This window comes from Streptomyces tyrfis (assembly GCF_037034285.1).
Classification (GTDB): Bacteria; Actinomycetota; Actinomycetes; order Streptomycetales; family Streptomycetaceae; genus Streptomyces.
Map to the genome: position 1 here is coordinate 56,955 of NZ_JBAGJZ010000026.1, position 57,671 is coordinate 114,625.

43 protein-coding genes, 6 pseudogenes and 1 riboswitch (2 of these 50 cut by a window edge) are annotated in these 57,671 nt (G+C 73.5%); of the genes and pseudogenes, 13 read left to right on the forward strand and 36 right to left on the reverse strand.

Translation table 11 applies throughout. The features are described from left to right. The 9 genes from WA762_RS20750 to WA762_RS20790 all read right to left on the reverse strand — a co-directional run. On the reverse strand, positions 1 to 254 hold the 5' portion of the coding sequence (locus tag WA762_RS20750) for an ABC transporter ATP-binding protein (protein ID WP_335937423.1). 1,375 nt of this gene lie to the left of the window's left edge; only the first 254 of its 1,629 coding nucleotides appear in the window; the start codon lies at positions 252 to 254; its stop codon lies off the left edge, out of view. Then, the gene (locus tag WA762_RS20755; protein WP_335937424.1) at positions 251 to 1,105 is read right to left on the reverse strand and encodes an ABC transporter permease; all 855 of its coding nucleotides are present in this window, start codon (positions 1,103 to 1,105) and stop codon (positions 251 to 253) included. Before WA762_RS20755 ends, WA762_RS20750 begins: the two co-directional genes overlap by 4 nt. After that, positions 1,102 to 2,055 carry an ABC transporter permease gene (locus tag WA762_RS20760; RefSeq protein ID WP_335937425.1) on the reverse strand — a complete coding sequence of 318 codons (954 nt, stop codon included), beginning with the start codon at positions 2,053 to 2,055 and terminating at the stop codon, positions 1,102 to 1,104. Before WA762_RS20760 ends, WA762_RS20755 begins: the two co-directional genes overlap by 4 nt. Continuing rightward, positions 2,055 to 3,701, reverse strand: coding sequence for an ABC transporter substrate-binding protein (locus WA762_RS20765; protein WP_335937426.1), 1,647 nt, complete (start codon positions 3,699 to 3,701; stop codon positions 2,055 to 2,057). The genes WA762_RS20760 and WA762_RS20765 overlap by 1 nt, the downstream gene beginning before the upstream one ends. 110 nt (positions 3,702 to 3,811) lie before the next feature. After that, positions 3,812 to 4,627 (reverse strand): class I SAM-dependent methyltransferase, encoded by an 816-nt coding sequence (locus WA762_RS20770; protein ID WP_335937427.1) that lies wholly within the window; start codon positions 4,625 to 4,627, stop codon positions 3,812 to 3,814. 14 nt (positions 4,628 to 4,641) lie between these two features. Then, complete coding sequence (locus WA762_RS20775) at positions 4,642 to 6,105, reverse strand: 4-hydroxyphenylacetate 3-hydroxylase family protein (RefSeq protein ID WP_335937428.1); 1,464 nt, start codon at positions 6,103 to 6,105, stop codon at positions 4,642 to 4,644. Further along, complete coding sequence (locus tag WA762_RS20780) at positions 6,102 to 6,791, reverse strand: flavin reductase family protein (RefSeq protein WP_335937429.1); 690 nt, start codon at positions 6,789 to 6,791, stop codon at positions 6,102 to 6,104. Before WA762_RS20780 ends, WA762_RS20775 begins: the two co-directional genes overlap by 4 nt. Beyond that, positions 6,788 to 8,608, reverse strand: a complete 1,821-nt coding sequence (gene asnB, locus WA762_RS20785; RefSeq protein WP_335937430.1) for an asparagine synthase (glutamine-hydrolyzing) — start codon at positions 8,606 to 8,608, stop codon at positions 6,788 to 6,790. The genes WA762_RS20780 and asnB overlap by 4 nt, the downstream gene beginning before the upstream one ends. Beyond that, a complete protein-coding gene (locus tag WA762_RS20790; RefSeq protein ID WP_335937431.1) occupies positions 8,596 to 9,222 on the reverse strand; it encodes a hypothetical protein in 627 nt (208 codons plus the stop codon). Before WA762_RS20790 ends, asnB begins: the two co-directional genes overlap by 13 nt. 190 nt (positions 9,223 to 9,412) lie before the next feature. On the opposite strand from WA762_RS20790, the gene WA762_RS20795 reads away from it, so the two are divergent. Further along, positions 9,413 to 10,309, forward strand: a complete 897-nt coding sequence (locus WA762_RS20795) for an alpha/beta fold hydrolase (protein WP_335937432.1) — start codon at positions 9,413 to 9,415, stop codon at positions 10,307 to 10,309. On the opposite strand, the gene WA762_RS20800 is transcribed toward WA762_RS20795, so the two are convergent. From WA762_RS20800 to WA762_RS20830, 7 genes are all read right to left on the reverse strand, one after another. After that, positions 10,252 to 11,265, reverse strand: a complete 1,014-nt coding sequence (locus WA762_RS20800) for a helix-turn-helix domain-containing protein (RefSeq protein WP_335937433.1) — start codon at positions 11,263 to 11,265, stop codon at positions 10,252 to 10,254. The two genes, WA762_RS20795 and WA762_RS20800, sit on opposite strands and share 58 nt — an antisense overlap. 212 nt (positions 11,266 to 11,477) lie before the next feature. Beyond that, complete coding sequence (locus tag WA762_RS20805; protein ID WP_335937434.1) at positions 11,478 to 12,278, reverse strand: alpha/beta hydrolase fold domain-containing protein; 801 nt, start codon at positions 12,276 to 12,278, stop codon at positions 11,478 to 11,480. After that, positions 12,275 to 13,285, reverse strand: coding sequence for an LLM class F420-dependent oxidoreductase (locus WA762_RS20810; RefSeq protein ID WP_335937435.1), 1,011 nt, complete (start codon positions 13,283 to 13,285; stop codon positions 12,275 to 12,277). The genes WA762_RS20805 and WA762_RS20810 overlap by 4 nt, the downstream gene beginning before the upstream one ends. Next, positions 13,282 to 14,493 carry an acyltransferase family protein gene (locus WA762_RS20815; RefSeq protein ID WP_335937436.1) on the reverse strand — a complete coding sequence of 404 codons (1,212 nt, stop codon included), beginning with the start codon at positions 14,491 to 14,493 and terminating at the stop codon, positions 13,282 to 13,284. The genes WA762_RS20810 and WA762_RS20815 overlap by 4 nt, the downstream gene beginning before the upstream one ends. After that, on the reverse strand, positions 14,480 to 16,045 hold the full coding sequence (locus tag WA762_RS20820; protein WP_335937437.1) for an MFS transporter: 1,566 nt from the start codon (positions 16,043 to 16,045) through the stop codon (positions 14,480 to 14,482). The genes WA762_RS20815 and WA762_RS20820 overlap by 14 nt, the downstream gene beginning before the upstream one ends. Positions 16,046 to 16,118: 73 nt before the next feature. Continuing rightward, complete coding sequence (locus WA762_RS20825) at positions 16,119 to 17,180, reverse strand: GDSL-type esterase/lipase family protein (protein WP_335937438.1); 1,062 nt, start codon at positions 17,178 to 17,180, stop codon at positions 16,119 to 16,121. A gap of 272 nt (positions 17,181 to 17,452) precedes the next feature. Beyond that, positions 17,453 to 18,049 carry a histidine phosphatase family protein gene (locus WA762_RS20830; RefSeq protein ID WP_335937439.1) on the reverse strand — a complete coding sequence of 199 codons (597 nt, stop codon included), beginning with the start codon at positions 18,047 to 18,049 and terminating at the stop codon, positions 17,453 to 17,455. Positions 18,050 to 18,306: 257 nt separating this feature from the next. On the opposite strand from WA762_RS20830, the gene WA762_RS20835 reads away from it, so the two are divergent. Next, a complete protein-coding gene (locus tag WA762_RS20835) occupies positions 18,307 to 18,525 on the forward strand; it encodes a CbtB domain-containing protein (protein WP_335937440.1) in 219 nt (72 codons plus the stop codon). A gap of 28 nt (positions 18,526 to 18,553) precedes the next feature. Further along, a complete protein-coding gene (locus WA762_RS20840; RefSeq protein ID WP_335937441.1) occupies positions 18,554 to 19,324 on the forward strand; it encodes a CbtA family protein in 771 nt (256 codons plus the stop codon). A 131-nt stretch (positions 19,325 to 19,455) separates the two neighbouring features. Here WA762_RS20840 and WA762_RS20845 read toward each other — a convergent pair whose 3' ends face one another. After that, complete coding sequence (locus WA762_RS20845) at positions 19,456 to 19,821, reverse strand: tetratricopeptide repeat protein (protein ID WP_335937442.1); 366 nt, start codon at positions 19,819 to 19,821, stop codon at positions 19,456 to 19,458. Positions 19,822 to 19,994: 173 nt separating this feature from the next. Between WA762_RS20845 and WA762_RS20850 the strand changes: the two genes are divergently transcribed. The 3 genes from WA762_RS20850 (at position 19,995) to WA762_RS20860 (ending at position 22,511) form a co-directional block, all read left to right on the forward strand. Continuing rightward, positions 19,995 to 20,960 (forward strand): pirin family protein, encoded by a 966-nt coding sequence (locus WA762_RS20850; RefSeq protein WP_335937443.1) that lies wholly within the window; start codon positions 19,995 to 19,997, stop codon positions 20,958 to 20,960. Positions 20,961 to 21,178: 218 nt separating this feature from the next. Then, on the forward strand, positions 21,179 to 21,715 hold the full coding sequence (locus WA762_RS20855; RefSeq protein WP_335937444.1) for a VOC family protein: 537 nt from the start codon (positions 21,179 to 21,181) through the stop codon (positions 21,713 to 21,715). Further along, positions 21,708 to 22,511, forward strand: coding sequence for a MerR family transcriptional regulator (locus WA762_RS20860; RefSeq protein WP_335937445.1), 804 nt, complete (start codon positions 21,708 to 21,710; stop codon positions 22,509 to 22,511). The genes WA762_RS20855 and WA762_RS20860 overlap by 8 nt, the downstream gene beginning before the upstream one ends. 319 nt (positions 22,512 to 22,830) lie before the next feature. Here the strand turns inward: WA762_RS20860 and WA762_RS20865 are convergent, their stop codons facing one another. The 3 genes and pseudogenes from WA762_RS20865 to WA762_RS20875 all read right to left on the reverse strand — a co-directional run. After that, a complete protein-coding gene (locus tag WA762_RS20865; protein ID WP_335937446.1) occupies positions 22,831 to 24,972 on the reverse strand; it encodes a M48 family metalloprotease in 2,142 nt (713 codons plus the stop codon). Between the two features lie 128 nt (positions 24,973 to 25,100). Then, on the reverse strand, positions 25,101 to 25,691 hold the full coding sequence (locus tag WA762_RS20870; RefSeq protein WP_335937447.1) for a hypothetical protein: 591 nt from the start codon (positions 25,689 to 25,691) through the stop codon (positions 25,101 to 25,103). Between the two features lie 91 nt (positions 25,692 to 25,782). Continuing rightward, positions 25,783 to 26,805 (reverse strand): annotated as a pseudogene (locus WA762_RS20875) (amidase family protein); the annotation flags it as partial. Between the two features lie 222 nt (positions 26,806 to 27,027). Here WA762_RS20875 and WA762_RS20880 point away from each other — a divergent pair. Both WA762_RS20880 and WA762_RS20885 read left to right on the forward strand, forming a co-directional pair. After that, positions 27,028 to 27,912, forward strand: coding sequence for a hypothetical protein (locus WA762_RS20880; protein WP_335937448.1), 885 nt, complete (start codon positions 27,028 to 27,030; stop codon positions 27,910 to 27,912). A 479-nt stretch (positions 27,913 to 28,391) separates the two neighbouring features. Beyond that, positions 28,392 to 29,339 carry a LysR family transcriptional regulator gene (locus tag WA762_RS20885; RefSeq protein ID WP_335937449.1) on the forward strand — a complete coding sequence of 316 codons (948 nt, stop codon included), beginning with the start codon at positions 28,392 to 28,394 and terminating at the stop codon, positions 29,337 to 29,339. A gap of 250 nt (positions 29,340 to 29,589) precedes the next feature. Here the strand turns inward: WA762_RS20885 and WA762_RS20890 are convergent, their stop codons facing one another. Beyond that, a complete protein-coding gene (locus WA762_RS20890) occupies positions 29,590 to 30,678 on the reverse strand; it encodes an NADH:flavin oxidoreductase (protein WP_335937450.1) in 1,089 nt (362 codons plus the stop codon). Positions 30,679 to 31,330: 652 nt separating this feature from the next. Between WA762_RS20890 and WA762_RS20895 the strand changes: the two genes are divergently transcribed. The 3 genes from WA762_RS20895 to car all read left to right on the forward strand — a co-directional run bounded on the left by WA762_RS20895 (position 31,331) and on the right by car (position 36,948). After that, a complete protein-coding gene (locus WA762_RS20895) occupies positions 31,331 to 32,104 on the forward strand; it encodes an SDR family oxidoreductase (protein WP_335937451.1) in 774 nt (257 codons plus the stop codon). A gap of 119 nt (positions 32,105 to 32,223) precedes the next feature. Further along, positions 32,224 to 33,423 (forward strand): cytochrome P450, encoded by a 1,200-nt coding sequence (locus WA762_RS20900; protein WP_335937452.1) that lies wholly within the window; start codon positions 32,224 to 32,226, stop codon positions 33,421 to 33,423. 129 nt (positions 33,424 to 33,552) lie between these two features. Further along, complete coding sequence (gene car / locus WA762_RS20905; protein ID WP_335937453.1) at positions 33,553 to 36,948, forward strand: carboxylic acid reductase; 3,396 nt, start codon at positions 33,553 to 33,555, stop codon at positions 36,946 to 36,948. 122 nt (positions 36,949 to 37,070) lie between these two features. Here car and add read toward each other — a convergent pair whose 3' ends face one another. The 3 genes from add to WA762_RS20920 are packed head-to-tail and all read right to left on the reverse strand — an operon-like array spanning position 37,071 to position 41,417. Further along, positions 37,071 to 38,102, reverse strand: coding sequence for an adenosine deaminase (add, locus tag WA762_RS20910; protein ID WP_335937454.1), 1,032 nt, complete (start codon positions 38,100 to 38,102; stop codon positions 37,071 to 37,073). A 23-nt stretch (positions 38,103 to 38,125) separates the two neighbouring features. Beyond that, the gene (locus WA762_RS20915; RefSeq protein WP_335937455.1) at positions 38,126 to 39,898 is read right to left on the reverse strand and encodes an adenine deaminase C-terminal domain-containing protein; all 1,773 of its coding nucleotides are present in this window, start codon (positions 39,896 to 39,898) and stop codon (positions 38,126 to 38,128) included. Between the two features lie 55 nt (positions 39,899 to 39,953). Then, complete coding sequence (locus WA762_RS20920) at positions 39,954 to 41,417, reverse strand: purine-cytosine permease family protein (RefSeq protein WP_335937456.1); 1,464 nt, start codon at positions 41,415 to 41,417, stop codon at positions 39,954 to 39,956. A gap of 230 nt (positions 41,418 to 41,647) precedes the next feature. On the opposite strand from WA762_RS20920, the gene WA762_RS20925 reads away from it, so the two are divergent. Continuing rightward, positions 41,648 to 42,760 (forward strand): LacI family DNA-binding transcriptional regulator, encoded by a 1,113-nt coding sequence (locus tag WA762_RS20925; protein WP_335937457.1) that lies wholly within the window; start codon positions 41,648 to 41,650, stop codon positions 42,758 to 42,760. Between the two features lie 66 nt (positions 42,761 to 42,826). On the opposite strand, the pseudogene WA762_RS20930 reads toward WA762_RS20925, so the two are convergent. The 5 genes and pseudogenes from WA762_RS20930 to WA762_RS20950 form a co-directional block, all read right to left on the reverse strand. Further along, positions 42,827 to 43,222: pseudogene (locus WA762_RS20930) on the reverse strand (DUF2083 domain-containing protein); the annotation flags it as partial. A 135-nt stretch (positions 43,223 to 43,357) separates the two neighbouring features. Further along, entirely contained in the window at positions 43,358 to 44,644 is a 1,287-nt protein-coding gene (gene thiI / locus WA762_RS20935) for a tRNA uracil 4-sulfurtransferase ThiI (RefSeq protein WP_335937458.1), read from the reverse strand. Positions 44,645 to 44,657: 13 nt separating this feature from the next. Continuing rightward, entirely contained in the window at positions 44,658 to 45,242 is a 585-nt protein-coding gene (locus WA762_RS35720) for a ribonucleotide-diphosphate reductase subunit beta (protein ID WP_443080640.1), read from the reverse strand. 115 nt (positions 45,243 to 45,357) lie between these two features. Further along, positions 45,358 to 47,676 (reverse strand): 5-methyltetrahydropteroyltriglutamate--homocysteine S-methyltransferase, encoded by a 2,319-nt coding sequence (gene metE / locus WA762_RS20945; protein ID WP_335937459.1) that lies wholly within the window; start codon positions 47,674 to 47,676, stop codon positions 45,358 to 45,360. A 164-nt stretch (positions 47,677 to 47,840) separates the two neighbouring features. Beyond that, a riboswitch (cobalamin riboswitch) is annotated at positions 47,841 to 48,060 on the reverse strand. A gap of 229 nt (positions 48,061 to 48,289) precedes the next feature. Next, a pseudogene (locus WA762_RS20950) lies at positions 48,290 to 48,538 on the reverse strand (malate synthase A); the annotation flags it as partial. 121 nt (positions 48,539 to 48,659) lie between these two features. Between WA762_RS20950 and eno the strand changes: the two are divergent. After that, positions 48,660 to 49,925, forward strand: a complete 1,266-nt coding sequence (eno, locus tag WA762_RS20955) for a phosphopyruvate hydratase (protein WP_335937460.1) — start codon at positions 48,660 to 48,662, stop codon at positions 49,923 to 49,925. 81 nt (positions 49,926 to 50,006) lie between these two features. On the opposite strand, the pseudogene WA762_RS20960 reads toward eno, so the two are convergent. The 7 genes and pseudogenes from WA762_RS20960 to WA762_RS20990 all read right to left on the reverse strand — a co-directional run. Further along, positions 50,007 to 50,396 (reverse strand): annotated as a pseudogene (locus WA762_RS20960) (NUDIX hydrolase); the annotation flags it as partial. 24 nt (positions 50,397 to 50,420) lie between these two features. Beyond that, positions 50,421 to 51,575, reverse strand: a complete 1,155-nt coding sequence (locus tag WA762_RS20965; protein ID WP_335937461.1) for an MFS transporter — start codon at positions 51,573 to 51,575, stop codon at positions 50,421 to 50,423. A 281-nt stretch (positions 51,576 to 51,856) separates the two neighbouring features. After that, positions 51,857 to 52,489 (reverse strand): annotated as a pseudogene (locus tag WA762_RS20970) (response regulator). Positions 52,490 to 52,675: 186 nt separating this feature from the next. Next, positions 52,676 to 53,071 (reverse strand): annotated as a pseudogene (locus WA762_RS20975) (sensor histidine kinase); the annotation flags it as partial. Between the two features lie 942 nt (positions 53,072 to 54,013). Continuing rightward, positions 54,014 to 55,603: an ABC transporter substrate-binding protein gene (locus WA762_RS20980; RefSeq protein ID WP_335937462.1), complete on the reverse strand. Its 1,590-nt coding sequence runs from the start codon at positions 55,601 to 55,603 to the stop codon at positions 54,014 to 54,016. Between the two features lie 394 nt (positions 55,604 to 55,997). Then, complete coding sequence (locus tag WA762_RS20985) at positions 55,998 to 56,831, reverse strand: ABC transporter ATP-binding protein (RefSeq protein WP_335937463.1); 834 nt, start codon at positions 56,829 to 56,831, stop codon at positions 55,998 to 56,000. After that, a protein-coding gene (locus WA762_RS20990; protein ID WP_443080641.1) for a FecCD family ABC transporter permease crosses the window boundary here: on the reverse strand, positions 56,828 to 57,671 show its 3' portion. Its footprint extends 284 nt past the window's final position; 844 of the gene's 1,128 nt are visible here — the last part of the coding sequence; its start codon lies beyond the right edge, outside the window — the gene reads right to left on this strand; its stop codon occupies positions 56,828 to 56,830. Before WA762_RS20990 ends, WA762_RS20985 begins: the two co-directional genes overlap by 4 nt.

Consider the following 57,671-nt stretch of genomic DNA (forward strand, 5'->3'; position numbering starts at 1 on the left):
AAGCCCGACGCGTCCCGCCCGTCCAGCCGCAGCGTCCGCACGGTCGTCCGGGCGCCGGCCCCGGTGAGCCCGAGCAGGGCCCGCGCCACCGTGCTCTTGCCGGACCCCGACTCCCCGACCAGGGCCAGGCACTCCCCGGCGGCGACGGACAGCGCGACGTCCCGCACGGCGTGCACCGCGCCGGACCCCTCCGCGCCGCCGCGCCCGCCGCCGAAGCGCACGTCCAGCCCCTCGACGGCCAGCAACTCCCTCATGCCCCGGCCTCCTTCGGCGCGTCCGGCCCCAGCGACCTGCCGAGCACCGTCATCGACAGCACCACCACGACGATCGCCAGCCCCGGGAACGTCGCCGTCCACCACGCGGTCGCCAGGAACTCCCGGCCGTCCGACAGCATCGCCCCCCACTCCGCGGCGGGCGGGGCGGCGCCCAGTCCCAGGAAGCCGAGCGCCGACCCGGAGACCACCGCCGTGCCGGTGCCGATGGTGGCCGGCACCAGCAGCGGACCCGTCACCTGGGGCAGCACGTGCCGCAGCACGATCAGCGGCCGCCGTACCCCCAGCACCTTCGCCGCCTCCACGAAGTCCGACCCGACGACCGGCAGCGCCTGGCCGCGCACCAGCCGGGCGTACGTCGGCACGCTCGCGACCCCGATCGCCACCAGCACGTTCACCGTCCCCGGGCCGACGACGGTGACCACCAGCAGCGCCAGCAGAAGCTCCGGAAAGGCCAGCAGCACGTCCAGACCCCGCATCAGCACCCGGTCGAGGACCCGCGGCCCGGTCGCCGCCAGCAGCCCGAGGACCAGCCCGGCCAGCACCCCCAGCGACGTCGCGCCGAACCCGATCATCAGCGAGGGGCGCGCCCCGTACACCACCCGCGCCAGCACGTCCCGGCCCAGCTCGTCCGTGCCGAACGGGTGGGCCCCGCCCGGCGGTTGGAGCGCGTCCACCACCCGGGTGGCGTTCGGCGGGTACGGGGCCAGCGCCCCGGGGAACAGCACCGCCACCGCCAGCAGCGCCACCACCCCGCCGGCGAGCCCCACGGCGGCCCGCCGCCCCTGCCGCCGGCCGGCGTGCCCGGCCCCGGCCCGCGCCACCGCACTCATACGCCCGCCCCTTCCGTGCGCAGCCGCGGATCGATCACCAGATAGGCGAGATCCACCAGCAGGTTCACCACGACGTACGCCGCCGCGGACAGCAGCACCAGCGCCGTCACCACCGGCACGTCCTTCGACGTCACGGCCGTCACCAGCACCCGGCCCAGCCCCGGCCGGGCGAACACCGTCTCGGTGAGCACCGCCCCGCCCAGCAGCCCGCCGACCGACCACCCGGACAGCGTGGCCACCGGGAGCGCCGCGTGGCGCAGAGTGTGCCGCAGCAGCAGCGTCCGCCCGGTCGCGCCCCGGGCCCGCGCGGTCAGCGCGAACGGTCGGGCCGACGCCTCGTCCAGCTCCCGCCGCACGACCCGGGCCAGCACCCCGCCGATCGGCAGGGCCAGGGTGAGGGCGGGCAGCAGCAGCGCCGCCGGACCCTGGTCGCCCGCGGCGGGCAGCAGCCGGTAGCGGTACGACAGGAACGTCAGCGCGAGAATGCCCAGCCAGTACGAAGGGACGGACACCGCGAGCAGTTCCAGCCCGGACACCACCGCCCGGGCCGCCCGCCCGCGCCCCGCGGTCGCCACGGCCGACGCGAACGCGAGGACCAGGGCGAGCACGGTCGCCGCCAGGGCCAGCTGAGCGGTCGGCGCGATCTGGTCCGCCAGCACGTCCCGCACCGGCAGCCCCAGCTGGTACGAGCGGCCCAGATCACCCCTCGACAGACCCGCCAGCTCCCGCAGATACTGCACCGGCAGCGGATCGTCCAGCCCGTAGTCGGCCCGGATCCGCTCCCGCAGCTCGGGCGTCGCGGCCGTCGACGGACCCAGCACCGTGTCCACCACGTCCCCGGGAACCAGGTGCAGCACCAGGAACGACACGGTCGCCGCGCCCCACAGCACCAGCACCCCGGCGCCCAGCCGCCGTGCCACCGCACCGCCCCAGGAAGGAATCGCCGCCATCAGCCGGCGTCCACCCAGGCGCCCTGGAACAGCGGCCACGCCGACGCGTCGAACGTCACGCCGTGCGCCCGGCCGCGGACGCCCAGCTGGCGGGCGCCGACGAACGCGGGCAGCGCGTAGCCCTCCGACACGACCCGCCGCTGCACCTTCGCGTACAGCGCCTCGCGCTCCTCGCGCGCGGCGGCCGCCGTCGCCGCGTCCAGCCAGCCGTCGATCCGGGGGTCGTGCAGCCGGGAGCCGTTCGCCCCGCCGTCCGCGAGCCGGCTGCGCGAGTGGAAGACGGTGCGCAGCAGGTCCGGGTCCGAGCCGCCCCAGGCGAACGCGATGACGTCGTAGTCCCCGCGGTCCCGCACCGGGGCGTAGCCGCCCGCGTCCATCGGCCTGAGGACGAGTTCGACGCCCACCTTCCGCAGCTCGTCCTGGACGGCGGTGTCGAAGGTGCGCCGTTCGGGCCTGGTGTACGCGGGCACGTACAACAGGGTCACGCTGAACCGGCGGCCGTCCCTGGTGCGGTAGCCGTCGGAGTCCCGGCCCGTCCAGCCGAGCCCGTCGAGGAGCCGGCCCGCCCGGTCGGGGTCGTGCGCCCAGCTGTTCTCGACGGTGGGGGTGTAGCCGGGGGTGGACGGGCTGAGCGGGCCCCACGCCCGCCGGTACTGACCGGCGAAGACCGCCCGGGTGATCGCCGCGGTGTCCACGGCGTGCAGCACGGCCAGCCGGGCCTCCCGCCGGTCGAAGGGGGCGCGTTCGGTGTTGAGGAAGTACGAGTAGACGACGCCGGGCGAGTCGTGGCCGCTGACGGTGAGCCCCGGCTGGGACCGGAGAGCGGCGATCCGGTTGGCCGGCAGGAAGTCCGCCACGTCCGTCCGACCCGAGGTGACCGACCCGACCCGGGTCGCGTTCTCCGGCAGGAAGGCCACGACCAGCCTCTCCACATGGGCCGGCCCCTGGTTGCGGGCGGACGCGGGCGCCCAGGCGTAGTCCCGGTTGCGGGCGAGGACGAGCTGCTGGCCCTTGACCCGGGAGACCAGGACGAACGGCCCGGTGCCGACCGACGCCCGGCCGCCCGCGGCCAGTTCGTCCGGGCGGTCGCGCAGCGCCCGGGGCGAGTGGAAGCCGAGATACGTCGTGGACACCGCGTGCAGGAAGGCGGCGTACGGCCTGTCGAGCCGGACCGTCACGGTGTGCGCGTCGACCACGTCGGTGCCCCGGTACGGGCCGATGAGCGCGGCCGCGTACTGCGACTTGGTGGCCGGGGCGACGATGTGGTCGAAGTTCGCCTTCACCGCCGCCGCGTCGAACGCGGCGCCGTCGGTGAACCGCACGTCGTCCCGCAGCCGGAAGGTGTAGGCCCGGCCGTCGTCCGACACCGTCCACTTTTTCGCCAGCCACGGCTCGAACGAGCCGTCCGGGCGCTGGGCCACCAGGGAGTCGAAGACGTTGCGCATCAGCACCCCGACGATGTCGGCCGGTGACACATGGGGATCGAAGTTGTCGGGCTCGACGTCGGTGGCGAAGGTGAGGGTCCCGCCGTCCCGCGGCGCGCCGCCCGGGGACGGCCCGGCCGCGGCGCCTGGCGAGCAGGCGGTGAGGCCGGCCGCCGTCAGGGCGCCGGCGGACAGCAGGAGGAAGGACCGGCGAGTGGGCACGTACGGGCTCCGTTCAGAGACGTGCGACGAGGAAGCGGGCGAACCGGGAAGACCGGCGGGGGAGCGGAACGGGGGGGCGGAAGGGCGGGGCGGGGCGGAGGGCGGCGCGGTCACCGGGGGCGCGGCACGGCCCGCCAGGCCCGCACCGTGATGCGGTAGACCTCGCCGTGCTCCGCGGTGCGGGCGGCGGCGGCCCGGCCGACCGCGTCGAAGAACTCCGTCTGCCGGTCGTCCGGCAGCAGCCGACTGAAGTAGGTGCCGAACGTGGACGCGTGGAAGTCGCGGTACCGGCGGGCGTCGGCGGCGCGCACCGGGACCGTCCGCTCGTGCGTCTCCTCGACCGTGAAGTGCCGTTCCAGCAAGGCTTGTACGCCGTCCGCCGGACGGGCCCGCACCCCCATCGGCACGACCCGGCCCAGCCGGGCCGGGACGCCGAGCAGCCGCAGCGCGTCGAGCGCCACGACGTCCTCGCCGCCGAGCCCGCCCCGGTCGGTCACCGGGTGGTGCGTGGTCAGGACGAAGGCGCCGCCGGGGGCCAGATGGGCGGCTGCCCAGGCGAACACCCGGTCCTCGTCCGGGTACAGCCAGTGCAGCACGGACGTCATGAACGCCACGTCGAACCGTTCGTCCAGGGCGGGCAGCCGCAGCAGGTCCCCGGTGAGCAGCTCCGCCCGGCCGGCCAGCCGCGCCCCGGCCTCCCGGACCCGGTGGGCCGAGCCGTCGACGCCCACCGCCCGTCCCGCGCCCGGCCAGCGGTCCAGCGCCGCCTCCAGCAACGCGCCCGTCCCACAGCCGAGATCGAGCAGGGTGCGCGGGTCCCGCGGGGCGAGGCCGAGGACCCAGTCGTGGTCCTGCGCCTGACGGATCCGGCTGACCTCGTCGTATCCGGACAGGGTGCGGGCGCGGTCGAGTATGCCGTCTCTCATGCCGATGCGTCCCTTCACAGCGGGGCGGAGATCAGGGCCGTGATGCGCTCGCGCACCGACGACAGATCGTGGTCGCGGTAGAGATTGATGCGATTGCGGGCCAGGTCCCCCCGGTGCACGTACTCGTACAGGTCCTGCCGCTGTCCGAAACTGTCCGCCGTCAGGTCCCACGCCAGCCTGAACAGACGGGACTTGTGCTCGGCGCCGATGTCCTTGCCGCGCATGTAGCGGTCCAGCAGGGGACGCAGCTCGGGCGCGCGCAGATCGTTCTCGGTGGGCTGCATCAGGACCCCGGACTGGCCGATGCCGCGGACGATCCCCACCGCCCGGCCCGCCACCTGTGCCGCCCACACCGCGGCCGCCGGGGTGGGGCCGGGGGCCAGCAGCCCGCCGTCCGTGCGGTACGCGGTGGCCTCGCCGGCGTCCAGGAAGTGGTCCAGCAGCCGGGCGTACCCGGCGAGTTCCCCCAGGTCCTCCTGGACGTTGCGGAATCCGTCGACCCCGATCGACTCCGCGAGCAGGGAGCCGACGCCGAGCAGGGTGCGCAGCCGTTCGCGGTAGCGGATCTGGCCGATGTACTGGCTCCACGCGTTGATCCGGCCGAGCCCCTCGCGGGCCAGTTCCCCGTCGCCCAGCAGGAACACCCGGTCCCAGGGCACCGTCACGTCGTCGAAGAACAGCATCGCGTCCTGCTCGTCGAACCGCCGCGCGAACGGATGTGCGTGGCCGTGCGGTTCGGCGCCGAACGGCTCGCGGCACAGGATGCGCAGACCCGGCGCGTTGAGGGGGAGGGCGAACCACACCACGAACTCCTCGGCGCCCCGCCGGGCGAACGACGCCGAGAGATAGACCAGCACCTCGTGCGCGAACGGGGCCAGGGTGGTCAGCTGCTTGGCCCCGCGGACCACGATCCCGGCGTCGTCCTCGCGCAGCACCCGCAGCGCGTGGTCCGGGTGGTCCACCGGACTGGCGGACCGGTCGATCTGCGGGTCGCCCAGCGCGTGCGTCAGCAGCAGGTCCCGGGTGGCGGCGAACCGGTGGTACGCCTCCGCGTTCGCGCCGAAGCCGGGCCGGTTGGTCTCCAGCCGGTGCCGGAAGTCGAGCAGGCCGACGGCGACGGAGGACATGAAGGCGGGGGAGCGGCCGTGCTGGCCCCAGGACTCCCGCATCCACACCTCCGCGCTGTCCCGGGCGGCCCGCAACTCCCCGGCGGTGCGCGGCGGGTGGTAGCCGCGGCCGATCCGCAGCCCCGTGGCGGGGTCCTCGACGGTGAGCAGCTCGCGGTGCGCCGGGTCGTGCTGGAGGTCGAGGAGCCGGGCGATCTCGGCGACCGGGGCGGCGAACGCCGGATGCTCGGCCACGTTCTTGATCTCTTCGCCGTCGAGCCACACACTGCGGCCGTCGTCCAGGCCGGCCCGGAAACGTTCGCCGTCGAGCGCGCCGAGGGGTTCGACGGCCGAGGTGAGGGAGGAGGTCATGGTGAGGTCCCTTGCTGTCGCGAGACGGAGTTCTGGTGCTGCGGGGCGGAACCCGGTGGGCGGGGGACGGAGTTCGGGCGGTGCGCGGGCGTCTGGCGCGGGCCGGGCGCCGGGGCCCGGCTCTGCGGAGGGGGCGGGAAGCCGGTGGGGCGGACCGCCTCGGCCGGGTCCGCCCGGCGGTGCGTGAGGCGGCCGAGGCCGCGGTAGCACCCGCCGTGGTGGACCAGCGGCGGGCCGCCGCCGGTCCGCACGCCGACCACTTGTGCGATCAGCAGCGCGTGGTCCCCGCCGGGCGTCACCGTGACGAGCCGGCAGTCGAACCAGCTCAGGCAGTCGTCGAGGACCGGCGCGCCGGTGTCCTGCCGGCTCAGGCCGGCCGGCGGCGGCTGGGCCCGGAGCCGCTCGGGCGTGGCGTAGTAGTCGGCGACCTCCCGCTGGTCGTGGCGCAGGACGTTCACCGACAGCACGCCGGAGGCGCGCGCGGCCCAGACCAGCGGGCTGTGCCGGCCGATCGCCACCGCCACCAGCAGCGGGTCGAGCGAGAGCGAGGCGAACGCCGACACGGTCTTGGCGGGGGTGCCGTCCCGGTAGCGGGTGGCCACGACGGTCACCCCGGTGGGGAAGGTGCGGGCGGCGGCCAGATACTCCGCCGCGGTCGGCCCGCCGGGTCCGGGCGCGGGGCTCATCGCACCCTCACCCGGTGGTCGCGGAGCCAGCGGTCCACGGCCAGCAGATGGTCCAGGCCGCCGGTCGGATGGGGCGCCGCGCGGGGCCCCGGCAGCGGCGTCCCCTCGGCCAGGTGCCGTTTCACGACGTCCCGGTCCACCAGCTCGAACAGCGGACCGTCCCGGTGCACCAGGTCCTCGGCCAGGTCCCGCAGCGCCGCTCCGTAGCCCGGCGCGGAACTCGCCGGATAGCCGCTCTTGGGACGGTGCAGCACGCGCGGCGGCAGCAGATCGCCGACCGCCTGCCGCAGCAGCGCCTTGGGCACCCCGCCCCGGTTCTTCAGCGACCAGGGCACGTTCCACAGGTACTCGACGAGCCGGTGGTCCGCGAACGGCACCCGCACCTCCAGACTCGCCGCCATGCTCATCCGGTCCTTTCGGTCCAGCAGCGCGGGCAGCCAGCGGGTCAGCGCCAGGTAGGAGATCTGCCGGGCCCGCCGCTCCCGGCCCGACTCGCCCGCCAGGTGCGGGACTTCGGCGAGCGCCTCGCCGAACCGCTGGGCCGCGTACTCCTCGGGCCGCACCCGGGCCGCGACGTCCGGGCGCAGCAGGCTCGCCGGGGACGGCCGGCCGCGCAGCCAGGGGAAGGCGTCGAGCGGCCCCTCGTGGTGGAAGTACGGGTAGCCGCCGAACACCTCGTCGGCCACCTCGCCGGACAGCGCGACCGTGACGTGCCGCCGCACGCCCCGGAAGAGCAGGTGCAGCGACACATCGGGCTCGCCCCAGCCCGGCAGGTCACGGGCCCGCAGCCCGATCCCGCGGTGCGCGAGCAGCTCGTCGCCGGTCACCGTCACCGGGGTGTGGACCACCGGGAGCCGGTCCGTCAGCTCCCGGATGTACGGGGCGTCGCTGTCCCGGTTCCAGTCGCCCAGCCGTTCCGGCTGCTCGTCCGGCGGGAAGTCCACCGAGAACGTCGCGGGCTTGCCGCCGGACCCGGTCGCCGCCAGCGCGGTCAGCGTGGAGGAGTCGAGCCCGCCGGAGAGCAGCAGCCCCAGCGGCACGTCGCTGACCAACTGGCGCCGGACCGTGTCGGTCAGCAGCTCCCGCACCCGGGCCGCCGTGGCGGCGGGCGTGTCGGTGTGCGGCCGGGACTCCAGGGCCCAGTACGCCCGCTCGCTCGCCCCCTGCGGGCCGAAGCGCACCAGGTGCCCCGGACGCACCGTCCGCAGGCCCCGGAACGCCGTGCGGCCCGGCGTGGGCGCGGACGGCACCGCGAGCAGCTCGGCCAGCCCCTCCGCGTCCGTCTCCGCGGCGAACAGCGGATTGGCCAGCACCGCCTTCGGCTCCGAGCCGAACAGCAGACGCCGTTCGCCGGCCGTCCAGTACAGGGGCTTCACCCCGAGGCGGTCCCGCACCAGCAGCAGCTCCTGCCGGGGCACGTCCCAGACGGCGTACGCGAACATGCCGTTCAGCCGGCGGACCGCGTCCTCGCCCCACTGGAGGTGGGCCCGCAGCACCGCCTCGGTGTCGGAGGAGGTGCGGAACCGGTGCCCCAGCGCGACGAGTTCGGCGCGCAGCTCGCGGAAGTTGTACACCTCGCCGCTGTAGGTGATCACGGCCAGCACCCGTCCGTCGGCGTCGCGCGCCTCCATCGGCTGGGCGCCGCCCTCGACGTCGATGACGGCGAGCCGTCGGTGCCCGAGGGCGGCGTGCTCGGAGAGCCAGACGTCACCCGCGTCCGGTCCGCGCGCCACCATGGTGTCGGTCATCGCCCGCACCGTCGCCGCCTCGTCCCGCAGATCGCGGTCCCGGTCGATCCACCCCGCTATGCCGCACACTGGGCCTCCCAGACGCAACCCGGCCCGTCGGGGCCCTCGGTGAGTTCATGACGGGCCGTGAAGCCCTTGGCGGCGATGTTGGCGCCGGTGGCGTGCACGCAGTACTCGCAGGGCGAGTCCAGGGTGATCCGGACTCCCCGGGCGCGCGCCCGCTCCCGGTAGTCCCAGATGGCGCAGTGCGAGATCTCCAGCACGGCGCGGTCGGCGCCGTCCTCGACGACGCGGTAGCGCGAACCGTACAACTCGGCCTGGCGGGCCACCCGGAGGACCGGGTCCAGCGCGCCGCGGCCGTGACCGGGCTCGACGTAGCGGTGCACCTCGGCGCCGGCCCGGGCCCAGGCGGCGAGTTCGCCGTGCCCGCAGCGGGAGACCAGGAACCGTTCCATGAGCGCCTGGGCGCGGAAGAAGACGCGCTGCCAGTCGCCGGGACCGGCGTCCCGGACCGGCAGATCGGCGAAGATCTCCGAACGCACCGCGATCCAGCCGTCGATGTCCCGCCCGCCGCGGCTCTCGGTGAGATACCGCGTCAGGCCGGCCTCTGCCTCGAAGAGCCGTTGCCGCCACAGTGCGGCACGCTCCGACGGGCTCATGTCGGTGGAGTACTTCTGCTTCATGAGCAGCTCTTTCGACCGGAGTGGAAGACTTCGGAAGGACTGAAATTCGAAATTCCAGACGCACATTAGGAATGCGAGTTCGATGCCGTCAATGGCAATCATGGAGGCGGTGCACCGGCCATCCTGTGACCGCCGATAACAGCATCCGCGATGAATTCCGCAAAACCCTCGGGGTGATTAGCCTGGGCCGATGGTGATGTTCGAGGGATTTGATTCGCTGACCGTCGCCGGGGCCGACGGCGGACCACTGCGTGTCCGTACGGCGGGTGGCGGACCGCCCCTGCTCCTGGTGCACGGATTTCCGCAGACGCACGCGATGTGGCACGCCGTGGCCCCCCTGCTGGCCACGGAATTCACCGTCGTCGTCACCGATCTGCGCGGCTACGGGGACAGCCGGCGGCCCGTGCGGGGCGGCGCCGACCCCGCGCCGTTCGGCAAACGCGCCATGGCGGACGACCTGGTGCGGGTGATGGCGGAGCTGGGCTTCGACCGGTTCGACGTGGCCGGCCACGACCGGGGCGGCCGGTGCGCCTACCGCCTGGCGCTGGGCCACCCGGAGCGGGTGCGCCGGCTCGCGGTGCTCGACATCGTGCCGACGGCGGACGCCCTCGACGCCGTGGACGCGCTGACGGCCCGGCAGCTGTGGCGCTGGTTCCTCCTGGCCCAGCCGTATCCGACGGCCGAACGGCTGATCGAGGGCGACCGCGAGGCGTTCCTCTTCGGCGCGCACGCCGGGCTGTTCGCCCCGGAGGCGCTCGCCGCCTACCGCGCCGCCGCCGACGACCCGGCCGTGGTGCACGCGATGTGCCAGGACTACCGGGCGATGTTCGGCCCCGACCTGGAGCAGGACCGGGCCGATCTGCGGGCGGGGCGACGGATCGCGGCGCCCCTGCTCGCCCTGTGGGGCAAGCGCTCGCACACCGAGCGGAACCACGATGTCCGGGCCGTGTGGCGGCGGTGGGCGGACGACGTGCGCGGCAGGGCGCTGGACTGCGGCCACTTCCTGCCCGAGGAGGCGCCCGCCGAGACCTACGCCGAGCTGCGCTCCTTCTTCGCCGCGACCGGGCCCGCCGACGGAGCGGGATGACCCGGGGACCGGTCCCGGCCGATGCACACGACCCCGGCCCCCCGGTCGCGGCTCTCCCGTACCAGCCGGGCCACCAGGGCGCGGTCGGCCGGGCCGGCCGGCGCCTGCACCAGGACGAGCGCCTCCGGGTCGTCCACCGGCCGGAAGGCCGAGAACAGCAGGTCGAGCCCGCCGTGGCGGGGGAGCAGCACCGAGACCCGTCGGGCCGTCAGATCACCCACCCCCTGGCACTCCCACCACTCGGCCAGCTCGGGAAAGTCCTCCCGCAGCGTCGCGTAGATCTCCTGGGTGCGCGGGTCGGTGGCGGCGAGCCGGGCGGTCTGCCCCCGGAAGTGGGCCAGCACGGCACGCGCCACCGGCTCCCAGTCCAGCAGCGTCGAACGGAACGCCGGGCTCCCGGCCACGCACCACATCAGATTGCGGCGCCGGGCCGGGATCCCGGCCGGGTCGGACCAGACCGCGGCGTACGCCTCGTTCCACGCCGTGATGTCGAAGCGCGAGTCCAGCAGCACCGCCGGACTGTTCTCCCAGGTGTCCAGCAGGGCCCGCACCCCGGCGGCCACCGCGTCGTGCCCCGCGCCGTCCGGGGCGGGCGGCAACAGCCCCGACAGGGCCAGCACATGGCGGTACGAGACCGCGTTCAGCCCGAGCGTGCGGGCCACCGCCTCCAGCACCTTCCGGGAGGGGATCACGCGGCCCTGCTCCAGCCAGGTGTACCAGGCGAGCCCGACCCCCGAGAGCGCGGCGACCTCCTCGCGGCGCAGCCCGGGAGTGCGCCGTCGGCCGGTATCGGGCAGCCCGACGTCCCGGGGCGAACGCCTTTCGCGATGGGCGCGCAGAAACGCCCCCAGTTCCTTCGCGTTCGAAAGGGTGTGGCTCTCGACGATTTCCCCTTCCGTCCCTCCCGGCGCGTGGGCGGATTCTCTTCCTCTTGGCGTGGGTGTGGAATCGTGCACGGAAAAACGCCCCTTCCGGTCGGCGGGTCGGCGCGGGACCGGAGGGCTCGCCTTGGCTCTCCCCTGCATCGCCGACGCCGTCCGCTCGGACCGGAATCCGGAACCCCCGTGGCCCGGCTGCATGGCCGCCCCCTGACTCTCCGCATCCTGCGGCTTCACCGCCAGCCTAACCGCGCCCGGGCCGCCGTTGTCCGATTCCCGGCGGTTGTTCGTCAGGCGAGATGTTCCGTTAAGAATTCCGCAACAGAGTCCACCGCCGCCCCCGCCTCGGGCAGCCGTCCCACGGCCAGATGCCAGCAGTGCGTCGTGCCCTCCCACATCTCCACCCGGCAGTCGCCGCCCGCGGCGGCCATCCGCGCACCGAACCGCTCCGTGTCGCCCGCCAGCACCTCCGCCCGGCTCGCCTGCAGCAGCACCGGCGGCAGCGCGGCCAGCGCGGCGGCGTCCGCGAACAGCGGCGAGGCGGCGGGCTCCCGGGGGTCGGCGCCCGCCAGATACAGCTCGGCGGAGTGGCGCAGCGAGGACCGGTCGAGCACCGGGTCGGTCGCCGCGCACCGCTCGAACGCCTCGGATTCCAGAGTGAGATCCAGCCAGGGCGACAGCGCCGCCGCCGCGGCGGGCGCGGGCAGCCCGGCCCGCCGCGCCTCCAGCAGCACGGCCAGGGCCAGCCCGCCGCCCGCCGACTCGCCCACGACGGCGATCCGGTCCGCCGGGACGCCGTCGTCCAGGAGCTCCGCGTATCCGGCCAGGCCGTCCTCGACGGCGGCGGGATACGGATGCTCCGGCGCCAACCGGTAGGCGGGCGCCACGACTTCCGCGCCGGTCCGGCGGGCCAGGTACGAGGCGAGCGGGCGGCTCAGCTCCGGCGAACCGGCCCGGTAGCCGCCGCCGTGCAGATGCAGCACCACCGGCCGCCCGCCGCCGTGGTCTCCCGACGGCGTCCGCTCGCCGCCGGATCCGCCCGGCACGAAGCGCAACACCGGCCGTCCGCCCAGTGACTGACGCGACGTCACGAGCGGAGCTCCGCGAGGAGGCCCGTCAACGCGTCGGGGTGCGCGTACAGTTCGGGCGTCGGCGCGACGTACAGCAGGACCGTGGTCACGCCGGGATGCAGGAAGGCGCGGATCCGTTCGCGCAGCGCGGCCGGCTCCCCGTGCAGCCACAGCGCGTCGACCAGCTCCGGGGGAAGCGCGGCGGCCGCCCTATGACGGTCACCGGCCAGATGGGCCGCGTACGACTCCCGCAACGCCTCCCCGCGCCCCAGCCAGGTGTGAAAGGCGTGGTAGGGCTTCTGGTTGAGGATCCAGCCGAGGAACCCCCGGCCCGCGCTCGCGGCGTACGCGGCGTCGGCCGTCGGGCACACGAACAGCTTGACCACGGTCTCCTTGGGGGGCGGCGGGTTCCCGTCCGCGCCGTCGGCGCCGGCCTCGGACCGGCCCGCCGCGATCACCCGGGGCACGTCCTCGGCGGTGAGCAGATTGACGACCGCGCCGTCCCCGTCCCCGTACGCCACCCCCAGCATCCGCGGCCGCAACGCCCCGACCAGCACCTTCGGTGGCCTGGCGGGGGTGAAGCCGAGACTGAACCCGGGCGCCGAGATCGTCTCGTACGCGTCGCCCACCGGCCGCCCGTGCAGCGCGCGCCGCAGGAACCGCACTGTGTCCCGAACCCGGGCCAGGGGCCGGTCGTGCGCGCCGCCGTTGAGCGCCGTGGTGTGCGCCGGCACGGAGGCCCCGACGCCCAGCAGCACCTCGCCCCGGGACAGTTCGGCGAGCGTCGCCGCGGTCTGCGCGAGGATGCCGGGGCCGCGGGTGAAGACCGGCACCACACCCGTGCCGAGCCGGAGCCGGGGCTGCCAGGCGGCCGCCGCGGCGAGCGGCGTGAAGGCGTCGATGCCGCCGCCCTCCCCGGTCCACACATCGGTGTAGCCCAGGTCGGGGAGCGCCTCCACGGTGCGGCGGTGATCCGTCAGGGCTCGGGCGGGCAGGGGCAGGTTGACGCCCCAGCGGACGGCGTTCATGGGGTGCGCACTCCTGTTCGTCGGGAAACTCGGGTGGCGGCGGGCCGGGGCAGCGGCCGCGGCGCGCGGGTCCGGCCGCGCAGCCGCCGCAGCGGCCGTTCGACCAGGTAGTGGCTGAGCGCGGCGCAGCCCGTGGACAGCACCACCGTGACCGGGAAGAGCACCGCGAAGTCGGCGGATCCCGCCCGTTCCCCGGTGATCCGCAGCCAGGCCTCGACCACGACCATGTGCCAGAGGAACAGCCCGTACGAGATCCGCCCGAGCCAGGCGGGCAGCGGACGGGACAGCAGCCGGGCGGGCGTCCCCGGTCCCGGCCGGGCGGGCCCCAGGGCCAGTGGCACCACCAGCGCCACCGCGACCACCAGATAGAGCACGTGCTCCAGCAGCGCCTCGGCCACCGTCGGGTAGCGCAGGGTCGAGCCGGTGAGCGGCGTCGACACCAGCACGTACGCGCCCAACGCCACGCCCCAGCACAGCCACGGCCGACGCGCGACGGCGGGCGGCTCGGCCACCAGGGAGGCGACGACCGCCAGGGCCATGCCGGCCGCGAAGTACCCGGCGTACTCGGGCAGCCAGAGCTGGGCCGGCGGATACGCTCCGGCGGACGGCACATGGGTGAGGACCACCGACAGCAGCGTCACCGCCTCGACACCGGCCAGCACTCCGAGCACGGCCCCCGAGGCGCCCCGGCGCAGCAGCGGGTGGAGGACCGCGGCCAGCAGCGGGAGCACCGCGTAGAAGGACACCTCGGTCGCCAGGCTCCAGGTCTGCGGGAGACCGGCCGGGATCGGGTCGGAGCCGTAGACGTGCAGCAGCAGGAACGTGCGCAGCGCGGGCCACGGCGCGCCGAGGGCGTCCCGTCCGAACCACACCAGCGCGACCAGCGCCACCAGCCAGTAGGCGGGCAGGATGCGCACCGCCCGGTGGCGCAGATACCGGGCGGTGGACGGGCGGGGCGCGCCGTCGCGGGCCGCGTCGGCGAACGGGCGGTACAGCAGCAGCCCGGAGAGCACGAAGAAGACCGGAACCCCCACGGTGAAGCGGGAGAGGACCGGCCCGAGCGGCCCGGCCTCACCGATGCCGAGCCAGCTGGAGGCGACCTGGCCGGTGTAGATGCCCACATGCAGGGCGATCACCAGCAACGCGGCCACGGCACGCAGCCCGTCGAGCGGGAGGGCGCGGGCGCGCCCGGTGTCAGGCACGCCCATCGGTGACCTCCGCGCGAGCGGCGCCGGCCGCCCGCGAAGCACCTGACCCGGGAGCGCCCGACGCGGAAGCACCTGGCTCCGAAGTACCTGGCTCCGAAGCACCCGGCTCCGAAGAGCCTGCCCGCGAGGCGCCCGTCCCTGAAGCGCCCGCCTCCGTGGTGCCGGCCTCCGAAGCGCCCGGTGCGGAATCGCGCGGTGCGGAATCGTCCGACGCGGCGTCGTCCTGCCCGGAGCCGCCCGACGCGGAACCGTCCGGGCCGGGACCGCCGGGTCCGGGCTTCTGCCGCGAGGGGCCCTGCGCCCGCGGTTCCGGGCCGTCGACGGCGGCCGGCCGGAGCCGGCCCACCAGGGGCAGCGCGGTCAGACCGGCCAGCACCGCCAGCCCGCCGCCGACGACCGCGGTCCCGGCGTCCGCGTGCGCGAACGTGCCCGCCGCGGCGACGCCGACGGCCGTGCCCGCGTACAGCGTCGCGCTGTTCCACGAACTGGACGTCGCCCCCAGCTCCGGCCGCGACGACACCAGCAGCGTCTGCACCAGCGTGCCGAAGGCGCCGCTCGCGAAGAACCACACCAGCACCGCCGCGTACGCCAGCGGCGAGGGCGACCCGAGCGCGGCCAGCACCGCGGCCCCGCCCAGCACCAGGCACCACACCGGAATCCACCCCGCGTCGCCCGAGCCGCGCTCCCGCGCCCGGTCCCCGATCCGTCCGGCGACCAGCGATCCCAGCGCGCTGCCGGCCCCGACCAGGACGCCGAGCAGCCCCAACTCGTCGACGGAGAGGCCGAACCGGTCGTGCAGTGCGGAACCGAGGAACGTGTACGCCCCCAGGTTCGCGGCCTGCAGCAGGAAGACCACGATCAGGGTGTGCCGCAGCACCCCGTCCCCCCAGACCGAGAACACGGCCGCGAACCGGAGCGGCTCCGCCCGCGTCCCGCCCTTCGCCCGCCCGCCGATCTGGGCCAGCAGCAGCGGGAGCGACGCCGCGGTGAGCGCGGTGAGCGCCCAGAACGAGGCCCGCCAGCCGCCCCAGCCCGCGAGGAAACTGCCCGCCGGCACGCCCAGCACCTGACCGGCGGAGAAGAGCGCCATGCCGAGCCCCACCGCCCGGCCGCGCACCGGCGCCGGTGCCGTCTCCGCGATGTGGGCCCAGATCGACGGCCCGGCCAGCGCCGCGCCGAGCGCGCCCAGCACCCGGGCCGCGATGAGGACCGGAAGGTTGCCGGCCACCGCGGCCAGGGCGTTGCCCAGCAGGAACAGCAGCGTCCCCGCGAGAATCGTCGGCCGCCGTCCGAACCGGTCGGACACCGCGCCGAGGAACGGCGCGGTCAGGGCGTACACCAGCGTGTACGCGGTGACCGTGCCCGCCGCCGCGGCGACGGAGACGCCGACGGACCCGGCGATGGTCGGCAGCAGCGGCGAGACCAGGAACGTCTCGGTGCCGATCAGGAACAGCAGCAGATAGACACCCGTGTACGTCGCCCACGGCACCCGGGCGGGCGGCGACTGCGCGGGCGACGCCTCGTGGGCGACGGACGGGGTGGTCTCGGGCACGGCATTCCTCTCGCCGGACAGCGTCTGACGAGGCGATCGTCGCCGGGCCGCCGGACGGCAGCCAGATCCCGAATCATGCTGGTACTGGCACACACAGGCTGCGCCGCAGCGCGGCCAGGAACCGCGCGGCGAGGACGGGATGGCCGGCCGGTCCCGGATGCAGCCGGTCCAGACCCTCCGGCTCCAGCAGCAGTCGGGCCTGTTCCGGTCCGAACACGTCCAGCCCGTCGATGTAGTGCAGGTTCGCGTCGCCGTGCTCCCGCAGCAGCCCGACTGCCTCGCGGGTGCGCTCCCGGCAGTCCCGCACGGTCAGCCCCGAGGGCCCGGCCACGGTCTCGCGGTCCGGCGCGACGATCGTCGACATGACGGCGAACGGCGTCTCCGGATGCCGTTCGCGGACGGTGGCCACGAACCCGACCAGCGCCGAGGTGAAGGCGTCCGGACGGTGACTGCCGAGCGCCTGGACGTTGATGCCGACGCACGCGGTGAGGAGCTCGGCCGGCAGGTCGCGCATCAGCCGCGCCGTCATCGGCTGGAGACAGCAGGCCGCGCCGAGCGCGACGGACGTCAGGTCGAGTCCGGCCCGCCGGCTCACCAGGGCCGCCCAGGCGCGGGCCGGTGAACGCGCGCCCCGACCCTGGGATATGGAACTGCCGTAGTGCACCCAGCGGGGGCTCTCGCGGTCGTCGTAGGCGACCTCGGCCCCGGCGTCGAGCACGAGTGCGCGCAGCCGGAACTGGTGGTACGTCGGCAGCCAGAGCTCGACGGCGGCCATCCGGCCGGGCAGGCCCGTGACCAGGAACTCGGCGTCGCTCCCGTCGCACACGAGCTCCACGGTGGTGAGGATCCGCCCGTCGCGCACCACGTCCAGACGCGGCAGCTCCTGCGGCCCGTCGAGCCGCGGCGCGGGGTCCGCGCGATAGCGGCAGCGGAGCTCTCGGCTGTCGGTCCGCAGCGTGACCCGGACCCCGGCGGGCATGGCGGCCCGCCCGATCCCGCCCTCCGGCAGATGCAGCCGCGCCTCGTGGTGCGGAACCCGCCAGGGCGCGACCCAGCCCGGCCCGTGCTGCAACGACACCGCGCCGCGGAACCGCAGCAGCGGATCGTCCCCGGACACGACACGCTTCGCCGGCATCCAACCACCTCCCCGAGTCCGCCCGCCATCCTGGACGGGCGCGGCCGGGGCAACCAGTCGTCGCGGATGCTGTGATCAGGACTCACCGTCAGCGCGCCCGTGCCCATGCCCGTGCCAGGCCTTGTGCCCGTGCCCACGCCCACGCCCGCGTCCGTGCCAGGCCCGCGCCCGTGCCCGTGCTGCGTTCGTGCCGTGCTCGCGTGGCCCGCCGACTTCGGCCCGTTCCCCCGGCTTCGGGCCGACCGGCCGGCCTCAGCCGGTGCGCGCGGGCTTCAGCCCGCCTGTACGGGCGGCGACAGCGGTCGCCCACAGCGCAGATTCCACCGGCCCGACCGCCCGCTGAGCCCGGTCAGCGTCAGCGGGGCGACGTCCAGCCGCCAGAACGACTCGGCGGGCAGCGCGAGCGCCCGTACGATCAGCGCCCGGACCACCGAGGGGTCGACGACCGCCAGCACCCGAACGTCGCCGTCGCCGGCCGGGCCCGTCACGGACTCCAACCAGTCACCGGTCCTGGCACAGAACTCCCGCAGCGACTCGCCGCCGTGCGGGGCCGCCGACGGATCGGTCAGCCACGCGGACACCGCCTCGGGTTCGCTCCCGCTCACCTCCGCCAGCCGCCGCCCGCCCCAGCGCCCCAGGTCCCAGCCCCGCAGGATGTCCACGGCATCGGCGCGCAGTCCCAGGGCACCGGCGGTGCCGGCGCACCGCTCCGACGGCGCGCGCACATACCGGTCGGCCGGCGGGACCGCCGGCGCGGCCGCCCGGGCGGCACGGGCACCCGCCGGGTCGAGCGGGGCGTCACCGTCGAAACGGGCCTCGCGCAAGGCCGCGTTCAGTGCGGGTGAGACCGACATCACGTGAATCGTCATGGCCAGAACAACCCCTCCCAGCTGCGGGTATCCACCGGGCACACCATGGCATGCGGTCCCTCCGGACCCGTCGGGACCATGGCCCTCGGCCGTCGGCAGGCGGTATCGTCCCAGGGACATGACGAAGGTGTGACGGAAGCCGGTGGGAATCCGGCACGGTCGCGCCACTGTGTACCCGTACCCGTACGGGAAGTCAGACCCGGCACCTTCGCCTCGGCACCACGATCGGGACGCGTGTTCCCCCAGGAGGTTCTGCCATGGCACAGACTGCTGCCGCTCCCGCCACCGTCGCACCGGCGATCACCCCCATCTCCCTGAAGGCCATCGCTCCCTGGGCGGTCTTCTTCGGCATCCTCATGCTCGTCCTGCTCTACTTCGTCGGCGCCGAGCAGGGCGCCACCTCGGTCATCTCCGGCGAGGGCGTCCACGAGTGGGTCCACGACGGGCGTCACCTCCTCGGTTTCCCCTGCCACTGACGTACCGCTCGAGCCAGGGGAAGACCTCATGAACTCCATATCCGTCAGAGCCCTCCTCGTCCGGGGCATGCTGGCCGGCCTGATCGCGGGCGTGTTCGCCCTGGCCGTCGCCTACCTCCTCGGCGAGTCCAGGGTCGACGCGGCCATCGCCCTCGAAGAGGCGCACAGCCACGAGCACGGCGGCGAGGAACTCGTCAGCCGCACCCTGCAGTCCACCGCCGGACTCGCCACCGGCGTGCTGGTCTTCGGCGTGGCGATCGGCGGCATCGCCGCCCTCGTCTTCTGCTACGCCCTCGGCCGGATCGGGCGGTTCGGGCCGCGCGCCACCGCCGCGCTGATCGCGGGCGCGGCGCTGCTGACCGTCTACGTCGTCCCGTTCCTGAAATACCCGGCCAACCCGCCGGCCGTCGGCAACCCCGACACCATCGGCCGGCGCACCGGTCTGTTCTTCCTGATGGTCGCCCTCAGCGTGCTGCTGGCCGTCGCCGCTGTCATCCTCGCCCGCCGGCTGGCCCCCCGCCTGGGCAACTGGAACGCGACGGTGGCCGGATCCGCCGCGTACGTGGTCGTGATCGGGCTCGCCTACGCCTTCCTGCCCTCGTTCAACGAGGTCGGCAAGGACTTCCCGGCCACGCTGCTGTGGGAGTTCCGGCTGGCGACCCTCGCCGTGCAGGCCACCCTCTGGGTCGTCTTCGGCCTGGTCTTCGGCCACCTGACGGAACGGCTCCTCGTCCCCGGCGCGAACGCGGTCCGGGCCGGGAGCGGCACCACGGGCCGCGCCGCAGCGGCGGCAGGCTGACCGCCGCGCCGCCGTCCGGCGCCGGAGCCCGCCGGGATCACGCCCGGCGGGCTCCCGCGCGTCGGCGGCGCGGCACCGGAACCGGGGCGGGCCCGCACCGGCGGCCCGCCCCACGACGTGCCCCGTCCAGGTCAGCCGCCGACGCGGCCCGCCTCGGCGTCGAAGTCCCCGGAGAAGGCCGCCGCCATCCGCAGATGGCCGGCCGCCTCCGCGTCCCGCCCCTGGCGTTCCAGCGTGCGCCCGAGCATCAGCCGGGCGTAGGGCTCCACCGGGTCGCGCTCCAGCACCGTGCGCAGCTCCGTCTCGGCCCTGCCGAGCCGGGCCGAGTGGTAGTACGCGCGGGCCAGCAGCAGCCGCGGCGACACCTGCTCCGGCGCCTCCGCCACCAGCCCTTCGAGAATCCGGGCCGCGGTCATGTACTCCTTGGTCTCGAAGAACATCTGCGCACGGTCCCAGCGGTCGGCGGCCGTACCGTACTCGAAATAGGTCTCGTTCATCTGATCTCCTCGTACCCGGACCGTCGGTGGAGCGTCCTGCCGCGCCGGGCCCCACCCGGCCGAGCCGGTCTCTCCGGCGCCTGATCCAACCCGGCATGATGGTTGAATATTCCACTAAGACTTCGGCGTGGGAACCGGCGCCCCCGGGCCCCCACGGGAATAGGTTGGGCGCCATGAGCAATCTCGATCGCCAGGCCACACCCTCCGTCTGCGGAGGGCGGGGCTTCGTCGTCGCCGAGCCGGTACGGGAGCTTCTCGCTCCCCGCCGCGTGCAGCTGGGGGAGTCCACCGAGGTGCGCAGGCTGCTGCCCAACCTGGGCCGCCGCATGGTGGGCGCGTGGGCCTTCGTCGATCACTACGGTCCCGACGACATCGCGGACGCACCCGGGATGCAGGTGCCGCCCCACCCGCACATGGGGCTGCAGACGGTCAGCTGGCTGCACGACGGAGAGGTCCTGCACCGGGACAGCCTCGGCAGCCTCCAGACGATCCGCCCCCGCGAGCTGGGGCTGATGACCTCGGGCCGGGCGATCAGCCACTCGGAGGAGAGCCCGAAGCCCCACGCGAGATTTCTGCACGGCGCCCAGCTCTGGGTCGCCCTCCCGGACGCCCACCGCCACGTCGAGCCGCACTTCCAGCACCACACCGAGCTGCCCACCGTCACCGCCCCCGGCCTGGAGGCCACGCTGATCCTGGGCGAACTCGACGGCGCCGTCTCGCCCGGCACCGCGTACACCCCGATCGTGGGCGCCGACCTCTCCCTCTCCGCCGGCGCCGACGTACGCCTTCCGCTCGAACCGGACTTCGAGTACGCGGTACTGGCGATGTCCGGCCGGACGGAGGTCGACGGGGTGCCCGTGCTGCCCGGCTCGATGCTCTACCTCGGCTGCGGCCGCCGTGAACTCCCCGTCCGCGCGGACGGCGACGCGGGCCTCATGCTCCTCGGCGGCGAGCCGTTCGAGGAGGAGCTCATCATGTGGTGGAACTTCATCGGCCGCTCGCAGGAGGAGATCGAGGCGGCCCGGAAGGACTGGATGGAGGGCTCCCGCTTCGGCGAGGTGCACGGCTACGCAGGCGACCGCCTGCCCGCCCCCCGACTTCCCCCGGTGGCCCTGAAGCCGCGAGGCCGGGTGCGCTGACCCGGCGCCGCGCGCCCGCCGGGACGTCTTGAGGCGCCGCCCGTACCGAGCCCCTTCGTCGAGACGGCGAAGGGGCTCCGGCGTGCCCGAGGCGGCCGTCTACCCGTGCGGCCGGCGTCCGCGCGCGCCGCTGCCCCCGACCGGGTCCGGTCGGACGCGCGCCGACTTCACGGTCCCGGCTTGACCCTCACGCCGCGTGAGGCTGAAAGGTGGGGCACATGAGCGACTACTACAACGCGTTCGAGATGAGCCCCGTGCCCGCTCCCGGCCCGGAAGCGGTTCCGCCGGAGCCGTTCCACGGCATCTATGGAATGCCCGCGTTCGTGACGATCCCCACGAGCGATCTGGCGGCGTCGGTGGATTTCTGGGTTCGTGGGCTCGGGTTCTTCGAGCTGTTCAGCATCCCCGGCAGGCTTGTGCATCTGCGCCGGTGGGCGTTCCAGGACGTACTCCTCGTCGCGGAGGGGAGCGTCCCGGAGCAGGCGCCGGCGATGAGCGTCGGCTTCGCGTGCGTGCTCAGCCAGGTTGATTCCCTGGTCGAGGCGTGCCGCGCGTTGCGCCCGGACTCGGTCGACGGTCCACGGGACACGCCCTGGAACACCCGCGATGTCGTGGTGATCACCCCCGAGAACGCACGGATCGTCCTCACCGCGGCGAAGCCCTTCGATCCGGACAGTCAGGAGGCGCGGAACCTCGAAGCCATCGGGATCACCCCACCGGGCGACGGTCGCGGGGACAATGGGGAACATGCCTGATACCACCGACGCCGACGGCCTGACCGTCGGTCAGGTCTCGGCGCGTCTGGGCGTGACGGTCCGCGCGCTGCACCACTGGGACGAAATCGGTCTGGCGCGGCCTTCGTTGCGCACGGCTGCCGGATACCGGCTCTACACCGCCGGTGATCTGGAACGCCTGCATCGCGTCGTCGTCTACCGCGAGACCGGTCTCGGCCTGGACGGGATCCGGGCCGTCCTGGACGACCCGGCCGCGGACGTGCCCGGCGCATTGCGCGCGCAGCGCACCCAGGTCGCCGAACGGATCGACCGCCTCCAGCGGCTCGGCGCCGGACTGGACCGGATGATCGACGCCCACGAGCGCGGCCTGCTGCTGACCGTCGAGCAGCAGGCCGCGGTCTTCGGCCCCCGGTGGGACCCGGACTGGCCCGCCCGAGCCCGTCAGCGCTACGGGGACACGACGCAATGGCGGCAGTACGCCGAGCGCTCGGCCTCGCGCGGTCCGGAGGAATGGCGGGCCGTCGCCGACGCCGTCGCGGGCCTCGACCGCGCCCTCGGGGACGCGATGGACGCCGGCGTCACGCCGGGCAGCCCGGAGGCGAATCGACTCGCCGAGCGGCACCGCGAGGTCTTCGCCGCGTACTTTCCCCTCACCCGGGAGATGCAGGTCTGTCTCGGCCGCAGGTACGAGACCGATCCGGGATTCGCCGCCCACTACGACGGCATCCGCACCGGCCTCGCCACGTGGTTCCGCCGACTCATCGACGCCGACGCGCGCGCCCACGGCATCGACCCCGACACCGCGACCTGGCAGTAGCGCGGGTCCGAAAGCCCGCACCCGCGGGGGCGTCGGACGCCTTCACGAACGCGCCCCCTAAGGGCTGTCCCGTAATCCGTGGTGGATCAGCGTGCGGCGTCAGATGTGGTGCATCGCAAGGCGGAGGGGCGCCCGCATACTGGACGTATGGGCGTTCCGACAACGCCGCGAGGCGCCGCAGCTGTCGTCGCACGCCCGCCAGGGATTACGGGACAGCCCTTAGCCGGCCGGTCGGGCCCGTCCGCGCTCACACGGCGCTCACGACCACGGTGTGGCCGGGGCGCGAGCACCGCGCGTCGGTGAGGCGGAGCCGTCCGCCTCACCGCCGGACGCTGTCGCTCAGGGCGACCCACGTGGGGATGAGGAGCAGCGCGAAGGCCGCGGTCCAGGCCGTGATCGTCGACGCGATCCCCAGTGTGTCGAGCGGCTGGACCAGCTCGCACGCGGGATGGTCGAGGCCCCAGCGCAGGCAGGCGAAGTGGTCGCGCGCGGTGAACGCGGCCAGGGGAAGCGGCAGCCCGGCTCCGACCACGGCGAGGACTCCGTGGAACGCGCGCAGTTCACGGTGCGCGGTGCGCCGCGCGACGAGAAAGCCGGCGGCGAGTTGCAGCAGCATCGCGACGGGCACGAAGTAGAGGGTCACCACCGAGCCGACGAGCTCGATCGGCCACGGGAATACCAGGGCGCCGAGCGCGTGCACCTGCCACAGCCCGAACCCCGCGACGGCGCCGATCACGACACCCTCCAGCAGCGCCCGCCCCGGACGCAGACGCGGTGGGGCGAGGAGCGCGGCGGAGGTCTCGGCCGACGGCGTCCACAGCAGGAACCGTTCGGGGCCGGCGGTGGACCCGACGCCGCGCACGCGTCCCAGGACCCGCGCCGCGAGCCGCGCGGCGAGTGGGAATCCGACGGTGACCACGATCACGGCGAGGACCACCGGCGGCGGTACGAGCACCGCTGCCAGGGAGAACACCAGGCCCAGGTAGTCCAACGGCGTCGGCAGCAGGCTCAACAGGCGTGGCAGGGGCAGCAGTTCGAAGCCGGGCGTCCCGGCGGCATGGACCTGCCCGAGCCAGAGGCTCAGCAGCACCACACCGGTCGCGCAGCCGATCACCAACGGCACGAGCGGACGCCGCGCGCCCAGCACGACCGGCGCCCACACCCGGGCGGTCACCGCGTTCCACCGGACGAATCCGTAGCCGACGGCTCCGAGGAGGAGCCACCACGACAGGACCACCGTGAGGGGGCCGGCGACGCCCATGGAGAAGGCCGTCTGCTGCCGCTCGTCCCCGAACGTGCCGATGAAGAGGCCGCAGCCCATGGCGAGCCCCACGCGGTGGGCGCCCGTCCACCTGGCGTGGTCCAGGTGCGCGGCCAGGGTCACCCGCCAGATGCCGACGGCCACGCCGCCGCCCAGCAGCACGGCGGGGACGAGCGCGTTCAGCGTGCCGGAGGGATCGGCCGGCCTGATGGTCGCCCCGGTCCACGCCGCCACCTGCCCGTAGACGAGGGAGCAGGTCAGGGCCAACCCGAAGACCTCCCAGGGCGAGAACCCGAACAGGAGCCTCGTGTCGTTCAGGGCGGCCACCCGCCGGGCGGCGGAGGGGTGCGTGCGCCGGAACAGCCGTCGGCGGCGCGGGCCGGCCTGCTCGATGCCGTGCTGCGCGGCCAGCAGGCGCCGCAGGGAATGGGCGCCGCGCGTCCACACGGCGACCCGGGCGTCCGCGTACAGTTCGCGGCTGCGCAGGACGGCGCTGCCGGCGTGGGCGACCGTGACCGCCAGGGCGCACTCCGCGGTGACGTGCAGCAGCTGGTAGATCAGGTGCGTGGGCGCCAGCTCCCAGCTGATCAGCAGGGAGAAGGGCGCCGTGACGGCGATCGGCAGGGCGAGCGCGAAGACGAACAGCCGGGAGCAGATGAGGGTGAGGAAGGCGGTGTCGACATCGCGGTTGCGCAGATGGGCCAGCTCGTGCAGGACGATCGCGCGGAAGGCTTCGGGATCCCGGCTGTGCAGTCGCAGCAGTCCGTTCCCGAGCATCACATGGCGTCGGCCGACGCGCCCGAACGCGAGTCCGGCGGGGCCCGGTTCGTTGCTGTCGACGACGAAACGCACCCGGCACCGTAGTTCGGCGAACGCCACCAGTTCCGTGAGCGTGCGCTGGATGTCCGGGGGCGCGCAGGCCCGCAGCGGCCGCAGCCGGCGTCGGCGGATGCGGTAGACGGGCAGCAGCCAGTAGACGACACCGACGGAGAGCCACAGGGCCGCGAGGGCGACCAGCTGCGCGGTGTTGCCGCTGCCGAGGTCCGGCAGCGCGCAGCGGCGGGCGAACTCCGCGGGGTCGTCGGCCGTCAGGGCGAAGTTCGCGGACGCGCATGCGATGGACTGCCTGAGGGATGCGATGTCGCCACCGAGCCCGAAGTACCGCGCCGCGTCGGCCGCCCCGCCGATGGTCGCCGCCATCGCCACCGATGTGCTCAGAATGAGCAACGCGAACCGCAGGGAAGTTCCGGACGGTAATCGGAACGGGTGCTGCACCCCCACCGGGCGGCCGCTCGCCGAGCCGCCCCGGAGTTCGCCCGGATCCTCCCTCACGAGGGATCGGATTCCCCGGTCCGGCCGTCCCGCCCGTCGCCGTCCGAAGCGTCCTCGGCCCCCGCGCCCACGACCCCGCCCACGATGGCGTCGGCCAGGAGCCGCGCCTGGCCGGGCGGCAGACCCAACGTCACGCCCCGTTGGTAGGCGATGCGCCGCAGGACCTCCAGGTCCGCGGGTCCGAGCGTCTGCCCGTCGGCCGGCGCCACGGGCCGTACGGCGCCCGGTGTCGCGAACGGATTGCTCGAATCGTCGTCCGCCCCGCCGGCCGGAGCGTCGTCCGCCCGCGCCCGGCGCCTTCGCCGCCAACCCCGTCTGCGACCGTCGCGCATGACGTCCGTGGCGATGCTGCTGGCGACAGTCGCCGCGACCGGCAGCGCGAACGCCGTCAGCGTGGTGACGGCGATGGCGTCGATGCCGATGCCCAACGGCTCGGACCGCGCCTTCCGGGCCACCCGGGCCGGATCCTCGAAGTACGCGTGCGCCGACCCCTCGAAGAACGCCAGTTCCTCCGGGGCCAGCCGGCGTACCGCCTCCCGGGCCAGCCTCCGCGCTCGTTCCGTCTCGCTTTCCCCCGACGCGCTCATCGGTCGGCCCCCGTCCCCCGATCACCAGACCTGTCAGCCGGAGTATCACCCCAACTCATGTCGCACACAAGGCATTTCAGAGACGCCAGGACTATGGCCGCGCTTCGCGGCCGCCGTGCGCGATGGGGTTGGTCCGCGTTCGGTCCGCCCCCACTTGCCGCTCCGGCGCCCGGAAGCCGCCGATCTCCCGCTTGAGCAGCTCGGCCAGCCGCAACGACGTACGGTCCTCGAACATCGGGCCGATGAGCTGCACGCCCACCGGCAGACCCTCGGGGGACCGGCCCGCCGGCACGGCGGTGGCGGGCAGGCCGGGCATGGTGGCCAGACCGGCCCAGACGAGCTGGTCGAAGTACGGGTACGCGACGCCGTCGATGTCGATGCGGCGTTCCCTCGGATCGGGGGTGTGGTCGTGCGGGAACGCCGGAGTGGGGGTGATGGGACACACCACGGCGTCGAACTCGGCGAAGAGCCGTCGCCAGCCGTGGCGGTGGAGTTCGCGGCGGCCGTTCGCCTCGATCCAGTCGCGGTGGCTGAGCACCATGCCGCGCAGCCGCGCCGCGTCGAGGCTCCGGTCGTCCGCGCTCAGTCCGGCGGCCCGTGCCCGGAGTCGTTCGTGCGATTCGACGGGAAAATGCGCGACGGAGCTGGAGAACAACAACTGCGTGTAAAGCACCGCGGCTTCGGCCGGATCGGGCAGCAGCGGGCTGTACCGCTCGACGCGGGCGCCGCCGTCGACAAGCGCGTCCGCCACCCGGCTCACGCCCGCCCGCACGGCGGAGCCGGTCGGAATGAGCGGATGTTCGTCGAGGACCAGGACCGTGAAGTCGCGGAGTCGCTCACGGCGCGCGGGCGGCAGCGTCACGTCGTACGCCACGCCGAGCGTCAGCGGGTCCGGTCCGGCCATCACGTCGAGCAGGAGCGCGAGGTCGCGGGCGGTGCGGGCCATCGGGCCGACGACGGCGAGGTCGAGGTCGGCCGGCAACGCCGGTGCGGTCGGCGGGACCATGCCGCGGGCCGCCGCCAGCCCGAGCGTCGGCTTGTGCGCGTAGACACCGCAGAAATGCGCGGGGGTGCGCAGCGAGCCGGCGATGTCGGAGCCGATGGACAGCGCGCCGAGGATCACGGCCGTTCACCCGACCGCCGGCGAAGGCGACGCGTGCGGCGGGCCCCCGCGCTCGGCAGGCTCCCGGCAGCCGCCGCGGAGACGGTGGGCGGCCCGTCGGGGAACCGGATGTTCACCTCCCGCTCATTGACGCCGGTCGGCCGGCACTGCTGTAGTCCTCTCGCTCACGAAAGGCATCGGTGCGTGACCCCGAACAAAGGAGGCTGGGCTCAGATGAAGCCGGGCAGGATTTCAGCGACCGCGGCGATCGCGATCGCGCTGGCCATCGGAAGTGCGGCGTCTCCAGCGACGGCCTCGGCCTCGAACTGGACGCGCACGGCGGACTACTACCGGTGGACCGGGTTCAACGCGTTGGAGCGCGGGCAGGGCGTGGCCACGGACGGGACGTACTTCTACTACGCCGGGCCCGGCGGGATGGTGAAGGCCACCGTCGCGAACGACTCGGAGGTCGCGTCGTCCATGTTCCCGATCCCGCCGTTACTGAGCGGGACCTACGGCGGCGATCACATCGGGGACGTGGAATACCACGACGGCTACGTGATCGCGCCGATCGAGGACGGCCGCAACGGCTACCAGCATCCGCTGCTGGCCCTGTACAACGCGAGCGACCTGAGCTACACGGGCCGCTATGTGCAACTGCCGCTCGCGCAGATGCCCGGCGGGGTGCCGTGGGTCGCGGTGGACGCCGCCGCCGGGCTGGTCTACACCGCGCCCTGGACCCAGGACGCCGCGCAGGGTACGAACAAGCTGGTCGCCTACAGCCTGAACGATCTGCTGACCCTCCCGGCCGGCTCCACGCTCCCGGTGGTGAAGACGGTGACGCTGTCGCAGCCCCTGAGCAGGATCCAGGGCGCCGCGATGTGGCAGGGCAGGCTCTACGCGTCCGTGGACGACTCGGCCAAGTCGGTCTACTCCGTCGACACGGTCTCCGGCGAGGTCTCCTACGCCTTCCATCAGGACGTCGAGTCCGGCGACGAGGTGCAGGGGATAGCCGCCTGGGACTTCGGTCCTTCGGGAGGGCAACTGCACATCGTGCATGTGGGCTCGGGCCTGAAGTCGATCTTCCTCTACCTCCAGCACTACTCCCGGACCGACTGACCCGCCGGGGCGGCGGGGACTCGCGGACGAACGACTGGCGTGCCGACGGCCGGCCCGGCGCGGCACGCCAGTGCGCCCGTGGAGACCGATATCCGTGGAGACCGACGCCCGTGGAGACCGACGCCCGGGGCCGGCGCACGCAGGGCGAGGGGTGTGCGAACTCACTCCCAACTGTTCATCCCGGCAAGGGTTTCCGGCCCTCGGCGGCGGGGGAGAGTGCCTGCCGGTCGCCCGCAGGAGCCGAGGGAGAACTTCATCATGGTCATCACGCACGTGTCCCTTGCCCACATGCTTGGAACGTTTCCCGGTCACGGGGAATCCCGAGCCGGAGCCGGAGCCGGAGCCGGAGCCGGAGCCGGAGCCGGAGCCGAAGCCGGAGGCCGGGGCGGGGCCCACGCCCCGACGCGTCGGACCCCGGCCCGGCGGGCAGAGGGTCCGGGGTCCGCTCCCGACTCCCGGTCTCGCGCCGGGCGTGCGTTATGACCGATCGCCTGGGCTTCAGCCTCACTCAGTTACGGTACTTCGTCGTGTCCGCCGAACTCGGCAACATATCGGAGGCGGCCGAGAAGTTGTGCGCGTCGCAGTCGACGGTCTCGTCCGCCGTGATGAGGCTGGAACGCCAGCTCGGCGTGCAGTTGTTGCTCCGTCACCATGCCCGTGGTGTCACCCTCACGCCGAGCGGCCGCCACCTGCTGCGCGAGGCACGCGCGTTGTTGGGGCAGGCCGGGAAGCTCAAGGCGCAGGGCGACGCCCTGGCGAGCGACACCACCGGTCAGCTCGACGTCGGGTTCTTCTTCCCCATCGCCCCGTTTCTGCTGCCACTGGTTCACCGGATGACCCGGGAACGGCATGCCGGGTTGCAGCTGAACGTCCATGAGGCGCCCGCCGACCGGCTACTGCGGTTCCTGCAGGACGGGCGGTGCGAACTGGCCGTGACCTATGACTTCCTCGCGGGTGATTCCAGGTTCCGCCCGCTGGTGGACCTGCCGGTTCACGCCCTGCTGGCCGACGGGGACCCGCTGGGAGCGGCCGGTCCGATCGCGGGAGCCGGTCCGGTCGGGCTGGACGAACTGGCCGCCCGACCGCTCGTCACCTTGAACGCCCCGGCCGTCCTCCGCCATGTCGAGCGGATCTTCTCCGCCGCCGGCGTCCGCATGCCCCAGGTGATCGCGGTGGCGGGCGTGGAGACGATGCGCGGGCTGGTGGCCGCCGGCGCCGGGTTCGCATTGATGTATCAACGTGCCTCGCACATGACGACTTTGGACGGGGGGAGGGTCCGGGCGGTCGAGATCGCCGGAGATCCCCCCTCGCTGTCCCTCGGAGTGGCGATGATGCCCGATCTGACCCTGAGCGGTCGCGGCAGAGCCTTCGTGGAGGTTCTCCGATCGGCGGTGGCGATCAGCTACGGCGTGAAGGCGCTCGCCTGACGCGAGGGTCCCGGACGTCCCGGACGCCCCGGACGCGGTGGGCGCCCCGGCCCCACGCGTCCGGCCCGCGCGTTGCCCGGCCCCTGCGCGGCTCGGCCCCGGCCCGGTAGCCGCCCTGACGCGGCAGGGGGCCGACGCGATCCGCACGGCGTCGGCCCCCTGCCGGGCAGCTCCTGTCAGGGCGCGGCCGGGCCGGGGCGGCGTACGTCGCGGCGGTCCGGACCGCGAAGCCCGCCCGTCGGGCCCGGGATCAGACCAGACTGCCGAGCACGACCGGGTCGTAGGGGACGGTCCGGTCGAGTTCACCGCTCAGCGCCTTCACCGCCCAGTCCGGGTTGGCCAGCAGCGTCCGGCCCACCGCGACGAGGTCGAACTCGTCGCGCCCCAGGCGGGCCAGCAGCTCCTCGATGCCGGTGAGGCCGGCCGGCCGGGTGTAGCCCTGGGCGAACTCGCCCTCGCCGTACTGCCGGTCCAGGCCCACCGAGCCGACCGTCACCGCGGCCCTGCCGGTGAGCCTGCGCACCCAGCCGGCGAGATTGAGAGCGCTGCCGTCGAACTCGGGCAGCCAGTAGCGACGGGTGGAGGCGTGGAACGCGTCGACACCGGCGTCGGCCAGCGGGGCCAGCATCCTCTCCAGCTCGTCCGGGCTCTCCGCGATGCGGGCCTGGTACTGGTTGACCTTCCACTGGGAGAGCCGGAAGAAGACCGGGAATCCCGGACTGACGGCCGCGCGGATGGCCTGCACGATCTCCGCGGCGAAACGGGCGCGGGACGCCGGGTCGCCCCCGTAGCGGTCGGTGCGCCGATTGGTGGCGCTCCACAGGAAGTCGTCGATCAGATAGCCATGGGCGCCGTGCAGTTCGACGCCGTCGAACCCGAGCCGCTCCGCGGCCGCGGCCGCCTTCGTGAAGGCGGACACCGCGGCGTCGATGTCCTGCTGGGTCATGGCCCTCCCGGCCGGGGCGCCGTCCAGCCCGAGACCGGACGGGCCCTCCGCGGGCGGTTCGGTCCCGTCCCGTACGACGCCGGTGTGCCACAGCTGCGGAATGATCCGGCCCCCGGCCCGGTGCACCCGCTGCGCCACCCGGGCCCAGCCGGCGAGGGCCCGCTCGCCGTAGAAGTGCGGGACGTTCTCGTACGCGCCGGCGGCGGGGCGGTCGACATAGGTGCCCTCGGTGATGATCAGCCCGACCTGGTTGGCCGCCCGGCGGGCGTAGTACTCCGCCACGTCCCGACCCGGCACACCGCCGGGGGACTGCATTCTGGTCATCGGGGCCATCACGATCCGGTTGGCGACCGTCATGTCGCCCACGACGAAGGGATCGCTCAGGCTGGCCATTTTTCCTCCCGAGTTGTCGGCACCAGGTGCGCGGACATTCCGTGCGCGTGCGCATCCCGTCCCGGCGAAGTCTTCCGGGCGGTGGCGAAAACCGTTGTGACCGCACGTCGACGGCACATGATTATCGGCTCCGGCGGATCGTGACGTCCAGGCGGCCCCGACGCCGCGGATACGCCGACGGCTCATTTCTTTCCCATGGCGGATCGACTCCTTCCCGCGGCGGATCGGCGCGGATCCCTTTCACGGCCTGCCGTCACGTCGCGGGTCCGGGGACCGCGCCGCAGGGCCGACGGCGGCCCGGCCGATGTCCTGATCGCAAGTCACGTCACGCCCGTCGGCCCCCGACCGTACGGCTTCGCCGCCCCGGCGCGCGGAAACGGGCGGGCCGGCGGTGAACGCGCCCTGGGTCATTCAAGAGGAAAAGCCATCGCGTCGTGAATTGCCGATGCATCGCATGATGCGATCCAGCGCATCGGCATTATCGTCTTGACCGCCCGAATGGGATCGTCGATAGTGGAGCCGATGATTCTGCGTCACCATGATCGACTTGATTGAGAACTCTCATTTCCGATCGTCCCCCGAGAATTCATAACTGTTGCCGATTCATGTCGCGGACAGGGTTTCCGGGGAAAACGAGGGGGTGGCACCAAGAGTGAGCCGAAGTCGTTCCACCGCACATAATTCCGGCGAGCTGGAAGGCAAGCGGGCCGTGGTCACCGGCGGCAGCCGGGGCATCGGCGCCGCGATCGCGCAGAAGCTGCTCGACGCCGGCGCCACCGTCGTCACCTCGGCCCGCAGCCCGACCGAGCACACGCCGTCGGCGGCCAAGTTCGTGAGCGCCGACCTCAGCACCCCCGACGGGGTGCGCGAGTTCGCGGACGCCGCGCTGGAGACGCTCGGCGGAGTGGACATCATCGTCAACAACGCGGGCGGATGCCGGGCCCTGCAGAGCGCGCTGGACATCGAGAACGACTGGCAGTACACGGTGGACATCAACTTCCTCGCCGCCGTCCGGCTCAATCGCGCCCTCGTGCCGGCCATGCGCGAGAGCGGAGGCGGGGTCATCCTGCACGTCTCCTCCATCGCCACCATCGCCTCCTACCCGATGATCCTGCACTACGCCGCCGCCAAGTCCGCGCTGGAGACGTACAACAAGGGGCTCGCGGCGGAGCTGGCGCCGCAGGGCATCCGCGTCGTCGCCGTCTCTCTGGGCAACGTGGCGACGCCGGGGGCGGACGAGGCACGCGAGCAGATCGTCGACTACCTGGGCGTCGATTCGGTGTCGTGGGCCGACGAGATCCCGCTCGGGCGCATCGGCGAGTCGCACGACATCGCCGAGGCGGTCGGCTTTCTGATCTCCGACCGCGCCGCGTGGATCACCGGCAGCACCCTCGTCATCGACGGCGGGCGGACCGCCGCCATGTGACCGGTCGCGTGCCGCGACCGCCGAGACGCGCCGGCCGACCACGAAGAACACGAACCGCGCCCGATCCGTGACCGGTTGCCCACGGGCGATCGCTTGCCAGGACTGGAAGGACTCACACGATGACCACGACAGGGGACGGTGCGCGGGCCTATCCGTTCGGTCCGGTCGAACGGCTCGACGTGGACCCGCGACTGGCCGAGATATGCGGCGAAGAACCGGTGGTCCGTGTGAGCCTGCCCTTCGGCGGCGACGCCTGGCTGGTCACACGGCACGCGGACGTGAAGACGGTGCTGGCCGACCCCCGGTTCAGCCGTGCCGCAGCCGTGGGCGACGACGTGCCCCGCACGGTCTCCGCCGGACTGCCCAGCACCTCCATGCTGAGCATGGACCCGCCGGATCACAGCCGACTGCGGCGCCGGGTCGCCAACGCGTTCACCGTACGCCGCGTCGAAGCGCTGCGGCCGTACATCCAGCGGGTCGTGAACGGCCTGCTCGACACCATGATCGCCGCCGGGCCGCCCGCCGACCTGACCAAGGCGCTGACCTGGCCGCTGCCGATCACCGTGATCTGCGAACTGCTCGGCGTCCCCGTCGCGGACCGCGACCGCTTCAACGTCTGGGTGGACGGCCTGCTGATGCTCTCCGACCCGGAGCAGTCCGCGCGGGCCCGGGAACACCTCAACGACTATCTCGGCGGCCTGGTCGCGCTCCGCCGCGCCGAGCCCACCGCCGACCTGCTCGGCGAGCTGGTCGCCGCGCAGGCCGAGGAGGAGGACCCGCTCCACGACGAGGAACTGGTCAGCCTCGGCGTCAGCCTGCTCTCCGCGGGCCAGGAGGCCACCGCCAACCAGATCGGCAACTTCGTCTACACCCTGCTGACCCACCCCGGCCTGTGGCGGGAACTCGTCGCGGACCCCGGCCTGATACCGGACGCGGTCGAGGAACTCTCCCGGATCGTCCCGATCAGCGCCACCGCCGGTTTCACCCGCATCGCCACCGAGGACGTGGAACTGGGCGGGCAGACCGTTCGCGCCGGTGACGCGGTGGTCGCCGAACTGGGCATGGCCAACCGGGACCCCTCGGTGTTCGACCGCCCCGAGGAGATCGACTTCCACCGGGGCAGCGTCCCGCACGTCACCTTCGGGCACGGCGTGCACCACTGCCTCGGCGCGCAACTGGCCAGGACCGAGCTGCGCGTCGTGCTCGAATCACTGGTCTCCCGCCTCCCCGGTCTGCACCTCGCGATACCGGCCGAGCAGGTTCCCTGGCGGACCGAGCGCCTGATCCGCGGCGCGGAGACGCTGCCGGTCGGCTGGTGAGGCCCTCACCCACCGGAACGCCGGCCCGAAGGGGCGTCGCCCGGCGGCGGGCGCGGAGCGCCACGGCCCGCGGCGATCGCCGGAACGAACGACCCGTCGGCACCACTCGACGCTACGGAAGGGCTGGTCATGGCCGAACCGCTGGAGGCGATCACCGCCGCGGCGCAGGACCCGGACAAGGGCCTCGCCGAGGTCCTGGCGATCATCATGGAGGGCTACGGGGACCGCCCGGCCCTCGCCGAACGCGCCAGGGACCCCGAGACGGCGGGCCTGCTCCCGCGGTTCGACGCCCTCAGCTACCGCGAGCTGTGGGCACGCGTCCGCGCGGTCGCCGGCACGTGGCACCACGACCCGCGGTATCCGCTGGGCGCGGGCGACCGGCTCTGCACCCTGGGCTTCACCAGCACCGACTACGCCACGCTCGACCTCGCGTGCATCCACGCGGGCGTCGTGGCCGTGCCCCTGCAGTCCAACGCGCCGCTGTCCCAACTGGGCCCGATCATCGAGGAGACCGAGCCGCGCGTCCTCGCGACCAGCGCCGAGCGGCTGGGCATCGCCGTCGAGGCCGTGCTCGGGGCCGCCTCCGTCGAGCGCCTGATCGTGTTCGACCACCGCCCCGAAGTCCCGTCCCACCGGGACGCCTTCGAGGCCGCCCGGCGGCGTCTGGCCGCAGCCGGCCGCCCGGTGGCCGTCGACACGCTGGCCGAGCTGATCGAGCGAGGAACGAAGCTGCCGCCCGCCCCTCTCTTCACCGCCGACGCGGACGACGACCCGCTGGCCCTGCTCATCTACACCTCCGGCAGCACCGGGACCCCCAAGGGGGCCATGTACACCCAGCGGCTGGTCGGCACCGCGTGGTACGGATTCAGCTACGGCGCGTCGGACGTGGTCCCGGTGAGCGTCCTCTACATGCCCCAGAGCCATCTCGCCGGGCGCTACGCGCTGATGGGCTCGCTCGTCCGGGGCGGCGTCGGCTGCTTCACCGCGAAGAGCGATCTGTCCACCCTCTTCGAGGACATCGCACTGGCCCGCCCCACCGAACTCACCATGGTGCCGCGGCTGTGCGACATGCTCTTCCAGCGGTACCGCAGCGAACTCGACCGGCGCGCCGGCGAGCCCGGCGACGTCGAGAAGGCGGTCCTGACGGACCTGCGGGAGAACTTCCTGGGCGGGCGCGTCACCAAGGCCTTCTGCGGGACCGCCCCCCTGTCCGCCGAGGTGGCGGCCTTCGTCGAATCCTGCCTCGGCTTCCACCTGTACACCGGCTACGGCTCCACGGAAGCCGGCGGGGTGCTGCTGGACACGGTGGTGCAGCGGCCACCGGTGATCGACTACAAGCTCGCCGACGTGCCCGAACTGGGCTACTTCCGGACGGACCTGCCCTACCCGCGCGGGGAGCTGCTGCTCAGGACGGAATCCATCTTCCCCGGGTACTACAAGCGCCCCGAGGCCACCGCAGCGGTCTTCGACGAGGACGGCTACTACCGCACCGGCGACATCATGGCCGAGCTCGGACCCGACCGGCTGGTCCACGTCGACCGCACCAAGGACACCCTGAAGCTGTCCCAGGGCGAGTTCGTGGCCGTCTCCCGGCTGGAGACCGTCTTCGTCGGCAGCCCCCTCGTCCAGCAGATCTTCGTGTACGGCAACAGCGAGCGCGCCCATCTGCTCGCCGTGGTGGTGCCGACCCCGGACACCCTGGCCAGGAGCGGCGGGGACGCCGCGTCCCTCAAGGCCCTGATCAGCGAGTCGCTCCAGCGGACCGCGAAGGAGGCCGAACTCCACTCCTACGAGATCCCGCGCGACTTCCTCATCGAGACCGAACCCTTCAGCGCCGAGAACGGCCTGCTCGCCGAGAGCCACAAAATGCTGCGCCCCAGACTCAGGGAACGGTACGGCGAAGCCCTCGAACAGCTCTACGCGCGCCTCGCCGACGGGCAGACCGGGCGACTGCGCGCGCTGCGCCGGGCCGGTCCGGAGCGGCCGGTGCCGGAGACGGTCGGCCGGGCCGCCCAGGCACTGCTGGGCTGCTCGGACGCCGAGCTGAGCATGGCGGCGCACTTCACCGACCTGGGCGGGGACTCGCTGTCCGCGCTGTCCTTCTCCCAGCTCATGCGGGAGGTCTTCCACGTCGAGGTCCCGGTCGGGGTGATCATCAGCCCCGCCAACGACCTCGCGCGGGTGGCGAGTTACATCGAGGCGGAGCGCGCGTCCGGCGCCGAGCGGCCCACGTTCGCCTCCGTGCACGGCGAGAACGCCTCCGAGGTCCGGGCCGGAGACCTCACCCTGGACGCGTTCCTCGACGCGCCGACGCTCGCCGCCGCCCCGGCGCTGCCCCGCCCCGACGGCGCGGCGCGGACCGTCCTGCTGACCGGGGCCAACGGCTACCTCGGCCGGTTCCTGTGCCTGGAATGGCTGGAGCGGCTGGCGCCCGCCGGCGGCAGACTGATCTGCGTCGTCCGCGGAAGCGACGCGGCCGCGGCGGCGGAGCGCCTGGAGAGCGCCTTCGACAGCGGCGACGCCGAACTGCTCCGGCGCTACCGGAAGCTGTCCGACGGCGCCCTGGAGGTCCTGGCGGGCGACGTCGGCGAGCCGCGCCTGGGCCTGGACGAGGCCACCTGGGACCGGCTGGCCGGCGCCGTGGACCGGATCGTCCACCCGGCCGCCCTGGTCAACCACGTACTGCCCTACGAGCAGTTGTTCGGCCCCAACGTCGTCGGCACGGCCGAACTGATCCGGCTCGCGCTCACCGTGCGGATCAAGCCCTTCGCCTATGTGTCCACCGTCGCCGTGCGGTCCGGGGCCGGGCCCCTCGACGAGGACGCCGACATCCGCCGCACCGGCCCGGTGCGGGTCCTCGACGGGAGCTACGCCAACGGGTACGCGACCAGCAAGTGGGCCGGCGAGGTCCTGCTGCGGGAGGCGAACGACCTGTGCGGTCTGCCGGTCACCGTCTTCCGGTCGGACATGATCCTCGCGCACAGCGCCTATCGGGGGCAGCTGAACGTGCCCGACGTGTTCACCCGACTGCTGCTCAGCCTGGTCGCCACCGGCCTCGCACCCCGCTCGTTCCACCGGCCCGGCACACGGGCCCACTACGACGGCCTGCCGGTCGACTTCACCGCCGAGGCCGTCACCGCGCTCACCGAGCGATCGGCCGACGGGTACCGCACCTTCAACGCGGTGAATCCGCACGACGACGGCATCTCGCTGGACACCTTCGTGGACTGGCTCGTCGAGTCCGGCCACCCCCTCCGGCGGATCGACGACTACGACGACTGGCTCACCCGCCTCACGGCCGCCCTCCGCGCCCTGCCGGAGAAGCAGCGGCAGCACTCGCTGCTGCCGCTGCTGCACGCCTTCGAGCAACCCGACGACGGCGCCCCCGGCTCGGTGATCCCGGCCGAACGGTTCCGCGCCGCCGTCCGCGCCGCCGGGGTGGGGCCCGACAAGGACATCCCCCACCTGTCCGCGGACCTCATCCGCAAATACGTCACCGACCTGCGCGGGCTCGGGCTGCTCTAGAGCACACCCCGACCGGGCCCGCTCCGTCTGCTCCGTCCGTTCCGCCCGCTCCGCCGTCCTCGCCCCGTCCGGCGCGAGGACGGCGGCACGGGGCACGGCGGCGGCCGTCCGCCCGGAAGGCGTCAGGCCGTGCCGCGCTCCGCGTAGGCGGTCAGTTCGGCGAGGAACTCCTCGCGGACGGCGGGGGACGCCCAGGAGATCTCGATGGCGTTGCGCTGGAGGCGCACCAGGTCGGCGTCGGAGAGGCACGCGGGCTCGCGCAGCGCGGCCAGGTTCTCCGCGACGTAGCCCGGGAAGTAGGCGGGGTCGTCGGAGTTGACCGTCACCTTGACGTCCTGGTCGAGCAGGGCGCGGATCTCGGCGGCCTTCATGCCGTCGGTGACATGGGCGTTGGAGATCGGACACACCGTCAGGCCGAGGCCGCGCTCGCGGATCCGCTCGATCAGCGACGGGTCCTCCAGGGCGTTCACGCCGTGGTCGATGCGGTCGACGCCGATCTCCTCGACGACCTGGCGGATGTGCTCCGTCGAGTTCTTCTGGTCGACGTCGCAGTGCATCGTCAGACGGAAGCCCTCGGCACGGGCCCGGGCGAAGACCTCGCGGAACTTGACCGGCGGGTTGCCCGCCTCGTCGGAGTCCAGGCCGACGCCGCTGATCCACTCCTTGTAGGGGAGCGCCTGCACCAGCGTGGCCATCGCGAACTCGGCCTGGAAGTCGCGCAGGAAGCACATCACGAGGCGGCCCCGGAAACCGGTGGCGCGCTCGGCGTCGTCCAGGGCGCGGGTCAGGCCGCGGACGACCGTGTCGAAGGCGACGCCGCGCGCGGTGTGCGCCTGCGGGTCGAAGAAGATCTCCGCGTAGCGCACGTTCTGTGAGTGCGCCTTGGCCGCGTAGGCCGCCGCGAGGTCGTAGAAGTCCTGCTCCGTGCGGAGCACGGTCATCCCCTCGTAGTAGACGGAGAGGAAGCCGGGCAGGTCGTGGAAGTCGTACGCGGCGCGCAGCGCGGCCTCGTCGGCGTACGGCAGCTCGATGCCGTTGCGCTGCGCCAGCGCGAACTTCAGGCCCGGTTCGAGGGTGCCCTCGATGTGCAGGTGCAGCTCGCACTTGGGCAGTCCGGCGATGAACGCGTCCACGGCGGCGGGTGCGGTGGTCATGATGAACTCCTCGGCTGGCTGGGTCAGTTGGCGGCGGGGTTCAGGATGTCGACGACGTCCTGGGTGTGGTAGTTGACGACGCCCAGGTCGGTGACGGCGTACTCGGGGATGGCGGTGATCTCCAGGAAGATCAGGTAGCCGAAAGCGGAGGGGAGCTCGCAGCCGAGCGCGCGGGCGGCGGCCTCCAGGCGGTCCTCCGCTGCGGCCATCTCCTCCGGGACGAGGTCGGCGACGATGCCGGCCACCGGAAGCGGCAGGAACTCCCTGATCTCGCCGCCGTCGACGACGACCTGGCCGCCGCCGTGCTCGGCCAGATGGTTCACGGCGAGTGCCATGTCGGCGCGGTCGGCGCCGACGCAGACGATGTTGTTGTCGTCGGGGGCGGCGGAGGAGGCGATCGCGCCGGAGCGCAGGCCGAAGCCGTTGATCATCGCGGTGACCGTGCCGCCGCCGTTCTTCCCGTAGCGCTCCGACACCGTGACGTACAGGGCGTCCTGCGCGAGGTCGGCGCGGACCCTGCCGTCGACGACCGGCAGCGTCATCTCCACGCCCTTGCGCACGAACGGCACGGTGCGGTCCATCTCGACGACCAGGACCCGGGCCTCGTCGCCCTCGGCGGCGACGCCGATGGAGTCCTCGGTGACCGGGGCGACGCGGAAGGCGGGGGAGAGGGCGGCGGAGCGCTCGGGCGCCCGCGGCGCCTCGACGGTCCGGCCGCCCTCCGCGACCAGCCTGCCGCGTGCGAACACCCGCTCCACCTGGAACGACTCGGGGGAGTCGACGATCAGCACGTCCGCGTAGCGGCCCGGCGTGATCGAGCCGACGAGGTGGTCGATGCGGTACATCTCCGCGCAGTTGAGCGTCGCCATCTGGATCGCCTCGACCGGCCGCACACCCGCCGCGATGGCCATGCGCACCAGCTTGTCCAGGTGGCCCTCGCGCAGGATGTCGGCGACGTGCATGTCGTCCGTGCAGAAGCCGACGCGCCGCGACTGGGCGCCGAACTCGGTCACCGTGCGCACGTTCTCGTTCATGAAGTGCGCCACCGACGACTCGCGGATCAGCAGCGACATGCCCGCGCGCAGCTTCTCCAAGGCCTCCTCGGCCGTGTAGCTCTCGTGGTCGAGCCGGACGCCGGCGGCCGAGAGCGCGTTGATCGTGGTCTTCGCGGCCATGGGCGCGCAGCCGAAGATCGGCAGACGGTTGCGGTGGGCGAGTTCGAGGGCGCGCAGCACCTTCTCGTCGCGGTTGAGGACGAACTCGGCGACGGTCTCCCACACCCCGAAGCAGTCCGCCCACTCCTGAGTCTCGGCGTGCTCGTCGGGGCCGAAGGAGAAGCCGACCGTGGTCTCGGGCAGCGTGTACGGCGTCTTGAACGGGGCGCCCCAGAAGATCTTCATGGGGCTCGCGTCGGCCTCGCGCAGCGCCTCGCGCACTCCGTCCAGCCCGGCGACGACGAGGAACTGGTCGAGCCCGGAGATCACCGAGGTGGTGCCGTGGCGGACGGCGGCGTCGGCGAACATCGTCACCGACAGCTTCGAGCACTCCAGATGCAGGTGCCCGTCGATGAGCCCCGGCGTCAGGTACTTGCCGGTCGCGTCGACGATCTCGGTTTCCGGGCCCTCGTACGCCGACACGTCGCCGGTCGCGGCGATCCGGTCGCCCGTGATGGCGACGTCGGCCGGGTAGATCTCGCCGGTGCAGACGTTGACGAGCTGCGCGCCCCGGATCACGCGGTCGGCCTTGACGACGCCCTCGGAGGCGTCGATGAGCGCGCGGAGGCTGGGCTGGTTCATGGCTTGGCTCCAGAAGGTGGTGCGAGGGCGGAGAGGAGGGCTTGGGAGTGGGGGATCAGGCGGCGGGGGCCAGGTCGGCCTCGGCCCGGACGTCGCGCCGGGCGAGCAGCCAGTACACGACCCCGGCGACGAGGGCTCCGGCGAAGACCGAGAGGTCCAGCCCGCCGGCGGCGCGGGACAGCGGGCCGGTGAACACGGTGGAGTCGACCCAGAGCACTGCGGCGGCGAGGCCGAGCAGCACCGCGAGCAGACCGGCCGGGCGGAAGCCGCCCCGGTGCCAGTAGACGCCCTTGCGGCCGGTCTCCGCCGGGAACAGGGACGGCACGTCGTAGCGGCCGCGGCGCAGCGCCCAGTCGGTCAGGTAGACGGCGGCCCACGGGCCCAGCCACAGCACGATCAGACTCAGGAAGTTCGACAGCAGGGTGTAGAAGTCGGCCGAGAAGACCGCCCACAGGGTGATGCCGGTGCACAGCGAGAGGTCGATGAAGACGACCATCCAGCGCTTGATCGGCAGGCCGACGGCCAGCAGGTTCAGGCCCGAGGAGTACATGTCCGTGGTGTTCACGGCGAGCAGCGAGACGATCGCGAGCAGCAGGTACGGCGTGCTGAACCAGCCGGGCAGGACCTCCGGCAGGCCCGAGATCGGGTCGGCGGCGTCGGTGGTCGCGGTGGCGACGGCGGCGCCGAGGATCTGGAGCAGGATGTTGGGCACCATGCCGCCGAGCGCGGCGCAGGCGAACACCTTGCGCGGCGCGGAGTCGGCGGGCAGATAGCGCGAGTAGTCGCTGCCCATGTCGGCCCAGGACAGGCCGCCCGACGCGGTGACCATGGCGAGGACCAGGGAGACGGTGACGAGGGAGGGGGCCCCGCCGTGGGCGCCGAAGTCGGCCTTGGGCACCACGAGGAACGCCATGACCGCGAACATCGCCGCGAAGATCCAGGCGAAGTACTTCTGCACCTTCATGATCAGGTGGTAGCCGGCCAGCGGCAGCAGCATCTGCAGGCCCGCCGCCACGGCGATGACCAGCAGCTTCACCGGCGTGCCGGTGGTGACGCCCGCCTGGTCGGCCAGGGCCAGCCCGGCGAGCACGATCAGCACCATGCCCCCCGCCTCGAACCCGACGAGCATCACCCAGCTCAGCAGCGCGGGAAGCCTCCCGCCGCGCGGGCCGAACGCGGCCCGCGAGACCGAGTGGGTGGAGGTGCCGGTGCGCGGCCCCTGGAGGCTGGTCAGCCCGGTGACGGCGAAGCCCAGGATGTTGCCGGCGACGATCAGCGCGACCGCGTACCAGAAGGACAGGCCGAAGGAGACGACCAGCGCCCCGTAGACGACCGTGAAGACGGTGGTGTTGGTCCCGGCCCAGAGCCCGAGGAGCCGGCTCGGCCCGCCCTGGCGCTCCTCGGCCGGTACGGCGTCGATGCCGCGCTGCTCGACCGTGAAGACGGACGCGGCGGGGCCGGCGGACGGAGTGGTTCCGGTGGAGCCCGGCGGGGCGGCGGTGGTGGTGGCCTCGGCCATGTTCGGCTGGCGTCCTTTGCGGACTCGCGTCCCGGCCTGGGGGGACGGGACGGGGATGTACGGGGAGGTCCGGCGGGGCCGGAGCGGGGGTGCGCACGACGGTGTGCGGGGGTTCGGCAGCCCGCGGGGCGCGCCCCGGGGGTTCCGTGAGGGTGTTGCCCAAACGTTTTGGCAACGTGCCGGACGGTAATGCCTAAACGTTTTGGCAGTCAACCGGTAAGCTCACCGTCATGTCAGACGTCACAGAGCCGACGGGCGTCGGAGCGCCTCGGGGAGCGCGCGCCGGCTCCCGCGCGCAGGGCCCGTCCACCCGTGCGCAGGCCCCGTCCAAGGGGGGCGGGCTGCGCGAGGTGGCCCGCAGGGCCGGCGTCTCCGTCACCACCGCCTCGCACGCGCTCAACGGGGTCGGCCGGGTCGGAGCGGAGACCCGCGAGCGGGTCCTCGCCGTCGCCGCGGAGATCGGCTACCGCGCCAACCCCAACGCGCGCGGGCTGCGCGGCGCCCGCACCGGGCTGCTGGGCCTGACCCACCGCACCGCGGTCGAGGGCGGCATCACGGACATCGAGTACTTCGTGAAGATCGTGAACGCGGCGACCTGGACGGCCATGGCCCACGACTACTCGCTCGTGCTCGTGCCGCCCTCGCTGGACGGGCGCCCGTTCGACTCGCTGCCGCTGGACGGCACCATCGTCATCGACCCGCTGACCGACGACCCGCTGCTGAGCCGGCTCTCCGGCATGGGCGTCCCCGTCGTCACCACCGGCCGCGACCTGTCGCGCAAGGACGCCTTTCCCTGGGTCGACAACGAGCTGTCCACCTGCGCCGTCGCCGCCCTCGACCATCTCGCCGCCACCGGCGCCCGCCGCATCGGGCTGCTGACCGGTTCGACCGGCCAGTCCTACGACGAGGACGCGGAGCGCGCCTACCTCGACTGGTGCGGGCGCGCCGGGCGTCCCGTGCTCATGGACCGGGCCGAGTCCGGGACCGACTCCGCGGCCGCCGCGCACCGCCTGCTCACCCGCGCCGACCGGCCCGACGCCCTGTACGTCGTGATGGAGAAGTTCGGCTTCGCGACCCTCGCCGTCTGCCGCGAACTCGGCCTCGACGTGCCCGGAGACGTGCAGATCGTGGTGGGCGCCGACGGGGAGTTCGCGCGCAGCGCGCGCCCGGAGCTCACCGCGCTGGACCTGGCCCCCGAGGAGATAGGCCGGCAGGCGGCCGAGCTGCTGATCGACGTGATCCGGCGGCCGCCGTCGGCCGGAACGGGCCCCGAACACCGTCTCGTGGCGGCCAGGCTGCTGCCGCGCGCCTCCACCCGGCCGGTGGCGGCGGACGACCGCTGAGCCTTCCCGGCGGGCGGCCGAGTTCCCCCGGCGGGCGCCGGACTCCTTCCGGCCGCCGCGCCGCCGTCACGGACCGTGGGTCTCCACCGGATACGGCACCTGGGTGCGCCGGTCGGGTTCGATGGCGAGCCGGCCGCCGGCCGGGGGCCTGGCGCGCTGGGCGCAGTCGCGGCGTTCGCAGATCCGGCAGCCCAGCCCGATCGGGGTGGCGGCCCGGGGGTCGTCCAGGGCGACGCCCTCGGCGTGGACGAGGCGGTGGGCGTGGCGCGGTTCGCATCCGAGGGCCACGGCGAACTCGGCGCGCGGCGCGTGATGGCCGAAGCCGCCCCAAGTGATCGTCCGCACGATCCAGAAGTACCGTTCGCCGTCCGGCATCTCCGCCACCTGGGTCAGTATCCGGCCCGGCGCGGAGAACGCCTCGTACACCGTCCACAGCGGGCAGGTGCCCCCCATGCGGGAGAAGACGCCCATGCGGGAGAAGTGGAAGTCGGCGCGGGGGCGTCGTAGACCGACGACGGCGCAGGACGCCGGGCGGCCCGTCGCCGGGGCGACGGGCCGCCCGCGGGGCGACGGGGCCCGGACGCGTCCGGAGGGGCGTCAGGCCGGTGCCGGGCAGCCGCCGTCGGCCGCCGGTTCCGCCTCCTCGTCCTGGCCGGGCCGCAGCACCCGGGCCGCCCCCAGCAGCGCCTCGACCACCTCGTCCAGGTCGAGACGGCGTTCCACCGTCAGCAGCTCGGGCAGCCGGGCCCGGGTGCTGACCCGGGGCGGGGCGAGCAGGCCGCAGCAGTCCTCGTCGGGGAGGACCGAGATCCCGGCCGTGCCGATCGACCGGGCCTCGTCGATGATCTCCTGCTTCTCCCAGCCGATCAGGGGGCGCAGCACCGGCAGCGTCGCCGCCTCGTCCACCGCGACCAGGTTGGCCAGCGTCTGGCTCGCCACCTGCCCCAGGCTGTCGCCCGTCACCAGCGCCTGGGCGCCGGTGCGGGCGGCGAGCGCCGAGGCGGTGCGCACCATCAGCCGGCGCTGGGCGACCACCTGGAGCCGCCCCGCGCCCGCCACGGCGAGCTGCTTCTGGGCCTTGCCGAGCGCCACCACGTGCAGGGCGCCGGGCGGTTGGAAGCGGTTCAGCTCGCGGGCGAGCGCGTACGCCTTGTACACCGACGACGGGTTCGTGTACGGGGCGCCGCTGAAGTGCACGAAGTCGCAGGCCAGGCCCCGCCGCATGGCGCGGTGGGCGGCGACGGGCGAGTCGTAGCCGCCGGAGAGCAGCACCAGGGCCCGGCCGCTGGAGCCGACGGGCAGCCCGCTCAGCCCCGGGTACCGCTCCCAGGACAGATACGTCTCCCTGCGGTCGATCTCGACGGCGAGGGTGACCTCGGGCGTGGTGAGGTCGACGGACAGACCGGCCACGGCCTCCAGGACGCGCGCCCCCAGATACCCCTCCAGCCGGGACGAGGTCAGCGGGAACTCCTTGTCCCGCCGCCGCACCCGGACGGCGAAGCCGCGCACCGGGCGTGCGGCGTGCACGGCGCCCAGCGCGTCGACGGCCGCGGCCGTGACGGCCTCCAGGGTGCTCGGCACCCGCACGGCCGGTGCGACGGAGTTGAAGCCGATGACCCGCCGGGCCCGCTCGACCAGTGCCTCCTGCGGGACCTGGCCGCCCAGCACGGTGACGTTCTGGGCGCTCCTGATCCAGGTCGAGCCGCCGACGCCGCGCAGGGCGACCCGGAGGTTGTCGTGCAGCCGTCTGACGAACCGGTGGCGGTTGTGCCCCTTGAGGAAGACCTCGCCGTGCTTGAGCAGCACACAGGGGCCGTAGGAGGCCGCGGGCGCGGGAGGGGCCGCGGCGGCCCGGGCGGCGGGCACAGGGGAGTTGTCGGACATGTGAGTGAGCCTCTCAGAAGTCCCAGTCGTCGTCATCGGTGTCCTCGGCCTTCCCCATGACGTACGACGAACCGGAGCCGGAGAAGAAGTCGTGGTTCTCGTCCGCCCCGGGCGAGAGCGCCGCCAGGATCTCCGAGTGGACCTCGGTCCCGTCCGCCCCGAACCGGGCCGGGCAACCGAGGTTCATCAGCGCCTTGTCCGCGTTGTACCGGACGAAGACAACCACGTCGTCCATCAGGCCGAGCGGCTCGTACAGCTCACCGGAGTAGCGCAGTTCCAGCTCGTACAGCTCGGTCAGCAGCTCGTCGGTGATCGCGCGGGCGTGGCGGACCTGTCGCCGCAACTCGGCGAGCAGTTCCGCACGGGCCGGCGCGGAGGCGGCGGGGGAGTCCCCGACCGCCGGCCCGACGCCGCCGAGCGTCTCCTCCAGGGCCTCCAGGAGTCCGGCCATGTCGACGAGCGCCTGCCGCGGCGTCCGCAGCCGCGCGCTCTGCCCGCCGAGCTGTCTGCGCACGGCCGCCAGGCCCTCGAAGTCGCGTGCGGGCACGGCGACCATGCGTACGCCGTCAGTCGTGACGTCCCGCGGTCCGTGCTTCACGGCGGCCCCTCCCCGGCTCTGCTGCGGTGCGCTTTTTTCTGCGGTGCGCCGGCTCCGGCGCCGACGGCGGGGCCGGAGCGCACGGAAGCGCCCCGGCCCCTGGAAACCGCTCCGGTCAGGGAGCGGACAGCTCGGCGCGGACGGCACGGGCCGCGGCGACGAGGTTCTCCAGCGAGGCCCGGGTCTCGGCCCAGCCGCGGGTCTTGAGCCCGCAGTCGGGGTTGACCCAGAGCCGCTCGGCGGGGATGGCCCTCAGGCCGGTGCGCAACAGCCCGGCCGCCTCCTCCGCGCCGGGCACGCGCGGGGAGTGGATGTCGTAGACACCGGGCCCGGCCTCGCGCGGGTAGCCGTGGGCGGCGAGCTCGTGGGCGACCTGCATGTGGGAGCGGGCGGCCTCCAGGCTGATGACGTCGGCGTCGAGGTCGTCGATGGCCTGGACGATGTCACCGAACTCGGCGTAGCACATGTGGGTGTGGATCTGGGTCTCCGGCCGCACCCCGCAGGTGGTGAGCCGGAACGCCTCGGTGGCCCAGGCCAGGTAGGCGGGGCGGTCCGCGGCCCGCAGCGGCAGCGTCTCGCGCAGGGCGGGCTCGTCGACCTGGATGACCGCGGTCCCGGCGTGCTCCAGATCGGTCACCTCGTCGCGCAGGGCGAGGGCGACCTGGCGGGCCGTGTCGGCGAGCGGCTGGTCGTCCCGGACGAACGACCAGGCGAGCATGGTCACCGGCCCGGTGAGCATGCCCTTGACCGGGCGGTCGGTGAGCGACTGGGCGTACGCCGTCCAGCGCACGGTCATCGGCTCGGGCCGCGAGATGTCCCCGGCCAGGATCGGCGGCCGGACGTAGCGGGTGCCGTAGGACTGCACCCAGCCGTGCTGCGTGGCCAGGTATCCGGTCAGCTGCTCGGCGAAGTACTGGACCATGTCGTTGCGTTCGGCCTCGCCGTGGACGAGGACGTCCAGGCCGGTCTTCTCCTGGAAGGAGATCACCTCCCGGATCTCGGCCTCGATGCGCTCCTCGTAGCCGGCCGGGTCGAGCCGGCCCGCGCGCAGGTCGGCGCGGGCGGTGCGCAGATCGGTCGTCTGCGGGAACGAGCCGATGGTCGTGGTCGGCAGCAGCGGCAGGCCGAGACCGGCGCGCTGGACCGCGGTCCGCTCGGCGTACGGCTGGGAGCGGCGGGCGTCGGCGTCCGTGATGGCGGCGGCGCGGGTGCGCACGGCCGGGTCGTGGGTGATGGGGGAGTTCGCCCGGGAGGCCAGGACGGCCCGGTTCGCGGCGAGTTCGGCCTTGATCGCGTCGGTGCCGTGGGCCAGCCCCTCGGCGAGGGTGGCGATCTCCGCCGTCTTCTGCCGGGCGAAGGCCAGCCAGCGCAGGATCTGCGGTTCGATGTCCCGCTCCGCCGCCGTGTCCAGCGGGACGTGCAGCAGCGAGCAGGAGGCGGACACGTCGACCCGTTCGGCCAGGCCCAGCAGGGTGCCGAGCGTGGCGAGGGACTTCGACAGGTCGTTCGCCCAGATGTTGCGCCCGTCGACCACCCCGGCGACCAGTCGCTTGCCGGGCAGTCCGCCGACGGCGGCGAGGGCGTCCAGGTTGGCCGCGGCCGCCTCGGTGAAGTCCAGGGCGAGCCCGTCCACCGGTGCCTTGGCCAGGGCCGGCAGGGCGTCGCCCAGCCGGTCGAAGTAGGAGGCGATCAGGAGCCTGGGCCGGTCGGTGAGACCGCCCAGCGCGTGGAACGCGCTTTCGGCGGCGTCGAGTTCGGCCGGGGTGCGGTCCTGGACGAGAGCGGGCTCGTCCAGCTGGACCCACTCGGCGCCGGCCGCGCGCAGGTCGGCCAGGAGCTCCGCGTACACCGGCAGCAGCCGGTCCAGCAGGGTGAGCGGGTCGAAGTCCGCGGTCACGCCCGGCGCGGGCTTGGCCAGCAGCAGATAGGTGACAGGGCCGACGAGGACGGGCCGGGCCTTCAGGCCCAGTGCGAGGGCCTCCTTCAGCTCGGCGGCCTGCTTGGCGGAGTCGGCCGTGAACACCGTATCCGGGCCCAACTCGGGCACCAGGTAGTGGTAGTTGGTGTCGAACCACTTGGTCATCTCCAGTGGTGCGACGTCCTGGGTGCCCCGCGCCATCGCGAAGTAGCCGTCCAGCGGATCGGCGGCGACGGCTTCCCGGTGGCGTGCCGGAACCGCGCCCACCATCACGGTGGTGTCCAGCACGTGGTCGTAGTACGAGAAGTCGCCCGTGGGGACTTCCTCGATGCCGGCGTCGGCCAGCTGCCGCCAGTTGGCCCGGCGCAGTCCGGCGGCGGTGGAGCGGAGGGCGTCGGCGGTGACGCGGCCCTTCCAGTAGCCCTCGATCGCCTTCTTCAGTTCCCGGTTCGGACCCTGACGGGGGTAGCCGTACACGGTGGCCCGTGCTGCCGCGGCTGCGGACTCGGTGGTCACGGAGATCTCCTTCGCGAGATGAATCCCTGAGATCCCGGAGACGTCACGGGGGTGCGAAGGGTGACGGACCGGACGGTGCGGCCTCGCGCGGCATGGCGCGGCCGTCCGTCTGGTATGTACGCCGACCCGCCCTCGAGGTCACCGGGATGTCCGCGCGCGAATGGTTCGCACACGGGCAGATGGCAGGTCTTCGGACTCGCGGGCACGTCCTCCCGGGGGAGGTCGCCTACTGGCCGTCGCTTCCCAGGCCCTTGCCGGGCCCAGTGCGTATGACGGCGGTCGTTCCCGCTCACCGCTGCGGGGCAGTCCCGGATTCCCACCGGGTTCCCTCTTGCGACGCATCCCGCCTGGCGGACGGGGCGAACCAGCTGCAACGGCCAGCTTACGGCGCGGCTCCGGAATGCGGCGCACCCTGTCCATCATCCGGATGGCGAGATGAGACACACGGCCGACAGGAGTGAAACGGTCCGGAGACGGGAAGCGCCGGGCCTCCTCCCCTCCCCGGGGAGCGGCGGCACGGGGGAGCCGACGTGGGGGAGCCGGCGCGGGGAGGCGGCGGCACGGGTGCGCCGGCCCGCCTCCGGCCCTGGTCTGGCGCGGTCCCGACCGGGCGTCACGCCCGCGCGTGGCGCACGAGGTGCCCGGCGTAGGCGTCCGGGGTGAAGAACAGCGGCAACTCGGCTGCCAGGGCGTTCCGTTCGAAGAGCGCGCGCACCTCGCCCAGTGGCGCCCAGGGATACTCCGCGCCGAGCGCGGCGAGCTCCTCGTCGAGCAGCCGCAGCACCGTGTCCCGGTCGATCACCCGGTGCCACAGCGACTGTCAGACCTGCACGCGGGCGATCTCGGCGGTCGCCGCGTCCTCCTCGCCGGGCGGGGCGGCCCGCGGCGCCCCGGCCGTGCCGGAGGGCGGATTCCGTGTTTCAGTCGTAAGGAGTCGCCTCAGCCGCCCCAAGGAGTCGCCTCAGCCGTAAGGAGTGCCGCTGATGACGATCCACATCGTGTACGTCCACGCCACCGAGATCCTCGACTCCCGCTCCCGCCCCACGCTGGAGGTCGTCGTCGGCCTCGGCGACGGCAGCCGCGGGCGCGCCGGTGTGCCCTCCGGCGCCTCCACCGGCGCCACCGAGGCCGTCGAGCTGCGCGACGGCGACCCCGGCCGCTACGGGGGCCAGGGCGTCCTCAAGGCCGTCGCCGCCGTGAACGAGGAGATCGCGGACGCCCTGCGCGGCACCACCCACGCCGACCAGGAGGCCCTGGACCAGGCACTGCGCGACCTGGACGGCACCGCGGACAAGTCCCGGCTGGGCGCGAACGCGATCATCGGCGTCTCCATGGCCGCGGCCCGTGCCGACGCCTTGCGCACCGGCGTCCCGCTGTGGCAGCACCTGGCGCTGGACGGGGCGGAACCCCGGCTGCCGGTGCCGCACTTCAACGTCCTCAACGGCGGGGCGCACGCCCCCAACCCCCTCGACTTCCAGGAGTTCATGATCGCGCCCCTCGGCGCCCCCTCCCTGACCGAGGCGGTGCGCGCCGGTTCCGAGGTCTACGGCGCGCTGCGCGCGCGCCTGGCCCGGGAAGGGCAGTCGACCGGCCTCGGGGACGAGGGCGGGTTCGCGCCCGCTCTGCGCCGTCCGGAGCAGGCCCTGACCGTGATCGTGGAGGCGATCAAGGACGCCGGGTACACGCCGGGCCGCGACGGCGTGGCGGTGGCCCTGGACCCGGCGGCCAGCGAGTTCCGCCGGCCGGACGGCACCTACCTGGTCGACGGGCGGAGCCTGACGGCCGCGGACATGATCGCCTGGTACGGGCAGCTGGCCGACGACTTCCCCGTCTGGAGCGTCGAGGACGGGCTCGGCCAGGACGACCGGGACGGGTGGATCCGGCTGACCGAGGAGCTCGGCGGGCGGCTCCAGCTGGTCGGCGACGACAACCTGACCACCAACCCGGCGCTGATCGCGGACGCCGTCTCGGCGGGCGTCGCGAACGCCGCACTGATCAAGCCGAACCAGATCGGCACGGTCAGCGAGACCCTCCGGGCGATGCGGGAGTGCCGGCGCGCCGGGTACGCGGCCATGGTCTCGCACCGTTCCGGTGAGACCGAGGACAGCTTCATCGCGGACCTCGCGGTGGGCGCCGGCTGCGGGCAGATCAAGTCCGGCGCCCCCGCGCGCGGAGAACGGACCGCCAAGTACAACCGGCTGCTGCGGATCGCCGAGTCCCACCCGACCCTGGCCTTCGGCCTGCGCTGACCCAGCCCCTGCCGTACCGCGTGCCGGGAGCGTCCGGGAAGCGTCATGGACACCGGTCCCGGGCGGCGACGGGCGCGCCGGTCACGGGCCGGACCCGGAGGCGGCCACCTGCGCCCAGGCGGTCCACGGCGGCCCGAACCCGTCGGCGAGCTCGGCGGGGCCCGGGACGCCCGGCTCCTCGCGGGCGTCGTCCCCATGCAGGTCCCGCAGATCGCGCAGCAGGGTTCCCACCGAGGGCCGGAGATCCAGATCCGGCAGGTCGTCCATGCGCACGAAGCGCGGTTCGCGGCCCGGCTCGCGGGTCAGCGGCCGGCCGTCGATCCCCTCATCGGGGACCAGGACGATCTCCACCACATGGCGTCCGGTGCGCGGGTCGTGGACGCCCGGCACGAAGGCGCAGTGCGAGGCGTCCAGGACCAGGCCGGTCTCCTCGCGGAGCTCGCGGCGCGCACAGGCGACCAGGCCCTCGTCGGCCCGGACACCCGGGTCCGGCTCTCACCGCCGCGGCCGCTCCTTCGCGAGATGCCTGCGGGTCGCCAACAGCAGGGGAATCGAGGCGAGTTGGGCCGCCGCGGAGAACACCACGAGCGCGGTGACCGAATGGCCGTACAACACACCCAGCACAACGCTCCCGGCGAACCAGCAGACGCCGAAGCCCGTGTCGAAGAGACCGAAGGCGAACGCCCGGCGGCCCGGACCGGCCATCCCGGTGATCACGGACTTGACGATCGACTCCTGCGCGGCCATGCCCACCCCCCACACCATCACGCCCACCACGGCGAGCGCCGTGCCGCCGAGGAAGACCAGCGGGGCGAAACACGCCGTCAGCACGGTCGCCGCCACCACGGTCAGCAGCCCGAACCGGTCGAAGAGGCGGCCCAGCACCAGGGCCGACACCGCCTCGGCGGCCATCGCGACCGCGTACAGCACCGGCACCCACGCCACCGGGACGACCTGGGACCTGCCGAAGTGGTACGCGATCAGTGGGTAGTCGGCGTAGGCCAGCGCCACCAGCCCCATCCCCGCCAGATACAGCCAGAACGCCCGGGACACACCGCTCTCGCGCGGCAGATCCTCCGGCGTCGCCAGATCCGCCGGCTCCGGGTACCGACGCCACGCCACCGCGAGCACCACCAGGGTCAGCACGGCGGGGACCAGCAGCACGGCGAAACCGACGCGGTAGCCGCCGTGCAGGGAGAGGACCAGGGCGACGACGAGCGGGCCGAGCATCCCGCCGACGGCGTCCAGCGCCTCCCGGACGCCGAACACCCGGCCGCGCCCCAGCTCGCCCGTCGCATGGGCGAGCATTGCGTCGCGGGCGGGATTGCGCATGGCCCGCCCGGTGCGCTCGGCGACGATCAGCACCGAGGCCACCGCCCAGTTCCCCGCCAGGGCCAGCAGCGGCACGGCGGCCATCTGCACGGCGTAACCCGCCAGGGTGATCGGCCAGTAGCGGCCCGTCCGGTCGGCCGCCCACCCGAAGACGAACCGCAGCGCATAGCCGGCGAGTTCGCCCAGCCCCGCCACCAGGGAGATCACCGCCGCGCTCGCGCCCAGGCTCCCGAGGAACGGGCCGGTGACACCGCGGGCACCCTCGTACGTCATGTCCGCGAAGAGGCTCACGACGCCGATGAGCAGCACGAACCGCATCGCCGACGGGGAACCCGGCCGCTCCTGCCGCCCCGGCCGTCCCGGCGGCCCCGGTGGTCTCACAGTCCGCCTCCGCCTCCGCCGGGTCCTTCCGCACCCGGCACGCCGCACCGCCTGGCGCCGGTCCCACCGCCCGTGCGCCGGGACGCCCGGCCCCGCCCGTACGGGGTGCAAGCAGTGTCCGACGCCCGCGCCGCGCGCCCCGCGACCCGCGCCGGGGGAGGGCGAGGTCCCCACGAACGGCCTCACGTCCCGTGCCCTCCGGCCCCGCGCCGGCGCCGTCACGACTCCAGGTAGCGGAGCACGGCCAGGATCCTGCGGTTGTAGCCGGTGGTGCGGGCGAGTTCGAGCTTGTCGAAGACCGCGTTGAGGTTCTTCTCGACCGCGCTCGTGGAGATGTGCAGCTTCTGCGAGACCGCCGCGTTGGTGCGGCCCTGGACCAGTTCCTCCAGGACGTCGCGCTCACGCGGGGTCAGCCGGGCCAGCGGGTCGCCGTGAGTGGTCCGGACCACCAGCCGGCGTACGACTTCCGCGTCGATGACCCGCCCCGCCCGCGTGGATCCGCTCCAGCGCGTCGAGGAACTCCTCCACCTGCGCCACCCGGTCCTTGAGCAGATAGCCGACCCGCTCCGCGCTGGACGACAGCAGCTGGGCGGCGTAGTCGCGCTCGATGTGCTGGGACAGCACCAGCACGCCGATGCCGGGGCGGCGCTCGCGGATCCGGATCGCGGCGCGCAGCCCCTCGTCCGTGTGGTCCGGGGCATGCGGATGTCCACGACGACGTCCGGGGGCGTGGCCTCGACCTCCCGGAGCAGGGCGTCCGTGTCCCCCACCGCGGCCAGGACCTCATGGCCCTCCTCGACGAGCAACCGGACCAGCCCCTCCCGCAGCAGGGTCGAGTCCTCGGCCGGCATCACGCGCACGGCAGCTCCGCGATGACGGTGGTGGGCCCCCGAGGGGGTGTGGGCATGCAGCCGGCCGTCGAGCGTGCCGACCCGGCCGGCCAGTCCGGTCAGGCCGTCGCCCACGGGATCCGCGCCCCCGACGCCGTCGTCCCGGACCCGGACGACGAGGACGTCCGCGCGATGCCGCACACGCACGGAGACGGCCGTCGCGGACGAGTGCTTGGCGGCGTTGGTCACGGCCTCCGAGACGACGAAGTACGCGGCGGTCTCGACCGGCGCGGGCGGCGTGCCGGGCAGGTCGAGGTCCATCCGGAGGGGAAGGGCGCACCGCTCGGCGACCCCGCCGAGGGCCTCTCGCAGCCCCAGGCTGTCCAGGGCCGTCGGGTAGACCCGCCAGTCCACCTTCCGCAGCTCGGCCAGGACCTCCTGCGACTCCTGGTGCGCCTGCAGCAGCAGCGCCTCGGCCCGTTCCGGCGTACGGCCCCTGCGGGCGCGGCCCAGCAGCATGCCCAGGGCCACCAGGCGCTGCTGGACGCCGTCGTGCAGATCGCGCTCGATGCGGCGGCGCTCGGCGTCCACCGCCGCCAGCATCGCGGCCCGGCCGGCGGACAGCTCGTCGATGCGCCGTCGCAGCAGCTCCCGTTCCGAGGGGCCGAAAGCACTCGCGCGCGAGGCGGGCGTCCAGGGCCTCCAGCGAGAGCAGACCCTGTACGTCGAGGAAGAGCAGCACACCGCCGAGCAGCACCTCGAAGAGCAGTTCCGGCCAGCCGAACGAGCCGCGCGCGATACCGCCGGCGAACAGGAACGCGAGCACGCCCCCGAAGCCCAGCAGCGCGGCCACGACCGCGGTGACCAGACCGACGCAGGTGCGGACGGCGAGGTAGCGCAGGACCCGCCGGCCGGACACCGGCCGGGCCGGGAACCGGTCCCCGAAGCAGACCGAGCGGCGCCGGCGCTCCGGCGCCGCCAGCCCGCGGGCCCCGCCGGTCAGCGCGACGAGGGCGCGGGTGCGCGGCCACAGCAGCAGGGGGCCGAGGACCGTCCCGGACACGGTGAAGTACAGCAGGGCGATCAGCGCGGTGCCGCAGCCGGCGAGCAGACCGACGGTCCGGCGCGCCGCCCCGGGCGACGGAAGCGCCTTTGCCGGGTCATCCGGTTCCTCCGGGGTCCCCGGATCCTCCGGTTCCTCCGGTTCCTCTGATTCGTCCGGGAGTGACGTGGATCCGGGCGCCCCCGGGAGGCGCCGGCCCCTGACGTTCGTCGAATCCCCCTGCACGGACGCGGATTCCAGTGCCGGCAGGGACACTGGGCGGCCCGCGTGGTCCGGGCGGGGGCGCTCGGCCGGGGCGGGGGTCACGACGAGCGGCGGTGCCGGCCCGCGGCCGCGGGCGGCGTGCCGCGACCCGCCGACCACGCCAGGAATCGCGGATCGGCGCCGGTATGGGGATCGCCGTCGAAGTCGTACGGCTCTCCCCACCCCCGCACCCTGCGGAAAACCACAGAGTGCGGCCGTTTCCGCTGCCCGGACCGCCGCTAGTCGGCGGTGCTGAGCTCCCAGAACCGGAACACCGTCGACGTGTCCAGGCAGTTCTGCAGGCCCCGGACGTCCTCGTGGGCGACCGCGTACTGCTGGCCCTGCCAGAGCGGCAGGAGCGGCAGCTCCCGCGCCACGATGTCCTGCAGCTTCATGAACTCCTGCCTGGTGTTGGCGCGGTCGGTCATGGACGAGGTGCGCGGGATGATCTGGTCGGTGATCTCGCGGTTCTCGTAGTTGTTCGACAGCACGTTGTTCTTGCCGAAGAACGGCTGGGTGAAGTTGTCCGGGTCGGGGTAGTCCGGCACCCAGCCCTTGACGTAGACGCCGTACTTGCCCTCGGCGATGTTCTTCTCGTACTGGTCGAACGGGACCGACTTCATCCGGGCGTCGAACAGCCCGCTCTTGTTCAACTGGTCGGCGATGGTGCTGAGTTCGTCGTCGGTGGCGGGGCCGTAGCGGCTCGGGGTGGACCAGAGGGTCAGTTTCACCTTCTCCGTGATGCCGGAGTCCCGGAGCACGCTCCGCGCCTTCTCCGGCTTCGGGCTGTCGCCGTACGTGTCGAAGAACGAGGTGCCGTGGGCGGTGATGCCGACCGGCACCACGGAGTAGAGCGGCGTCGCCGTGGACTCGTAGACCTTGCTGACCAGCGAGTAGCGGTCCACGAGATGGGCGATGGCCTTGCGCACGGCGAGTTTGCCGACGACCGGGTCGGCCACGTTGAAGACCAGGTGCTGGACCTCGGCGCTGCTTCCCTCCACCACCTTGATGCCGTCCTTCTTCGCGGCGGCGGAGGAGTCCAGGGCGGCGATGGCCTTGGCGGTGAGGCCGCGGTACGCGATGGCGACGTCGCCCTTCTCCAGGGAGGAGCGCAACGCCTGCTGGTCGCCGCGGAACAGCTTCAGCGTCACGCCGGAGTTCTTCACCTCGGCGTTTCCGCGATAGCCGTCGTAGACCGAGAAGACGGCCCGCGACTTGTCGATGGAGTCCAGTGTGTAGGGACCCGATCCCACGGTTTTGCCGCCGCCGAGCAGGGTGTCCTTCGGATAGACCCGGTGGTCCACGATGGAACCGGCGCCCGAAGCGATCTTGCTGGGGAACGTCGCGTCGGGCACCTTCAGATGGAAGACGACGGTCTTCTCGTCCGGGGTGTCGATCGACGAGATGGTGGAGAGCATCGGGGACGGGCCCGTCGGGTCGTCGATCTCGATCGTCCGGTCGAACGAGTACTTGACGTCCTCGGACGTCAGGCTGTGCCCGTTGCTGAACTTCAACCCGCTGCGGAGCGTGCAGATGTAGGTCTTGCTGCCGTCCGAGAAACCGCACTCCTCGGCGGCCTCCGGAACCGGGGTGGAGGACCCGGGCGGGAAACTCAGCAGGGACTGGAAGACGTTGTTGAACAGCAGCCAGGAGCCGGGGTCGTATCCTGAGGCGGGATCGGTCGCGAGGATGCCGTCGGACATCCCGACGACCATCCGGCCCTTGCCCTCGGATGGCCAGATCTGGTCACTGGAGCCGCAACCGGTCAGCAGCACCACTGTTATTGCCCCGACGATCAGTGTCCTCGACCGCCTCGTACGAACCTTCACGAAAGTGCTCCATACTCTCGGCCGGCCGCGAGGGTCTCCCCGGACAACCGGTTCGGGTCAGGCATACGGCGAACGCCGCGACCGTGGGCACGGTCAGCCCGGTCGGGCGCGGTGGTGCTGACCGAGCGGACCGCCAGGACTCGGTGTTCGCCAGGAATTGTATGCACGGTGACTGAAAGTCAGCTTCCGGTTGATGAACAACTATCAGCCGATCGGTGAACTCGCCCTGGATAAAGGGCGGATGGGCGGCCCGGCGGCCGGCTCGGGGACGTGCTCGCCCACGGCCTTTCCGCCGGTCGGCCGCGACGCGCGCCCGCCTCGCCGGGGGCCGTCGGCCCGAGGCGTCCACCGTACGGCGGTTGGAGGCCGGGCCGCTTGCGGCGGCCCGGCGCGTTCATGAGTCGGAGCCGGTCCCCGGGCCCGCCCCGTCGGGCCGGCCGGGCAGGAAGGTCACATGCGGCGCCCCGGTGCGGGGATGGATGACGACCTCGCCCGTCACCGCGTACACCTCCCGCAGCAGCTCCTCGGTGAGGACCTCGGCGGGCGCTCCGGAGGCGACGACCTCGCCCTCGCGCAGCACGTGGAGACGGTCGCAGTAGTACGCCGCCAGGTTGAGGTCGTGCAGCGCGACCAGCACGGTGGCGGGCAGCTGTCGCAAAATGCCGAGGACGTCCAACTGGTGGCGGATGTCCAGATGGTTGGTGGGCTCGTCGAGGATCAGCAGCGAGGGCTGCTGGGCCAGGGCCCGGGCGATGAGCACGCGCTGGCGCTCCCCGCCGGACAGCCGGTCGAACGGCCGGTCGGCGAGGGCGGTCCCGCCCACCGACGCGAGGGCCGACGCGATCAGCAGGGCGTCCTTCGCGGTGTCGCCGGCGAGCAGGCCCTTGTGCGGGGTGCGGCCCATGGCAACCACCTCACGCACCGTCAGATCGAATGAGGCGACCGGCTCCTGGACCACCGCCGCCAGGGTCTGCGCCAGCCTGCGCACCGGCAGGCCCCAGGCGTCGGCCCCGTCGACCCGGATCAGCCCGGCGTCGGGGCGCAGGACGCGGTAGACGGTGCGCAGCAGGCTGGACTTGCCGCTGCCGTTGGGGCCGACCAGGCCGATGACCTCGCCGGGGCCGGCGTGCAGGGAGACGTCCCGTACCAGATGGCGCGAGCCGGCGCTCAGGCTGACGCCCTCGATGCTCAGCGGGACGCCTTCGACGGCGAGTTCGTCCGCGCTCATGCCGCTCCTCGTTCGGTGTTCCGCCGGGCGTCACGGCGCATGAGCCAGAGGAAGAAGGGACCGCCGCACAGCGCCGTGAGCACTCCCACCGGAAGCTCCGTCGGCGCCGCGACGGTACGGGCGGCGACGTCGGCCCAGATCAGGAAGACGGCCCCGCCCAGAGCGGCCGTCGGCAGCACCCGGCGGTGGTCGCCGCCGACGAGGAGCCGCACGGTGTGCGGCAGCATCAGACCGACGAAGCCGATCGGCCCGGACGCCGCGACCAGCACCCCGGTGACCAGGGACAGCAGGACGAACATGCGGGCCCGGAACCGGGCGACGTCGAGCCCCATCGTGCCGGCCGCCTCCTCGCCCGCCAGGAGCAGGTTGAGGTTGCGCGCCTGCGCCAGGAGGACGGCGATGCCCAGCAGCAGGGCGGTGCTCGGCAGGCGGAGCGCGTCCCAGTCGGCGCCGCCGAGACCGCCGAGGGTCCAGGCGAGCACGGCCCGGGCCTCGTTGCCCCGGCTGCCGGTGAGCAGCAGCAGATCCGTCATCGCGGTGAGCACCGAGGCGATCGCCACGCCGGACAGCACCAGCCGCACCGAGGTGATGCGACCGCCGGTGCGCGCGGTCGCGTACACCACCAGCAGCGCGCCCAGGGCGCCGGCGAACGCGGCGACCGGCAGCGACACGGAACCGACCGCCCCCGCGCCGAGGACGATCACCGAGACCGCGCCCAGGGAAGCCCCGGAGGAGATGCCCAGCAGATACGGCTCGGCGAGCGGGTTGCGGATCAGCGCCTGCATGGCGGTGCCCACCACGGCCAGCCCGGCCCCGGTGACGGCGCCGAGCAGCACCCGC

Bases quoted from the DNA above. Each gene is read 5' to 3' on its own strand.
- eno (WP_335937460.1), top strand. From the start codon at position 48,660: ATGACGATCCACATCGTGTACGTCCACGCCACCGAGATCCTCGACTCC.
- add (WP_335937454.1), bottom strand. From the start codon at position 38,102: ATGACCACCGCACCCGCCGCCGTGGACGCGTTCATCGCCGGACTGCCC.
- car (WP_335937453.1), top strand. From the start codon at position 33,553: ATGGCCGAACCGCTGGAGGCGATCACCGCCGCGGCGCAGGACCCGGAC.
- WA762_RS20815 (WP_335937436.1), bottom strand. From the start codon at position 14,493: ATGGGCGTGCCTGACACCGGGCGCGCCCGCGCCCTCCCGCTCGACGGG.
- WA762_RS20845 (WP_335937442.1), bottom strand. From the start codon at position 19,821: ATGAACGAGACCTATTTCGAGTACGGTACGGCCGCCGACCGCTGGGAC.
- WA762_RS20915 (WP_335937455.1), bottom strand. From the start codon at position 39,898: ATGAACCAGCCCAGCCTCCGCGCGCTCATCGACGCCTCCGAGGGCGTC.
- WA762_RS20865 (WP_335937446.1), bottom strand. From the start codon at position 24,972: ATGGCGGCGACCATCGGCGGGGCGGCCGACGCGGCGCGGTACTTCGGG.
- WA762_RS20775 (WP_335937428.1), bottom strand. From the start codon at position 6,105: ATGACCTCCTCCCTCACCTCGGCCGTCGAACCCCTCGGCGCGCTCGAC.
- WA762_RS20830 (WP_335937439.1), bottom strand. From the start codon at position 18,049: ATGACGATTCACGTGATGTCGGTCTCACCCGCACTGAACGCGGCCTTG.
- WA762_RS20870 (WP_335937447.1), bottom strand. From the start codon at position 25,691: ATGAGCGCGTCGGGGGAAAGCGAGACGGAACGAGCGCGGAGGCTGGCC.
- WA762_RS20790 (WP_335937431.1), bottom strand. From the start codon at position 9,222: ATGAAGCAGAAGTACTCCACCGACATGAGCCCGTCGGAGCGTGCCGCA.
- WA762_RS20920 (WP_335937456.1), bottom strand. From the start codon at position 41,417: ATGGCCGAGGCCACCACCACCGCCGCCCCGCCGGGCTCCACCGGAACC.
- WA762_RS20840 (WP_335937441.1), top strand. From the start codon at position 18,554: ATGAACTCCATATCCGTCAGAGCCCTCCTCGTCCGGGGCATGCTGGCC.
- WA762_RS20855 (WP_335937444.1), top strand. From the start codon at position 21,179: ATGAGCGACTACTACAACGCGTTCGAGATGAGCCCCGTGCCCGCTCCC.
- WA762_RS20825 (WP_335937438.1), bottom strand. From the start codon at position 17,180: ATGCCGGCGAAGCGTGTCGTGTCCGGGGACGATCCGCTGCTGCGGTTC.
- WA762_RS20755 (WP_335937424.1), bottom strand. From the start codon at position 1,105: ATGAGTGCGGTGGCGCGGGCCGGGGCCGGGCACGCCGGCCGGCGGCAG.
- WA762_RS20760 (WP_335937425.1), bottom strand. From the start codon at position 2,055: ATGGCGGCGATTCCTTCCTGGGGCGGTGCGGTGGCACGGCGGCTGGGC.
- WA762_RS20860 (WP_335937445.1), top strand. From the start codon at position 21,708: ATGCCTGATACCACCGACGCCGACGGCCTGACCGTCGGTCAGGTCTCG.
- WA762_RS20780 (WP_335937429.1), bottom strand. From the start codon at position 6,791: ATGAGCCCCGCGCCCGGACCCGGCGGGCCGACCGCGGCGGAGTATCTG.
- WA762_RS20925 (WP_335937457.1), top strand. From the start codon at position 41,648: ATGTCAGACGTCACAGAGCCGACGGGCGTCGGAGCGCCTCGGGGAGCG.
- WA762_RS20795 (WP_335937432.1), top strand. From the start codon at position 9,413: ATGGTGATGTTCGAGGGATTTGATTCGCTGACCGTCGCCGGGGCCGAC.
- WA762_RS20810 (WP_335937435.1), bottom strand. From the start codon at position 13,285: ATGAACGCCGTCCGCTGGGGCGTCAACCTGCCCCTGCCCGCCCGAGCC.
- WA762_RS20985 (WP_335937463.1), bottom strand. From the start codon at position 56,831: ATGAGCGCGGACGAACTCGCCGTCGAAGGCGTCCCGCTGAGCATCGAG.
- WA762_RS20770 (WP_335937427.1), bottom strand. From the start codon at position 4,627: ATGAGAGACGGCATACTCGACCGCGCCCGCACCCTGTCCGGATACGAC.
- WA762_RS20890 (WP_335937450.1), bottom strand. From the start codon at position 30,678: ATGGCCAGCCTGAGCGATCCCTTCGTCGTGGGCGACATGACGGTCGCC.
- WA762_RS20880 (WP_335937448.1), top strand. From the start codon at position 27,028: ATGAAGCCGGGCAGGATTTCAGCGACCGCGGCGATCGCGATCGCGCTG.
- thiI (WP_335937458.1), bottom strand. From the start codon at position 44,644: ATGTCCGACAACTCCCCTGTGCCCGCCGCCCGGGCCGCCGCGGCCCCT.
- WA762_RS20835 (WP_335937440.1), top strand. From the start codon at position 18,307: ATGGCACAGACTGCTGCCGCTCCCGCCACCGTCGCACCGGCGATCACC.
- WA762_RS20850 (WP_335937443.1), top strand. From the start codon at position 19,995: ATGAGCAATCTCGATCGCCAGGCCACACCCTCCGTCTGCGGAGGGCGG.
- WA762_RS20965 (WP_335937461.1), bottom strand. From the start codon at position 51,575: ATGCGGTTCGTGCTGCTCATCGGCGTCGTGAGCCTCTTCGCGGACATG.
- WA762_RS20900 (WP_335937452.1), top strand. From the start codon at position 32,224: ATGACCACGACAGGGGACGGTGCGCGGGCCTATCCGTTCGGTCCGGTC.
- WA762_RS20885 (WP_335937449.1), top strand. From the start codon at position 28,392: ATGACCGATCGCCTGGGCTTCAGCCTCACTCAGTTACGGTACTTCGTC.